This is a genomic window from Burkholderia catarinensis (genome assembly GCF_001883705.2).
Taxonomy (GTDB): Bacteria; Pseudomonadota; Gammaproteobacteria; order Burkholderiales; family Burkholderiaceae; genus Burkholderia; species Burkholderia catarinensis.
In genome coordinates, this window is sequence record NZ_MDEQ02000021.1 from 1 (window position 1) to 57,671 (window position 57,671).

Consider the following 57,671-nt stretch of genomic DNA (forward strand, 5'->3'; position numbering starts at 1 on the left):
CTGCGCTTCTCGCAACTGCGTCTCCAACTCCTTGATGCGCTGCTCCGGTGTGAGCGGCTTTGAGTCTTGCTTTGGCATGGTGGAACCCGATCGCGCACGCCCGGATGGATCGGCCCAATCCTGCAAGCCGTGCTTACGTAACCATACCAGTACGGTCGAGCGTCCCTGAATTCCGTAGCGTCGCTGCGCCTCTATGTACGTCAGCTCGCCTTTTTCGACCTGCGTCACCACCGACAGCTTAAAAGCCAGGCTGTAGTCCCGCTGGGTCCGCTTGATCCCTTGCTCCACTTGGCACCTCTTCGTTTCGGCGAAAAAGTGTCAACCTATTTCAGGACGGGTCAGCTTCATGAAAAAAGGACCGCTTGGCGGTCCTTTTTTGTTCATGCCCGTTTTCTCAGAATGCCTGAAAGACCGCGAAGGTTTGACGGATCGATGGCGTGCCGATGCGTCACGCCATCCAGACGTCTTCATAGCCGGCATCGTCGATGATGAAGCGCGCGCCGGCCGGCAGCCGCAGATAAGGCAGAACCGACGGCAGGTAGGTCGACAGGTGTGCGGCATGCAACGGCTGATAAAAATCGGCGGCATTGGAGTATTCACCGCAATGGAAGAACCAGCCCACGTTATCGCCTTCGGACAACGCGACGCGAGTGCCGTAGACAGGCATGCTCCCGAGCGTCGACATCGCGACGGCAACCATGTCTTCAGGCTCGACGGCATGCAGGCCGTATCGCGCGCAAATGGCTTCTTGATGCGCGCGCAGCGCTGCGGGATCGTCTGCGATGTTCATTTCGTTCCTGCCGTGCGGCGAGTCAACCGGTTTGTCAGCATAACCGCGGATCGGCGCCGCCGGTTGACACGAAACAGGCGGCAGCCTGCGTAGCCGTCGCGCGATCGACGCACTGCCGCGCCGGATAGCGGCCTCGCTGGCCTCCCGCGACGAGTTCGATCGTTTCGTCCGCCGAGGCTTCCGGGGTTGTCAGGTTCAGCAGCGCGGCGTCGATCTCCGATGCGATGAAGACGACATACCGGCCGTCGTTGCCTCCGCCGATCGTCATCACCGTGGCGTCGTTCGCGTCGAATACGACTGTCGAGCGATCTCGGCCGTTCAGTCTTTCGACGGCCGCGATCGCTTGCGCGGGGTCGTCGCATCGCGCTTCCGTCACGTGCGAACGGTTGCCGATGGTTGTTTCCTTGATTACTTTCGTTGTTCGCATTCGAGCCACCAATCGAGCAGCGCTTCATCGTCCGGATCTTCGAAGTTCCGGTAGATGTTCGCGTAGTACCAGGCGATCCCGGTTCGTGCGGTAAAGCCGTCGAACACGATACGAATTCGCTCGCCGCCAACCTTTGCCGGCACGGACAACGCAAGCGAGCCGCCATGGCGGCCATCCAGCGTTCCGCCCAGCCCGGTTCCGACCTCGTGTTCGAGTCGGTCGATTTCATCGAGCGCAATCGCGTCGCCGTAAATCTGGATGCAGTAGTTTCCGCCGCGCTCGAGCACGGTCGCCGGGCGATCGGGGTCGTCGATGCGGATGACGTCGCCTCTTGCGAGATTCAGTGTCAGGCCCGGCGAAGCCAGCAACACGTAGACGCCCGGCTCGACCTCGCAAGCCGGAAGCTCCTCGTGAACCGGCCCGTCGCCGGAACGGCCGGCATAGACGTAGATCACGTCGACATCGCGGTCGCGCAGTTCGTCGACGAGCGGCTTCAGATTCGCGTCGTGCATCGCCCCCCCTCGATTGAACATTGCACGCCGCCGGCGAGCGGCCTGCGTGTCGTCAGAACAGAATGAACGCGTCGTTTTCGATGTAGAACACGAACGCGTCGAACAGTTGGACCATGCTCGGCTCGTCGATCTGGTCATGCGCGTTGATTACGATGTCATCGATCGTCGCGCTGTCGAGCGTGATCTGCCAGCCGGATTGCCGGGCGACGGCCGGCGCCGAGACGTCTTCGTCATCTTCGGTGTCCTCGGAGAATGCGCCCTCCGTGTCGAGCGTCCACGGCATCGGCGGCAGGTAAAGCCAGCCGGAGAAATCTCCTGGGTGTTCGAGAATGTGTTTCAGCGACACTTCGGTCGCGAGGGTGGTCGACATGGGTATTGCGGTAATAACTGAGGTAAGTGTGCCAGCATAGCAATGTGACGGGCGCAAGGATGTGCATGCGCCGTAGCGCTCGTGTCAGCGAGCCGTGATTATGCCAATTCCGCACACATGAGGTTAGCCCTGCGACCGTTGTCGCCTCATGCTCCGCCGCGAATCAATCGAGGCGCGGCGTGATCGCCTCACGCTCGTCATCTTCAGTTCCGCGCTACAGGATCATGTAGCTGGACGGAGGGTCGTGGCCCGCGAGGCCGACGATGTGGACACCGTCCTCGAACGTGTATCGCGACGAATCTGAAATCCATTTCGTTGGGCTCCTGACGGATATAGCACGCACGCTGACCATGACTGGAACCGATTGTCACACGCAAGGGATTAATGACGAGCGACGCGAAATCTGCCTCTGACGGGGATCGGTCAAGAGTCGAGTACGCCATCGATGCGCTAATCCGTCTTCAGCACCAGGAAAGTATCGATTGTCGTCTTCCGCTTTTTCGGATGATTGAATTGCCAGAACTCTGGTGTCGAGAAGCCATTCTTCTGGATCAGCTCCTCGAGTTTGTGTGAAGCATAGTCACTCGCGTCTCGAGATAGCGTGATGACGATACCTTTCGCACGGAACTCGATGCAATCGTCGCATCCGAAGCAAAACTGCACTTCGATCACCCTTTCGGCTCGACGATCGAACACTTCCATGCTGAGGGATGCATGGTCGTCCCACGCACCGATCGCCATCAAAAGACGTTGACCGGCGTTGGCATCAAAAACAAGTGCGAAGCCGCTCCGCTCATGATCGAGTTCAATCATCGTGATGTGTTCGACGAAATCATTCAAGCCAGCCTCTCCGACAGAACGAAGCTACGAGTATCACTACCAGTCAAAACAATGCGTCAGTCCGCCTCCTCGATCAATAAAAAGCTGATCATGTCGGGTGCCCGAAGTACACGATTTATCTTTAAATCGCGTGACGGCGCTCCCATTTTCCAAGACTTCCTCGCCAAACACTTACGTCGTCGATTTTTGGCAGATCTTTCTCGACGATCACCGTGTAACGGTAACGTTGTTTGAGCCCCTTCTGCCTAATTGCCTCGATATTGGTTTTATTCCCAGAATGTACCTCGGTGTCAACCAAAACAGCCTGGTCATACTCGGGCGGCTGCCCCGTTCCAAGAGTATCGAGTCTTGCCACACCAAGGGCACTCAACGCTTTCGCGCTGAGATTCTCGGAGAAAATTTCCTTCAATTTGAGCTTGGCATCTTGATTGATTTTCTCCCGATAATTCGGGTCTTGCTTGTACGCATCGCTCCTCTTTTCAGCGTGAAAGTTCGTTTCCCACTCCAACATCTGGCGGATAAACGTTTGTAGTCGATCGACGGGTGACATCGTCTTACTCCTTCCTCAACACTTACATGGACAGGGATTGGGGAAGACCCGCGATTCAGTCTGCCCGTCAACTCTGGCTTGATAAAGAACAGAATGAGGCCGCGTTGAGCCTACATCGTATTGTGGAACGACTCGAACGATAACATTGCTCCCGCCCCTGACAGCATCAGCAATGTCGCCTTCGAAATCCCGGAATTCGCCTCGATTCTTACCCGGATCTTGGGGAAAAACTTCCTTGACGCCACCAAGACCGCCAAGGTTGCGTGCAATCGGGTGCCCTGCATCATCGCTAGCACACCCAAAGGCTCGAGCCGCAGCGCGTGAACTTGCATTGGTTGTGGTACCAGTGCCCAAATCCTCGGGACGGATTTTAGCGGTAGCGCTCTTTAGTGTGCCGTTGGTGTTGTATCGATATTTCGAAATCGGATTCTTGCCCCAGAGGCCAAGAGGGTCGACCCATTCGATCGGATTAGGCGCGTATTGATACACGTTGATACCACCGGCCAGCCCGATAGGATCCTTCGATATGAACCTACTCGTCTGCGGATCATAGTAGCGGTTGCGGTTATAGTGCAGCCCCGTTTCTTCATCGAATTGCTGCCCCTGAAACCGCAGCGAACTCTTCGGAGCAACCCCTGCCGCCCTCGACGCCCGCACGATCACCTCCCGCGCGTCACCCCACGCCTTGTACGACGTCTCCCACACGACGTCGCCATCCTCATCCGTAAGCAATTGCGGCGTGCCGATCTGATCGCAGTGGTAATAGAAGGCATGTGCCTGTCCCATCCGCTCCGGCACCCGTTGCAGCGGATCATGTTCCGGCGCATAGCGATCAGCGTCGCCGCGCAATGGCGTCTCGAATCCACTTACAGGCGCACTGACGTATTGCACCATCGGCACGAACGATTCTGCTTCGTAAAGGTAGTGCGTGCTGCCCTGCTCTCCGCTCTCATACGCCAGCGTATCGCCGTCCCACCCGAACATCGTACGCTCGCCGCTCACCTCTTTCGCAATACGACGACCCAGCGCATCGTAGTAGTACCGTGACTCACTGCTGCGCGCGGTCTCCTTTACCCTCGCAACCGTCAGCCGATTAAACGCATTCCACTCGTAACGTTGCTCGCCCGCCGGTGATCTGCGGTGCACGAGATTGCCGCGCGCGTCGTACTCGAAATGTTGCCCTGCATATTGCTTCAGCAAATTGCCCAATACCTTGGGCACCTCGGGAGGCAGTGAACTTTCCGCACGCACCGGGCTCGGTCGGCTCTCTTTGAGAACCGTCTCAACGCGTGCTGGATCGATGATATTGCTCGCCGGATCGAATGCGAACCGCTCCTTGCCGGCCGGTCCGATCGACTCGAGCAGTCGGCCAACCGGATCGTAGCGATAATCCGTCAACCCCTTGCGATTGTCTTCGATCTGCACGAGCTGACCAGCCGCATCGTAACGATAGCGGCGCTCGGCCAGCGCTGCAGGTGCATTCGCACGCTGCACGGTCCGCTGCGCCAACCTCCCTGCAGAATCGTATGCTGTGCGTTGATCGATCTTGCTCGGCAACGTGCGCAACGTCTCCCGGTGCAGATCATCACGCTCGATCTGAACGAGTTCCTTGCCGTCCAGCATCATCCCGTGGACGTGCCCGGAGCCATATGTGAGCCAATCGACCACGCGGCCATCTGGTCGGACCGTTTTGATCCGGTTGCCGATTTCGTCGTACTGGTGATGCCACACGAAGCTCCGGCTCGTGCCGAACAAATCATATGCATGGTGCTCGCGCACCAGATTGCCGACCGGGTCGAAGAAACTCTGAACCCGGCTGTGTCGGTTGCTCGCTTCGATCAATCGCCCCAACGAGTCGTATGTGAAGCGTTCTGCCTCATCGCCAACCGACCGACCTTGAAGACGCCCACCGCGATCGTGGGATATCGTCATGATCTGGCCAGCCTCGTCGACCGACTCGAGATGGCTGCTCGCCTCGTCGTACGCGTAGCGCGTCGCCTTCCCGCCGAAATCGACCTCCTCGATCAGTCTGCCCGTCGCGTCATATCGAAACGCGTAAGTCGCGTGATTCGTGTCGGTCAACGCAACGAGCCTCCCGAGTCGATCATAGCGATACGACAGTGACTGCCCCGATGCATCGGTACGGATATTGATACGCCCCCTCACGTCGTAGCCATAACGCGTGTTGCGATTTAACGGATCTGTGTGTGTCAGCAGACGCCCTTCCGCGTCATAGCTCAGTTGCTCTCGACCGGCGGGCGACACCACCTCAACTAACTGACCATTCGTGCCATAGCGGTACGCAGTCACCCCACCTGCGGCGTCTTTCGTCTCCGAGAGCCGGCCTTGAGCGTCATACATCCATTGCGCCGTCTTTCCCGAGCAATCGGTATAGCTGATTAACTGACCGGCGGTGTCGTACTTAAGCGCCTTCGTACCGCCCTTCGCATCTTTGATCTGGGTAACGAGTCCCTGCCCGTCGTACGCGAATTCGGTCTTGTGCCCGAGAGGGTCGACCTGTGCAACCATGTTTCCGGCGTCGTCATATTCGCGCAGCCACGGATGTCCAAGCGGATCCGTCACGCGCACGAGCTGATTCTTCTGATCGTACGCCATCTCGATCACGCTGCCGTCGGTGCGTTGATGACGTACCAAGTTGCCGCGTGTGTCGTACTCCATATGCTCGACGGCACCGTCGCGGTGGATGTACTGAACGAGCCTGTCGTTCTCGTCCCGATACATCCACTCTTCGCTGCCGTCCGGATGAATCACACGGAAGGAATAGCCCTTGCTGTCGTAATAGTGGTGCGTGACGTTACCGAGCGCATCGGTCACGCTGACCATCCGAAAGTTCGGATGCCACGCCAAAGTCACCTCATCGCTGCCGTCATCCCCGTACTCGCGGAAGCACTTTGCCTTCGGTCCGTCACCGTTCCATTCGAGATTCACGCCGCGACCGGTACGATCGGTATATCGCGTCACGAGGTGGTGACGATAACGGTATTCGCGACGATTGCCGTAGCGGTCGGTCGCGCCGATCAAATCATTTTCGTCATTGAATTCATAACGGGCAAGCACACCAATGTATTCGCCCTGTGCGTCATGATGCGTGACTTCAACGATGCGACCACGTGCGTCATGCCGGAATGCCACCTGTGAATGCGGCGCAATCAACCGATGCAACCGTCCTTGAGCATCGTAATCGAGCGTTACCTGATTGCCGGCGCGATCCTTGACGAACGCAAGACGGAACACGTTGTCGTGTCGCTCATACGTTTCGAGCAGCGTGTGCCCACGCGTCAGCGTCAGCCACCGATCGTCAAGACGCAATAACGTGTGCCCCTCGGCGGGATCATCATGCGCACCTCCGGCGTCGAGCAACGGATATTCGAGACTGCGTCCGGTCGCGTCGTGATAGACGAGCTTGCTTTTATCAATGTCCAAACGAGTCGAATACGGCGTAATCCACCGCGCCCCAAATTCGCCATGCGCGTCGTTCGCGTCGAAGAACGATCGATAGGTGCGCCGCCAGACTATGGGCAACGGCCCCTCAATCGTGAAATCTTCGTGGTTGATCTGCTCATCGCCGAGCGCGAATCCGATTGAATGCTCGGTGGCAGCAGGTGGTGTCTTCACTGGGGAGTGCGTAAGGCAGCAATTCGGCCCCGGATGCTTCGCATCTGCGGTATGTCGCACCGTGTCCACCCGATGCTCCGCTCGCTTTTCAGCGACCTTCGTCGTCCCGTTCTCCTGGATCCCCGTCGCATGCGGCTTCGGATTGCGCTTGCGCCAGCTCCGCATACCGTCTTCGCCGATCATGATCAACCAGCCGAGCTTGCCCGCGTCGTTCCCATCCAACTCCCGGATGCACTTCTGGACCGTCGGAATTCGGTTGTAGATATCGTCGGCGAAAAGCTGCAGCTTCTTCGGCGCTTCGTCGTCCACCATATTCGCAACTGTGGTGACCGTGTTGATGGCAGCCTTCCCTTCGATCTTCACGAAGTCCGTGAGAAACCCAAGCCCGCTACTGAGAACTTTCCTGCCGTCATACGCAACAAGCGCCTTCCCGACATCCTTCAAATGCGACCCGGCCGACTTCACGTTGTGCCCGACTTCGTACTTCTTCCCCGCCGCATGCGCGAACAGATCGGCGATCGCCTTCATCAGATCGCCGATGAATTTGGCGCAATGATCGAGCACCTCCTTCAGTCCATCGCGCATCACCTTCAGGAATTTCTCGATTTCGCCCGCATAGCGTTCCTGCACGTTCGCGACGATTGCCGCGACGACCGAGTCGCGTAGCACCTGCAACGCTGCCTCGCCCACGGCCTTTCCGCTCTTGACGATCTCCTGTCGAATGAGCTTCAACACCGGGCGAGCGCCCAGGCGAAGCTCGGCAGTGGCCGGGGGCAACGGCACGACCCCGATGAGATCGAGACCGAGATTGACCCAATCGAACATACCGATCGCCTTGCTGCCGCGCTCGATCATCTCCTTGATATCGAGCACCGCATCGACCGCCGCAAAGATATTGGCCAGAACAGGCACATTCTCCGCGACCATCTTCAGTCGGCTGACGTTAACGGCCCCCCCGCTGACCTTGATCAGCCACTTGTCGAATACATCGATGCCAGCTTGTACATCAGCCTCCGTGATCTTCATGATCGGAGACACGAACACATCGGTAGGTTTGGGTTGAATGACGCCCGCAGCGGTCATGATTTTTTATTCCGGGAAAATTGAAAGGGCGACACTCAGCTCATCTTCAGCGCGGCAGCGGCACTACGAGCCGTTTGCGCGAGACCACCGACCTGCTGCGCAGCGGCACTCAACTGGCCCGCTTGTGACAGGGCTGCCTGCGCGCCTGCCGGCAACACGTTGCCCGCTGCTTGCTGCGCGATGCCGAGCCCCTGGCCGGCCACTGCCTTTGCGAGGGCAGCACCGCCTTGCGACGCAGAGCTTGCCAACCCCGCAAGCGTTTTTGCAGCACCAAGCGCATTCGATGCACCCGCCGGCAACATGCCTCCCACAGCTTGCTGGGCCATGCCCATGCCTTGCCCGACAGCTGCCTTCGCAAGCGCTGCGCCACCTTGCGACGCTGCGCCTGCCAGCCCCGTCAACGCGCCTGCCGCGCCTCCCGCTGTCGGCAAAAACGACCCGAGCTGTGCCTGTGCGGTTTCAGCGGCACCTGCCGCTGGTGCCGGATTGGCCGGCCACGACGCAACATTGAACCGGCTCGACTGCTGATCCTGCGAGCGCGGATCCTCCCCGAACTTCACCTGCACCGCCCCCGGTGGCAGGCCGCTCACGATCATGTGCCCGTTGTTGTCGAGCGCCCCTTTCTTCAACAGCCCGCCGTTCGCATCGAGCACCGAGAACAAACCGCCCTTCACCGGCTCGCCGTTCCCATACGTATGCAGTAACTCCAACTGCCCCGGCTGATCCGGCCTTGGACTCGGCAACGGATACCCCATGCTCGCCGGCCCCGCGAACGTATGCGACGCGCCCTTCACATCCACCGCACCCGGCGTATGGATCTCGATATTCCCGCCCTGGATGCGGATATACCCGCCGCCGCTCGTCAGCAGAATCCCCTGATCGGCCGCGATCTCGATCCGGTCCGTCGCCGACACGATCTTCACGGCCTTCTGCGCGGTCACCTCGATGTTGTCCGACTGCGCCTGGATCTCCACCTTGCCCTTGCCCGCGAACAGCTTCATCCCCGCGTTCTGCACGAACAGGCTCAGCTTCTGCCCGATGCTCCCGATCAGCGACTTGCCCGCGGCAACATGCACGCTCTGTCCGCTCGCGACGTTCACGTGATCGTTCGCGACCATGTGCAGCGACTGCTGCGTCGACATCCCGATCCCCGACGGGCTGCCGAACAGCATCACCGGTTCCTTGAACGCATTTGCATTACCCATGCCGCCGCCTGCCGTGCGCCCGCCGGACGCGCTGCCCGAGGCACTGTCCTGCGTCGCATCGGTGAACGCGCGCATCGTGTCCTGCGCGTCTTTCAGGCTTTCGGCCTGATGCTGCTCGCTTACGCCCGACATCGCCTCGACGAGGCTCTCGCCCGTCACGAGCTGCTGTTGCGCCTCTTTCACATCGAGCGGCTGGCTATTGGCCGCCTTCGGATGCGTCGTCACGTACAGGCCCTGGCTCGCCCGCACCGCGCCATACGCATCCGAGCGCAGGTCGAACCCGCTGCCGAGATACGACCCGCGCGAGTTGCCGCTCTGGTCGATGATGTAACCGAGATGCAGCAGGCTGTTCGCGCTGCTGCTCATCAGTTGCACGCGGTTCTGCCCGGTCGCGTCGTCCATCACGAGCTGGTTGTAGCCGCCGCCCGAATACTCTTTCGACCGGTAGCCCGACAGGATCCCGTCGGTATGCCACTGCGGCTGGTTCGCGCCGTTGTACACACGCCCGACCGCCAGCGGCCGGTCGCAGTCGCCGCCGACGTAGTCGATCAGCACTTCCTCGCCGATGCGCGGCACATGCACGCCGCCGTACCCGCCGCCCGTATCCGACTGCACCACGCGCACCCAGCACGATGCGTTCTCGTTGCCCGGATTCAGGCGATCCCACACGAACTGCACGCGAATCCGGTTCAGCGCGTCGGTATAAACCTCCTCGCCCTGCGGCCCGACGACGATCGCCGTCTCGAGGTGCATTTCCGGCTTGTGGTGCTCGAACGGGCTGCGATACGGCACGCTCACGCGCTGCGCCTCGACCTCGACGAGATAGAAGCCGGCCGACCCGTCGTCGTGCGGCACGCGAAACGCGGGATCGGCGCCGTAGCCGTCCTGCGCCTGGGTCAATGCCTCGCGCAGGCTGTACGGAAAGTCCGCGCTGTCGCTCGCGACGGGCAGGTTGTTCTCGATCCACCACGCGACCTCGATCGCGGCGAACTCTCGCTGATCGGCGGAATCGCGATCGTGCTCGGGATGATCGGCCAGCGTAAAGCGCCGGCCGGCATCGATCGCGCGCACGCCGCCCGCGGCATGGAAGCGCTTGGCCTGCGACTCCCACTCCTCCATCCGCACCTTCGTCAGATGGTCGCCGCGCGTCTGGTCCAGATACGTATAGGCCCCCGTGTACTCGTACACCTCGAGCTGGTCGGGCAATTCTCCCTGGCCGCCCATCGTCGGCAGCGACGTGCCTTTCGGATTCGACGGCTGCGAAGGATTCTTGTAGTCGAACGTGCGCGTCGATCGCGTGACGCTCTGCAGCGTGCGCGTGCCCGACCATTGCGTGAACGCATCGGCTTCGCTGGCCGCGCCGCCGTGATAGAAACGCACGGTCTCCGGCGACAGCGGCGCGAACGCCTGCAGGTTGTCGGTGATCACGAGCGTATGCGACTTGCCGTCGTCGGCCTGCTGCCATGCGCAGTAAAGCCCTTCGTTCTCCATCAGCCGATGCACGAAATGCCAGTCGGTGTCGTGCTGGCGCGTGTACGACCGGCTCGGCAGCGGCTTCGACAGCGCGAAACGGAAATGGCCCTGCGCCTGCGGATGCTTGTTCAGCACGTCGCTGATGATCTGGTCGACGGTCGTGTCGTTCCAGAGCCGCTGATCGCGGCGAAACTTCAGGAAATGGGTGAAATCGGCGAACGTGAGCTGATAGGTCGTAAGCCCGCCGTCGGCGCCGAGCCGGCGCGCGGTGTGCACGTAGCCGTTGATCGGCCGGTAGCTGCGATCGCCCTGCTGGATCCACAACGTGACCGGCTGCGCGATCAGCCTTTTAAGTTCCAGATCGGTATCGGTCGACAGCACGTCGAGCGTGAACTCGTACGCGCGCCCGATGCGCGAGCGGCCGACCGCCCGCTGCACAGTCAGGACATTGGCCCCCAACGGCGTATCGAGCTTCAGCAGCCGGTCCTGCTGAAGCAACCCGCCGCGCAATGCGGCAATAGTGTTCTGCATGTTCATGGCAACGGCCTTTTTCTTCTTTTGACGCGCCCTCGGATGGCGCAGCATTCGATTTCTCCCGCGCGATTTTACAGACAAATTACTACGCGAACCGGGAAAATGACCTGATTTAAAAGAGCATTTTCTCGACGATTGGAAAGAAGCCCGTGGGGGCTTGGCCGACCGATTGCGTGGCGCCAACCGTACCGATCCGCAGCGGCACCATCGGCGGGTCTGCCGCGCCTCGAGAAATCGATTGCAATCAGGGCCAATTCCGGTTCCGGCGCAGCCCGGTTGCGAGTAGTGTCTACGTGCCCGCATTCCGGCCGGCCGGGCTCAACTGGCGTCCGGCGCGCATAACATCACACTGAAAACCCTGGAGATCTGCGATGAAACGTTCAAAGTTCCTGCTGTCGGGCCTGCTGCTCGCGTCGGCTCTCGGCTTCACGGCCGTCGCCGCGCACGCGGACGACCTGCTCGATTCGGTGAAGAAAGCCGGTGTGCTGCGCGTGGGCCTCGAAGGCACGTATCCGCCGTTCAACTCGCGCGGCACGTCGGGCCAGCTCGAGGGTTTCGACGTCGACGTCGCAAACGCGGTTGCCGGCAAGCTCGGCGTGAAGACGCAGTTCATCCCGACCGAATGGAGCGGCATCATCGCGGGCCTGCAGGCCGGCAAGTTCGACGTGATCGTCAACCAGGTCACGATCACGCCGCAGCGCAAGGAAGCGCTCGACTTCAGCCAGCCGTACACGTACTCGGCCGCGCAGCTGATCCAGCGCAAGGACGACACGCGCAACTTCAAGTCGCTCGACGATTTCAAGGGCAAGAAGCTCGGCGTGACGCTCGGCACCAACTATGACCAGATGGCGCGCACCGTGCCGGGCATCGAGGTGCAGACCTATCCGGGCGCGCCGGAGAAGCTGCGCGACCTCGCCGCCGGCCGGATCGAGGCGACGCTCGACGACCGCCTGATGCTGCCGTACATGATCAAGACGTCGAACCTGCCGCTGCGCGCGGGCGCGGTGCTGAACGGCGGCAAGCAGGAAATGGCGATCCCGTTCCGCAAGGGCAATCCGAAGTTCGAGAAGGCGGTCAACGACGCGCTGGATTCGCTGCGCAAGGACGGCACGCTGAAGAAGATCTCAATGCACTGGTTCGGCAGCGACGTGACGGTGCCGGTCGCGCAGTAAGCGGCCCGGCGTTTCGACGCGTCACGTGCTTCGGGTTGGCGAAGGCGTGACGCGTGTCGTGCAGCGCCTATACGCGGTCGTTTTCCCGCTCACGCGGCTTCGTCAAACCGTGCGAGCAGCATCTGACCGATCGGCGTCAGTGCAGGACGCGCGGCCACCGCACACGTACGCACCTGCGTGTCGTCGACCAGCCGCTTTTCGACGAGCACGGCGAAGGCTTGCGTCGACGGATCGACGCTGTCCGGCGCACGCGCAATGCGCAACAGCATCGAGAATTCATGCGGACTGAGCATGGTCTCTGTCTCCTAATCGTCCGCGATTCACTACGAACCGGCGTCGATCGTGTTCTTGAATGAAATGGCGCGATGCATGACCGCTGCGCCGCCGGGAGCGAGATCCCGGTTGCCGCCTGCGACGCGGGCACGTCGTCGCGAGCGTGTTACGCATGGCCCCGATCCGGCGATGCCGCCGCAACGGGAACGTGCAACCTTATGGGCGCACCGTGACGCGACCATGACAGCAAAGCGGGGGCAAAACGGCGCGCGCTATACGCCGCTCCGATTCGATGCCGGTTCGATCGACGACGACGAGCCGCATCGCGTTCGCGCCCCTCATCGCGAATCGGCCGAATACGGGAAGCCGCTGCTCCCCGATCCGCTCGCGTGGCGCATGCAGCGCACGACCACGTTCACCGCGCGCCCGAGCGTCATCCCGACAAGCACGCCCCATACCGAGAACGACAGCATCACGAAGCCGTTCGTCGCCGCCCACGGCGCGTGCACGGCGACCGCGTAATGGATGCCGGTTTCGGCGACGAACGTCAGCATCAGCGTGACGAGCAGGCTTGCGTCGCCGGGCACGCGCACGCGCAGGCCCGACGGCTCCGCACGGTACGCGAGCCGCCACCGGCTCGCGTGCAGCCAGCCCAGTGCCGCGCCGCCCAGAACGGCCGCCAGCGCGATCGCGTTTGCGTCGATGCCGGCATGCGGAAAAAGTCCGTTCATGCTGACGATGCCGAGCATCCCGAGCGCGACTGGCGAGATCAGCGGTCGTGCGGCCGGCACTTCGCGCGGGAAACAGCGCTTGATGCCGATATAGAGCAGCACGCAGAACATCACGTACACGTAAGGCTTCAGTTGAAGGAGTGCGGACATGGTCGGAATCGCCTGATCGGAGTGGACACGGCAACACCGTACTGCCCGATTCCGACAGGCGGCGCGGCTTGCGACGGGAGGCGGTAATTCACGGACGAGTTGCGCGTCGCGGCGATGATCGCTCCGCGGACCGAGAAGACCGATGCGCCCACGAATCCGGCGGCCGGCGACTGCCGACTGCCGAACCGAAGGGGCCGTCTTCGCCGGGCCGGTCGGCACTTCGTGCTCGACGCGTAACCGGCAACACCGTGTGTCCTTCCGCAGCACCTTCCACTACACTCGTGACGGAAACCGGCCAACCGTCGGCAGCCGAAACGCTTCGTCGAAGCCGCACGCCGTTCGTCGCAACGCGCACGCAGCCGCCCCGATCGGCAGTAAGGTCAGGCCATCAGCGCATCGCGCGCCCACCCAACCCGCTGCGATTCCAGGGACAACAGTTCGACGACGAAACCGGGCTGCATTACAACCGCCTCCGGTACTATGATCCGCAGCTCGGGCGCTTCATCAGCGAAGACCCGATCGCACTGCACGGCGGTGTGAATACGTACCAGTACGCGCCCAATCCTGTTGCCTACATCGACCCGCTCGGGCTGGCGAAAGGCAAATGCGTGATCTACTGGTACAACCATATCGGCGGTGCGACCGGGCATTACACCGTCAAGACCATCGCCGGTACCGGCAGCATGCATACCGAACAGAAGACTTCGGGCGACGAAACCTGGATCGCACGCGTCAGTGGCATCACGGCCGGCGAACCGGTCAACAGCGCGACCTTCGACATACCGGACGTCGGTGCCGCACAGAATTACCAGCGCGACAGCGCCGGTAGCCGGGACGAATCAGACGGTGCCTATGACGTGTCCAACAACAGCTGCATGACGCACGTGATGGACGTACTCAACGCTGGGGGAGCCGACGTTCCGGCGCGGGGCAAGCGTGCGTGGGCATTCCTCAATCGACGTGGCGTCGGTCCACGTGTCAATTAATCGATAACGAGGTAACGACAGATGAGGTCTCCAACGTTGTGCGCCAGGCACGGCGTCCGGCCATTCACGGTGGCAGCGAAACGCATCGACGACCGGATTCGGGAGCGCGGCCAGTTCGAGCCCGATGAATTGGTGCGGGTATCGCTGGATCGGCCCAAACGCAGCTACGTCGTATGGATGACGCGCGCGGATCTGGACGAGCATGCGGTCACCGCCAACCATGTCGACGGCGTCGCGCATGTCACCGAGCTGCGAAAGTTCGCGTTGCTCGACCGGGCGTGCGAACATGTTTGCCCGGATTGCCTGGACGAACTGCTCGTACGTTCGGGCGAACAACCGTACTCGCCGACGCCCGTGTCACGCGCGTTCGACACGGCGATCGTCGCCGACAATGCGACGTTGGACGGTCCGCTAGTCAAGTGCGACATCCACGGGATTGCGGTCGGTTCGCGCACATCGCCAGCCATGGCAGCCTTGATCGATCGGCGCGACGCGCAGCCGCACGGCCGACTGATCAAGGTAGTCGTGGTTTCGCTAAAAGCAGAAAACGAATTCTGGTTCGACGAAGCATTTCTTCTCCGCTTGCTCGGTGACGATGTCGATCTTTCAAGCGGCATCCATCGAATGGAATCGGGCGAGCGCAGCCTCCACCTGCTCGAAAGCGGGAAATCGGTATGCAAGCACTGCCTGAAAGACTGGCTCCGTCGCAACGACATCGCTTAGCGATGCACCGCTCCTGACAGGCGACACCCTCACCGGAAATCGTGCGGCACGGAGTCGTGAAAGAGATTCCGCATGCTTGCGTCGGAACATGCGATGCGTGGAAGCGGTTATGCCACGCGACCCGCGTCGGGTTTGTCGCCTTGCGGGACAGAAACGACAAAGGGCCGGGAGGAAAACCTCCCGGCCCTTCGTTCAATTTGATGCGGCTGCAGGAATTGAATTCTTCCGGTATAGCCTTGACGCATAAGGCCTGTAGAAATTCACTGACTTCTATGTGCCCCCAAATGTGCCCCCAAGCTTCGGAAACACTTTGGTTCAATTGCCCACCCGAATGCAACGCGTCAATGGAACCAAGCGCCGCTCATAGCAACACCTGACTGCTGGACAAGATTGTAGCGTACCGCACTGCGCCGCAAAGATTACGAGTTCATCGATGTATGCGCGTCGGATTGACGAGCATCAGGACGCCGCCGAGAGGAACGAAAAAAGATTCCGGCTCCACCTCGGCCGTCACCCGCTCCACCGACTTTCCAAGAGACGCCACGAACTCGTCGGTTGAATCGCTGGGCTGCTGGGTTCGCTCGCGTAGGAAGTTGCCCCAATCACACCAGACAGCGCGAGAATCATGGCCACTTGCGGACGTGAAGTGCGCATGGTACCGCCCTAGCACGACGAGGTGAATGGAGAGAGCGGCATCGGTTTTGATCGCGAGACGCTCCTTCAAGCCGTTGACTCCAGCCGCCTCCATCCAGCCCACGACATCAGCGATCCATTTGTTGCTGTCATCGACCAAGTTACTCGCATTGTTCCGCCGCACTTTGTCGTCGCCCACGAAGGGCTGCTGCCACTTGAGCTGGAAAAGAATGACGCTATTGCAGCGAGCATCGTACACGACGAAATCAATATCAGTGACCGTCTTACCATCCCGCTTCAGCTTGACACCATCAAGGCAGTGCCAGTGCGGCGCAGGAAACTGTGCTCGCAGTTCGGCAACCCATCTGCTTTCCCGTCGATTTGCCGCATCAAACCAGTCCTTCTCGTACCGCCTGCGCAGCTCCGCCCAGAGAAATAGAAATGGATTGAGTTCCAGACCGTACATCGGGAGCGCCACCAAATGCTGGCTCGTCCTGACTGCCGGAGCGAATGCTTGTGCTCCACGCTCTAGATGCTCCTTGGCGTTTGCAGGGCTCAACGTCAGGTGATCCAAAAGCTCCGATATTTCTTGTCGGGATGCATCAAGAAAATTGGCAACCCCTTCGATCAAATCCTCGTGAAGTGCTCCGCCGGTCAAGAGATTCCTGACTCCAATGCGTGGATCATCAGCATTCAACAGTCCGGCATAGCAAAGCCGCTGCTGCGACATGGCTGAGAGCGCTTCGAGAACAGCCACATATGCCGAATAGGCACGACCTCCAAAGCGGTCGTCATCTGCCAGCATATCCCTAAAAGACATCCTTCTCAGATACAGAACTGCCCATTCCTTGAAGTAGTCATCGACGCCATCAAAAGATCGGTCTTCGGGTGAAGGGTTACCACGAAGATAGCCGGTCAGGCGGGGGAGCATTTCCATGTGACGAAGCTCCAAGGCAGCCTCCTTGGGGCGATCCTCCACTACCGTCATGTCACTGAGCCAGTTCAGCCCATGAAACCCAACCTGTTCCCGGTAGGCTGTGCTGTCTTGTATCGACAGGACAAGCAGCGTCATTCCCTTCAGCTTTTTCTTATCGACCTCCCCTTTTAGGGCTCCCGAGCGCAACAGAGTCAGTTGTTTCTCGGCCATCGTCAAGCAGCCCATCCGCCACAGAAACTCATCCGTCTGCGCCGCAGTCGCAGCATTGGAGGTGAAGAGTCTGGGCGCATCTGATTTCAACTCGGACGGCAGGACTCGCCTCAAGGCTGCATTGATCGAGTACTTACGGACGCTCTCCATCCGTAGTCCAGATTCGTCCAATTCCTTCAGTTCAGGAATCAGCTCTCGGCAAAATACGTAATCGAGAGCACGCAGGGTCTCGAAGGTCAACGCCTCCGAAGGTTTCTCATAGCCGCGCAGGACACACCGTTCGCCCTCAATGGCATCTTGGAGAAGGTGCACTGGGTCTTTCATACCGGAGAAACGACCTTCAAGGACACCAATGCGCACAGATGCTCTTCCAGCATCTGCGGGATATTTCCTCCAGAAAGCAGCAGCCCTGCCTCCATGTTCCTCTCCATGGCAAATCCCGTCAGGTTTGCGCTGGTAATGAAGCAAGTGTGTCGATCGGCCACTGCCACCTTGGCATGCACTCGTCCGTCAGCAAATATTTCGCCCTGATCTCTCCATGTATAGAGATGAGCATTGGGCACAAGGGCCTTCATATTACCGATCGCATCGAACGAAATACTGCCACCATGATCTTGGGATGATTCGAGGAGCATAGAGATGCTCACATCTCGTGCGCTTGCTTCGTTCAATGCCTTCACGATCGTCGAGACGTCATAGGCCACGAAGCTGGTAACGAACAGAGTTTGCTTGGCAGCATTGATGACTTGCAGGAGCGCTTGCTCCGTTCGACGTGCAGACACGAATGGCGTCGTCGGCCCCGTCCACACGAGTTCGGTGGACTGGCGAGTCGACATGTTCTCTAACGCATGACTGGCGGCGAGCAGCATCGAGGCGAGCTCTATGGGACCGACCGACGTGGCCCGCCAAGCATCAACGAGCTGATCAACGATAGCCCTGGCTGCAGGTGTACCCACGACATCCGATAGCGAGACATTCGCCTCCGCGCCGTCAATCCTCCGAATCCTGCCCGCCAGCGCTTGAACCTTCTCGGGGGAGATCAGACAGACTACGGCTGTGACGGCTTCCAGTAACCTTTCCATGTCACATCCCCGCGAAGAACGCGGCATCCCCACTGTCGAGGGTCTGCACCAACAACGATCTGTCGAGGTAACGGTTTCCTCGTTCGCAGGAAGTCTCGGCGACGAGGCTGCACGCATGGCATGCCGCCGCGTGAAGTGAGCGGTCTTTCGCTGGATCGTGCTCCGAGCAGAGCGGATCGGACGAGCAGACCTTCGATCGGTTCAGCGCCTGCCGTAGCAGCCGCCCGAGGTTTTCCGGCTTGCCCAGATCGACGAGGCCGCCCAACGTTCCATCGGAATCGGCAGCCGCCGTGTAGATGAGGATGCCTGCTTGCGGATTCGCGCCCGACACGTCGGCGTAGATGCGTTCACGGATACTCGCCGCGTTGTAGCCGCATTCCAATGCCAGTTCGCGGATGAGCAGGTGCGAGAGTGTGTGGAGCATGGCATAGCGGATGCCGGGGTAGCCCTCGTTCGGGTCGAGGTGGCGCGAATTGCGCCATCCACGATGACCACCTTTGAGCATTCCATCCACGCGCTTGACGCCAGCCTGCGCCTCCCACATCCGCAGCGCCGCTTCATCGAACTGGATGAAGATGCCCTCGCCGTGAACCTGATTCGCCGGAACCCAATCTGGCTTGCGGCGCGCGAGGCCCGCCATCTGGGCGCGCTCGTTTGGATCACTCGATTCCTCGGGCGCTTCCACGCGGGTGAAACCTAGCAGTGCGTTGACCTCGCGCAGCCTTTCCAGCAGCAGCACTCTGCCGATCCGGTTCTCGAAGCCTGTGGGCGTGCCCACCTTCTTGCTCATGAAGTGCGGGTAGTCGGCAGGCGGATTGGCCGCCATCAAAACTTCCCACTCCGGCCCCTTGATGTCGGCTTCGCCGACGACCTCTAGCCCGCCGCCATTGCGATGTGCTTCGATGGCCGCCCAGATGTCCGATGCCAGGTACTTGTCGATGCCCGGCAAGGCTCCGGCCTTCTTCAATGTCTTCACAGTCACGGCGACGGCGACCTCGGAATCCAGATCGTCGAAGAACTCCCATCCATCCTGAATCAACTGACCGAGCGGGTCTTTGGCTTGCGGGATGGCCAGCGCCGACAGGGTAATCGGGAACCAACTGTTCGTCGAACCCAGTAGGACGGCCCGAGCCTCCTCGTCGCACTCCTCGTCGAAATGATCGAGGTGCGGATGCCTGCCCCGGCAACTCGGCAGGTTTTCCTTCCCGGCCTTGCCGAAGGCTTGGGCAAGACTGCGTGAAACACCTCGGCAATGCACATTGTCACCGTCACATCGAACCCAGAGGTTTTCAGTCTGAAGTGAGGCGCCGCTCTCGAAGAACCGAAGTGACCCCTTGCAAGGGCTGTTGCCGCCGTGCACGAAGTAGCGCCAAGGGAAATCGTCGAGGTGGCCGTCGCGGCAGGCCAATAGGAAACGCGCCGGAACGGCATCGGCGTCCTTCGCGGGCTGGTCGCCCTTGGAGCCACGGCATCCCTTGTGGACGAAGCGGGTTCGCTCCGGGCGAAAGCGGTTTTCCTTGATCTCGAATAGCCCCGCATCGAAGGGCGACAGCAGGCCGCACTTCACGCAACGCATCCAGCGAGGGAACGGGCGCACGGGCACCCCCATGTTCGCCTCCGCCGACCACGGGTCGACGACTTCGCTCTTCTGGAACGGTGGCACACGCAGGTTCTCCACCTGCGAGCCGAGAACCTTGCGGACGGCAGCGAGCAGGCGCGGCTCGGCGATGGGCTGGCAGCGATCTTTCTCCCACTGGTCGATGCCCAGCGTCACCACCGAGAGGCTCGGCAGATCAATCAGCGCACCCGGCCCATATGTCCAAAGCAGTTGACTGGGGCGAACTTCTCCGACAGGTGTTCTATTGGTGGTCATGGTCAGTCCTCGTCCTTCGGCACCGGACGCGGCTTCCACCCGTGGTCGTCCGAGATGTGTCCCGTATTCATGATCAGGCGAACGCCCGGCTCCACCTCGCGCATCGACATCGGCACCGTCCAGTTGTCCCATGCATGGATGCCCGGCGACTTGACCAGCCCGACCATCGTCGCCGCCTGCGCGCCGCGCTTTTCGTAGGCCAGCGTGCGACCGGGCACACTCGCCTCCTTCGCCCATTCGTCCGCGCGTTGCTTCAGTTCACGCTCGGCCAGATTCTTGATCGTGGACGCCTCGCTGACGTTCCAAGCGCGCCGCACCAACACGTCGATAGCTTCGGTGATCTCGGGCTTGTCGGACTTGTCCAGCTCGCCCGCGCCTACGTTCGGGCTGAAGGCGTCGTTCTCCAAGCGCATCAGGGAGAGGAGCGCACCAGTCAGGCCGCGATCCATGGCGCGTGGCGAGAAAGGCGTCACCGACTGCGCTTCCACATGCTTGTAGAAAGTCGCGTGGTAGTGCTCGAAGGTCTCATAGTGCGAGAGGTCACGCGGACGCGCCCATGTGAGCACCGTGCAGACCAACCCGGGGAAGGAACGACCCACGCGGCTGGTGGCCTGGATGTATTCCGCCGTACCCTTGGGCTGACCATTCACCGCCATCAAGCCCAGCCGGTTCACGTCTACACCGACCGACAGCATGTTGGTTGCCAGCACCACGTCTATCGCGCGGGTATCGCCCTCGTTCCATTTCGTCACGAACTTCCCGCTAGCCGCATCGAACGTAGCTTTGAACTTGACCTCCAGATCGTCGAGGTACTTGGGGATGTCCTGACTGGAAACGCGCGAGGTCAGCTCACGGATGTTGTTGACGCGGCGCTGCGCGAGCGCGGGCCGTTCGACCATGCTCATCTGCACGCGGTAGGAACGTGTCTGAACATCGTCCTCGGCCAAGCGCCGCATCCCGCCCAGCTCACGCAACGAGTTGAAGTAGCCGACTGTCGTCATGTACGGGTCGGCGGGTTCGCCAAAACGGTCGAACAGGGCTTGGGCGGCGGTGAGGAACGCGGTATAGACACGGATCAGCATCGCGGGCCGCGAGCTGCCGGGCGAGCACACGCCGATATAGCGCCGTCCTGGTCGCTCCTCAATCGGGCGCTGCACCGAGAAGTAGTTGTCCTCCACATCCAGGCCGTGCGGCGGGAACACAGACACGCACCGCATGAACACGTTGTTCACCTGTTCTTTAGCTTTGCGCACCGTCGCCGTGGACGCGACGATCTTGGGCTTGACCGTCTTGCCATCAAGCGTCCAGCCGCACAGTTCGTCGACGGCGGATTCGTACAAGCCGACCATCGTCCCCAGTGGGCCGCTAATGAGGTGGAACTCGTCTTGGATGATCAAATCAGGCGGGCGAATGGGACTGATGGGCTTCACCGCCGCCGCAGGCAACCCCTTGGTCGCTCGATGCCCGGTATTGCATTCGCAGCCAGGCCAAAGTAGGCCGTGACGCTCACACTCCTGGCTCACGCGACCGAATAGCGTCCGCACCTGACCGCGCCACGCCATCATGGCAAACTTGTCCACGGTGGCGATCATCATCGTTGGCGGGCGGTGGTAGATCTCTTCATCCACCGTCAACACCGGGATGCCTGGGTGCAGCGACTTGCTGGACTTGCCGCGAGAGAACTCGCACCGGCCTTTCTTATCACCGCAATAGACAAGCGTCCGCCCGTGGTGCTTATCGACATCCACCTCACGCCCCGGCCCGATTTCAGAACCGCACCATGGGCAACTGGTCAGTTGCGCGGACGATGTCGCCCCGGCATGGTGTTTGCCGGGGTTGCGGATGTCCTCGATGGCGCGATGGCTGTCTTCGGTCGTGCCTGGCGTCACTTTGTTGCCGACCCACAGACCGATGGTGAATGGCTCGTGGCCCAACGCCGAATCGCCGCTGGCCAGCGCCTGTCGCCGTAGTACCTCCATAGCGCAGATCAGTGCCGTAGCGCGTTGAAACTGCTGCAAGGTCAGGAGGCGCAGGGTGTAGCGCATGACCACAGCCAACCCACGTGAACCGTCGTAGCCGCCGAGCTTGCCTTGGAGGCGGCGGATAGCCATCGTGAATGCCGCCACGCCCAGATAGGCTTCGGTTTTGCCACCGCCGGTAGGGAACCACAGCAGATCGGCATGGGCTTCTATCGGTTGCACGCGATCCGGATGCGAGGGGTCCGCCAGCGACGGGATCGATAACAGCAGGAACGCCAACTGGAACGGACGCCAGCTCCGGTTCTTCGGCAAATCGAACTGAGCGACCGTCACGTCACGGCCTCGTCGGATTTCTAGCGCGTACTGGCTACGCACACGCTGGATGGCCATCGCCCGGTTGGCGAAGCGGAAAGCAGCCAGCGCCTTCTCGTCATTCTTCAGAGTGTCGATACCCTGCTGCAAACGCGACTGGATTTCCTGACACCGATCCAGAGCCTGCGCTGCCTGCGCGTCATAGCCAACCACATCTTCCCCGATGCGGGTTCGCTGCTCGGCGATCCACTCGGCGTAGTCCTTCGTTAGCACGCTCAAGGCATCGACCAGCTCGGTGACGCCCAGTGTGGCGAGGCGCTGCATGTCGAGCAGACCGCTCGCCACCATCTCCTTCATCGACGGGCGGTCTGCGGCATCTAAGCCCGGTGTCTCCGTGACCTGCACTTCGTACTCTGGCAGGACGGTGGTGCACACTTCAGTGGCCAGCGTCGCATCGTCCGCCGTCTTGGCGTGGACGGCGACGCCATGCCCGACCGCGAACTCCACGCGGTTGCGGTAGATCATCTCCAGCGACTCGCGTTCGGTGTCCATGCCGTCGGCGTCCAGCACGGGGCGGCGGCGGAAGATGGAGCGATTGGGGGCCTTCGCTTCCGCGCGCACGATCAACTTCGGCTGAAACAGCCACGCCGTGTCACGGTTGATGTCGGGCTCCTCCTGAGCGTTGATGAGGAACAGCGTCACCAATCGATCGCCATTGGCGTTTTTGGCACGGACGGAACCCTGTATCAGAACCCCCGGACAATTCGTATCCGGGTTCTGAGGGGAAATCACACCTTCGGTAAGCAGCAACGGTAGCTTTCCACCGCAGGGGATGCGCTGCCAGACCTTGACCTTCGGCCCATTATTGGATCGCGTCTGATCGTGTTCTGAGTTGGGCACGCGCTCATAGCAACCCCAGCGTGCCTCGACCTCGATGCGCTCGGCGTCACCGTCGACGCAGAAGGTCATGCCAAAGCTGCTGGGCACCAGCGATTGATTGCTGGCGGCGTCGATTTCGTCGGAGGAATCAGATTCCGGCTCGACCCGTCCTGTCGCCGTGCCGAACTCGGCACCGGGTTCGTGCTGGCCGGGAACGATGGGGTCAGTGGGCTCCTCTACCTCGTTCTCAGCCAACGGGCCTTCCAGGCCTTCGATGCCACCTTGGGCATCCTCGCGCGGTGCAAGCTTGCCGACGAGATAGCGGTCCCGCACGCTCATGTCCACGATGCGTTCATGCTGGCCGCCCGCCGGGCCAAGCAAGTCGTCCACTACGGCCAATTGCAACAGTTCGCGAACGTAGGCCCGATCCTCGACCGGCGACACGCCATCAATGTTCTGATGCAGTGCCGCGGACAGAGCTGCTACGAACTCTTCCCACTGGATGCGTCCGACGTTTCCCGACGACGGCGGGGCCAACGATACGCTGGTGGCCGACACAGGGGACTCGGCGACGGATACTCGATCGAAGTAGATCGTCGTGGTTTCGAGATCGAAGCGAAGCCGCAGCACGCGCCCGGCGCGGACAACGTCCTCGGAGGAATTCAATACGAGCACCCAATCGTCTTCGACGATGGCCTGATACAAAGAACGATCGCCCTTCAAGACCAGTGTGTAGCGTTTGAGCCTAGGATCGGTGCCGATACCATGATCGACGGCGATCCATGCGTTGGGTGTTGTCATCATGCTGCCGCTACCTCAATGGCTAAAGCTCGACCCGCGAAAAGTGCGGGTAGATGCGATAGAACTTCCTGAAAACCTCGAACGGGTTTTCGCCCATGTTCGATTTCGGTAATACGAAGCCCATCTTGTTCTCAGCGTCGTCGTTCGACTCCATAGTCAGCCGCTCCAGTGTCGAGAGCGCAGGCAAATCGACCCGATGCGGCGCATCAGTCGTCGTATGGAACTCCCAAGCCATCACCGATTCTTCAATGGCCATGTCATCGTGCTTACAAACCACGAGCGCAGCCGTCACCATGGCCTGGCCGTCAGCGTAGTGCGTAGCGAGTGCCCAAACGATTCGACGATCCCGAAAACTGAGCGCTTCCTTATCGACCGCCAACTTGAGCGCATGCAACAGGCTCTTGCCATAGTTTTTGTGCGTCATGCCATCGGCGGTCAATCCGCTCGGGAAGAGAGAGCCTAGCCGTTCTTTGAAACGTGCGAGACGCCATTCCTGAGTCGTCGGCTTTTGTGCCCGATCCTCGGAGACCTCACCCTCGGCCTCGACCGAGATGTCCTTGGGATTAGGCTTCCCTAATGACTCGGGATTGGCATTGAGCGTGACACGCAGAATGCTACCGATCGGCACTGCCCCGATGGTGCGTGCGAACCGTTCGATCTGCGAGGTGATGCCCTTGGGTTCCGTGTAGTCGAACCAGATGATAGCGGGGGAATCGAAATCGGTTTCGTCGAGATAGTCTTCGAGACTCTTGTGGACACACTCGATGGACGCGACTGGGCGGTTGAACATCTGGCGCTTATGCACCTGCTCCTCCGTCTCAATGCACGTCATCTTTGCGATGCCAAGTCGACCGTGGATCAGCCGAAAGTCTTCAAGAAAGGGACCGCCGAGGCCAACGTAGTGATAATTTTCGAGTACGAGCTTCGGAGCCAGCCGCATCAACAGCGACAGGAACAACTCCCGATCCACGGCTTTGTTGGGCCGCAAGCGGTACGGTAGTGAGGAACCTGCGCTCATCGTTCACCCCCCTGCTTCTTGGCTTTCGTAAGCTGCATCTCGAAGCACTTGTCGCCGACGATGCCTGGCTTTTCATCCGGATCATCGAACAACATCTTTGAGACGAGCCGTACCTCCTCTGCAGGACGGGAAAACACGATCCGTCTGGACGACGGCTTCTTGTCCTCCGGTTCCGGCAAAACTTTCGCCTTCTGCGGATTGAATTCGATGGAATCAGCCAGCTTTCTAGTGGCACTGCGGGCGGCAACGACCTCAATGGCACGGCTCAACGGCATCGGCTTGGCGGTTTCCCAATGACTCGACTGGTCGGAGCGCGGATAGTTCTTCCATTGGTTCGTGTACGAAATCCAGATGCGCATACCCTCCTTCATCTTGACGAGGGACTCCAGCCAGACGTTCGATGAGGTATCGAGCGCCCGTTTCGTCGTCGTGACCGGCAGCTTGTCGGCGTGTTTGGACCGAAACTCGATGATGCCCGTGACAATGGCGAACTGCGGGTGGTAGAGCGGAATACCATCACCCCAGCCCGTCAGGCGACTTTTGTCTCCCACGATGACCGCGCGGTCATTGCAGAGCACCGTCCAGCCAGCGGTTGCAGATGAACGATCGCGCTCAAAGCCAGCATCATCTTCATCATCATCACCGAGACTCTTCCCTGTATTGAGGCCGACGGTGATCGAGACGAGCACGCCGTCTATCGTTTTCTGGTAGATGTATGGAGCCGGGCGGTCTTCGTCTGTCGAAACTAGCACCTCGACACGAACGGACTCCACGGGCGTCCCGTTGAACTCCACTCTCAGGCCCCATTGGATGAATATCGTGAAGTGTTCCGCGATCGCGGTACGCACTTCGTTTTCGAACGCCGCGTTGGCAAAATGCCGCGAGACGCCTTCGTACAAATCAGTGACACGGATCGTGGTGCCTGCTTCTCCCAGTCGTTCGCTCGCCTCAGTTGGCTCGTTGATCGGGAGCGAATCCCAGTTTTTGGCCTCCAACCATTGCGATGTGATCGGCACCTCGAACGTGTCGTCACCATGGCGGGTACGTACCAATGCATTACGGCCCATCTTGAAGATCGCGCGCTTCATGCCGACACCGTACATGCCGATGGTCTCAGCCTCCGAATCGCGGTCGTCGTCTGGCTCTCGCCCCATCTTGAAGGCGTAATTCTTGGCAACCTCGCGCGGGATACCGCCACAGTTGTCGGCGATCAAAAAATGATCCTCGGCGACCTCGATCTTCACGAAATGCTTCGTGTAATCGACATCGCCACCATCCGCCAGACGCATTGCGCCATCAAGGCAGTTGTCGAGCAGGTCGAGGATCGCATCGGCGAGGCTGATGTCGCGCGTGAGCATAGACACGAAGAACTGCTTCGTCGGGCTGGCCTGGGCTGTGTCAGTGCTTGGTTTTGTCATGGATGATTACTCCGTGTGCGATGCGATCTCATCGAAACGACGTTCATAACGAACGCCAGCGCTGCGTGAATTCGAGTCATAACGCCCTCCCGTGAGGGTCATTCCCGTGGCCTGGCTGGACTCGATAACGAGTGGCGCGCCTCTCGCCTTGGCGCTCGACTCTGCCACTCGAGATCAGATTAGCGATCGCGGCGTTCCACTGGCCGTCCGTCATACCGGTGGCGACAAGAACGTCGGCCTTGGCATGCCAACCATCGTGCGCACTCAGGAAGCCGAGGATCGCCGTGGCGGGCGTCGCGCCATTCGCGGTAGTCGCAGCCCCTGCCTCGAAGTCGAGCGACGATTGGGCCGATGCCGCGCCGGAGGTGCGGCTGGCGCGCGGGATTCGGGTCGACACACGCGGCGTGCCGTCGGCATGCAGCCCGCGGGCGACTTCCCCCTCGTAACGCTGACGGTTCAACTCCGACAGCCGCCGCAGCACTTCGACGCGTACAGACTCCGAGATGGTGAAACGAACACGATCGCCCTCTGGCAAATATGGCACTTCGTGGAAGCCGTGTTCGAGGGCGAGGTCGCCCCAACCATAGGTGCGCGCAACGGCGGCGTCGATCTCGCGTTGCAGCGAGCGCAGCCCTTCAATGCGAGGATCATGCTCGGTGTCGGTATGAAATCGGCTGTAGAGCTTGGTCAGGCCGATTCGATCGGCCTGCATGACTTCAATGCGTGCTTGGTGAAGCCGATTTCCTAAACTATCAAGCAGGTCGTTCGGCTGGTCACCGTATCCATCTGGAAAAGCGAACGGTCCAAGTGCGTCCGTTTGGCTGTACCGCAAATCGCTCTTGAGGCGTGACGCATGCTGCCAAGCGAAAACCGCGTGGATGCTTGACTGTAACAGCGCGAAATCCCGCCCACGACCAAGCGAAAACGCGACGGTCGCGTCGGAGAAAACGATGTTGGAATCGACGAACGAGAACGCCAGTGTCTTACTCACGCGCGTGAGCGCCAGCACCCGCGGCGGTTGGTTCCCCTCGGGTGACCAACCGGCCGGGTGGCGCTCGAAGTGGCAGCCACGACCAATGGCGTGATATAGAGCCGGCCGTTTGTCAGCGTAGTGCCACCAACGTTCAGGGAGTGGCTTTCGGAGCACAAATTCCCCGCGTTCGTTACGACGCTGCCGCTCTGGTTTGACTCGCTCCTCAATCCATTGCCAAGGTAATTCATACTCTCGTGCGCGCTCCTCCGACCAATCCCAAAAGCTGATCGCCCAGCGACTCGGTCGTTGTTCCGGGTCTGTATTAAGGTCTTCGCCATTGATATAGGGAAAGATCACTTCAGCGTTCTTCGGATCGGCACTAAGCATCCATTGCGCTTCGCCGGGTGAGAGCACGAATCCCATGCCTAGTACGTAAGAGCCGACAAATGCTTTCCCCTCGTTGGCTTTCAGCTGCTTCAGACTCCATTCCTCCCGGTCAGAAAGGAAAGCCGATATGAAGGAAGCCGGTCGCCCGAGCAGCGAGCGTTCGCCCCGCCATTCCCCTTTACGGACATGCACGCGACTGGTGATAACCGCCGCTTTTCCGGGCCAAGGTTCGTTCGGGTAGGCCGCGTGGATGACGGCACCTGCAGCGACCATTGCCTCAAGCCCGACCTGTCGCGTTTCGCCTTCCGCAATGGTGTTTACTGCAATCAGTCCGAAACCGCCGCCTTCGCGCAGCAAGCTCCATGCTCGCAAAAAGAAGTAAGCGACCAGATCCGCAGAGCCCCCTCGCCCCTCGGCGATATGTGCGACTAGCCAATCGCGGAAGGCAGTGCCCGTAACGCCGGTGATGCGCTTCCCACCGAGAAAGGGAGGATTGCCGAAGATACCGTCGAAGCCGCCGCGTCCCTGCCCGAACACCTCTGGAAACTCCAGCGGCCAATGGAAAGGCCGACGGGCGGGCTTGTTACCGGATAGATCGGTCGAGAGCGCGACAAACGATCTTCGGCGCATCGCAACGAGCACGTCGCGGTTGTCGTCGATGGCCTGTCCGGCTTGAATGGTCAGTGAAGCCAGGGCGTTCTCCATCCCCCCGACGTTGCTGCCCGATGCGAATACTTCCCCGATGAACGCATCTGCGATGCATTCCGGGATTTCGAGCCTGCGCCGAGCGTCGGCGTCCAGATGTACCATGGCTTCGATGTCGCGGATGTCGCGGATGGGCATCTCGCGCAGACGCGAGCGCAGCTCGATAGCCTCGCGCACGGCCCGTTCGATACCCTGGCCGAACAGGCGTAGTTGGCCCTGTCCGCTGGGATTCATCGAAAGTTGGGTGAGTTGATCCAGCCGATGGATGCCAAGCAGGCTGTCCCCACAGCGCAGGTTGTGGTCAAGGAAGCCAAAGGGTCGCCCCTTGGCCAGCGTCACCAGCCAGATGGAAAGCTTGGCCAGCTCCACAGCCAGCGGGTTCAGATCGACGCCGTAGATGCAGCGTTCCGCGACGAGGCGGCGGGCGACAATGGTGCGCGCCTCGGTGTCGCGTGGCAGCGCCTCAATGCTGGCGTCGGCGTCCGCCACCCGCCCATCGACACCGATCATCTTGCCCAGCACCTCGGCATGCGCCCATGCCTCCACCAGCCGGTCGGCCAAGTACCGGCACGCTTGAACGAGGAAAGCCCCCGACCCCATGGCCGGATCGCAGATCTTCAGGTCGAGCAGTTCGGAGGGCGACCTGAGTGACCACTCCGCGCGCGGCGTACCCACTGCAGGGCCAACGAAGGTGATCGGCGTGAGCGTCTCCGCGACGATGGCCTCCGTGAGGGATTTCGGCGTGTAGTGGGTACCAGTTTCGCGCCGGTCGAAGCCGGTGGTGACGATGAAAGCGCCTGCGGGATAGACCAGTGGATAGCCCCAAGGATCGGTGCGCACCAGATGGCCGAACGGGATGATGCGATCGCGCAATGCGGTATCGCCATGGCAAGCGGTCAGCACGCGATCGGCGAGCGCATCATCCACGGGTCTGCTCAGGTCGTTGCGCACGCGGCTGGCGGAGCTTCCGGAACGCTGCTGCAGGAGTTCGGCCAAACGGTCGGTACCGTCCAGCCGGGCGGATTCGAGTTCGGCCAAGGTGACCCAAGGCGACTGGGCACTCTTGGTGGAGTCGAGTTCCAGCGTAACCTCGACCGTGCGCTTTACGGTGCGCTCCAGCAGCCCCTCATAGACGTAGCCGATTTGCTCGACGTCCAGCGCCCGATAGGACAGTGTCCGTCCCTGGAATTGCTGAATGGCTTCGAGCAACAGCAGGACGGTGCGGTTGTCGATCGGCAGCGGCTTGGCGACGTCGGTGCGCCAGCCGGAGCCTTTGGCCCTGCCTTCGAGGAAGGGGAAACGGTCTGGATCGAACAGCGAGCCGCCCAGCGCAGGCAGGCGCAAGTTTTCGTGCTCAATGCCACCGTACACGGCGCGGAAGACAGCCAACAGACGCGACCACGCATCCCAACGACGCTCCAGAATCTCGTCCGATTCGGCGCGCAACTGCATACGCAGGGTCGAGAGCGCATAGTTGGCTTCGTAGCGTTCGTCGCCCAAGAGCAGCAGGCCGCGCTCTTCGGCGGAGAGCAGGAAGACTAGCCGCATCATCACCGTCAGCGCCGCTTCATAGAGTTCGGCTTCCTTCACGCTGCGAAGTAGTTCCCGGTCGCGGTCTTGGTCTGCCTTGTCCAGCGACTGGATCAACACCTCGACCGCGCGTCGCACCTGTTCGCCCAAGGCATCGGTCACTTCGTCCTGGAACTTCAACGAGCGATCGAACAGTGCGGGCAGTCGTTCCGATTCATCGACAAAGAAACGCCGGACGCTCAAGAGGTGGAGGAAGGCTTGGAGGGTGACGGGTTCCTGCGCCCAGATGCGCGCATACCAGTTGGCGAAGGTCGTGACCGCGCCCACCGGCGCATCGACCAACATCCAGCGTTCGCCGTTGGTCACCAGCCCGAGACGGCAACCCGTGGTGCGACAGAGCCTGACCATGCGTTCCGCCGGTGTGCTAGCCCAGCCGTCCAGCTTCGAGGTGGCATTGAGATCGACGTTAGGCTCATAGGCGTGGATGAGCATCAGCGGCTTGTCGTCGCTCCCGACGACGGTGAAGTCCGGCGATAGGTGCACGCCGTGCTCGGGCAGGCTGACGTTCAGGTGCGCGGCACACCAATCCTTGCGCTTGAGTACGTCGCCACGACCGTCTTCATCGAGTTCCAGCCCCCGTGATAAGACCTCGTCGATCCACGCCATATGCAAATCCGCAAAGCGGGGATCGTCGGTTTCCAGTGCCTCGTGCCATTCATCGTAGGCTTGTCGCAACCGCTTCCGTTTGCCGCCATCGAGTTCTTCCAGTCCTTGCGGGAAGGCTTCCTTGAGGACGGGGACGGCGAGGAAAGGACCGGAAATCTCGATGAGCGAGAGCCAGTCGTAGTGTTGAATGTGGGTCACCATTCAGGCTCTTCCTCAAAGAAAGAGATCGTGACGCCGTTATCGGAGCTTAACCATCGGTGTCCGCAACCGCAGACAACGGAGTCATGGAGTTCGACAAATGCCTTCGTGCCACAGTCTTGACAATGGATACGCGCGCACTTGCACCCTCGGCATTGACCGGCAAGCCACCAGAACCACGAGCCGCCCTCAAACGTGACGGCACCTTCTTGATCAAGCACGATGCAATCGGCATCGCAAGATCGACACATCGTCCATTTATCAGGAACGATCAAATCAAGGGCATCTTCCACTGACAGCAGTTCGAGACCGCATCCAGCATGGTCGGCCTTCTTCTTAGCTGGCGCCGTCCACCCATTCGCCGCGACGACGATCGCTTTGTTTGCGCCAACGGCATCAGCTAGTGCAAGGACTGACTCGACCTCTCGAACATCGATGGGAACGGCGTGGAACTTGGCATCGACAATCATCTTTAGCGGATGCCCCTTGGCCTCGATTTCGATGAGCACGTCGATTTGCCGTGGCTGACCGGTGATCTTGTCCGGAACCATGACGTTTCTTCTGACGTTACCGAAGTCGTCGATTTGCTCGTAGAACTCGGCGACGGCCTCCTGATATTCCTGCCAGGTCATCATTTCGCCACCGCTGACGTGGACTCGGGCACGACGAAGATCACAGCGACCGGGAAGGTGCGGTCGTCGAGCTTGGCGTAACGGGATTCAATGGCCTGCGTCTCTATCTGACGCTCGTCGGGGATGCGCGCAAGGCGCGCCTCCAGCGCGGCGATGTCGCGGTGGAGCTGCGTGCGTTCGTCCTCGGTGAAGAGCGTGAGCTGTTCAGGCTGCTCGCCTTTCTTCAATTCGGACTGGATCGCCTTCTCCAGTTCGTCAAGCACGGTTCCGATGTCGTCGATTTCCTGCTGCTTGCGGGTCTGAAGCGTGTTGGTCAGGTAACGGAGGCGTTCTTTGGAACGGGCGTCCACGGCTTTCAAGATGGCTTCCTGCTGGCGGTCGAAGCGGATGCGCAGCGCGTCGAACAGGGGCGGAGCCGCCGTGATCGATTTCGATTCGTCCAGCCATTGCTGGACGCGGGTGACAGCTTCTTCGCGGCGGAAGGATTGGTCGCGTAGATAGCCGCCCGACACCGTCAGTTCTTCGTGCAGCCGGTGGTGGTTGCCACCGGTGACTACCAGCCGCGAAACGACGAGCACGGCGGAACCATCGACGAGCGCGTCCGGCACAGTGCGGATGGTGACACGATGCAGCTTCTTCACGTCGTCCTGCGCCCAGATTTCGGCGCGCAGCAGGCGCAGGCACATTTGCACCAAGCGATGGTTCAAGTGGACGAGCACAACGTCGTCGCGGCCACTGGCGACGGCGTGGTCGAAGGTGATGGGCCGTATCTTCTGGGTGTGCGGGTGGCGCAGCCCTTCCAGACAGCGCGCCCACGAACCAGACAGCGCAGGCATCCGGAAGACGCTACCAGAAGGCGCGCCGGCAAGTTCGTCCGGTTCCAGCGGCGGACGACCCGCCAGCGCGAGGCCGGTCTTCACGGCCATCAGGACGTGGTCGGGCGTGAGATGGAAATCCTGCGTGGTGGTGAGCAGACGCTCGTGCAGCTTGGCGACGCGCTCCTTCATCTCGCGCTCTGCGCGCACGAAGTTCTTGGCGCGGGCGATCCGCGCCTCGGCCAGACGAGTGTCCAAGTCCTTCAGGGAGCCTTCGATGAGGCCGGACATCTGCGGCGCGATGACCGGATTGACGCTGCCCATGTCGGCGCGCATCGAGTCCAGTTTCCGCAGTGCGCGAAGGATGTCCTCGCCATGGCCGCCGACCGATGCGCCGTTCGCACCGCCGCCATCGACCGGGTGCCAGATCATCACTTCCTTCTCGCGCTGGCCGTGGCGGTCAATACGCCCGTTACGCTGCTCCATCACGTTGGGGTTGTAGGGAATCTCCAAGTGGATGAGCCGATTGCAGTGGCTCTGCAAGTCGATGCCTTCGGAGGCCGCGTCGGTGGCGAGCAGAATGCGCATGGGCGAATCCTGCGACGAAGCTTGGAACGCCGCCTTGATGGGCTCGCGTTCTTCTTGGGATAGGCCGCCGTGGAGCAGACCGAGACGCTCGCCGCCGAAGCCGTGGCTGGCGAGGATTTGATGCATCCACTGATGCGTGGTGCGATATTCGGTGAACAGGATCACCCGGCGATCGTTCCACTGGCCATTCGGCTTGAGGTTGGCCGAGAGCCAGTCGAGCATGGCTTGGGCCTTGGAGTCGGCCTGATTCCTGGCTCGTTGCGCCCATGCCCGCAAGTCATCCAGCGTCGCCCGCTGCTCTGACGTCAGCGGCATTGAGCGGCGCGTGGCTTCCTCGACGGCTTCGGCTTGAGCGTTCTCGACCTCCCGGTCGTCGGCATAGTCCTCGTCGGCTTTCAGGATGGCCTTGTGTAGGATGCGTTCGGTCATCATGTCCGGCTTCGCGGGCCGCGCTTCTGACAGTGACGTGACGTGCTTTTCGAGCGTGGATGCGAACGCCGCTGGTGACGAGAGCAAACGTTTCTTGAGGAGGCGATTGACGAAGGTCGTGCCGAAGCCATTGCCAGCTTTCTCGGCATCTTTTTCACGGCTGGCGCAGTAATCGTCCAGCGTGCGGTGAATCTCGCGCTCTTCCGCCGTGTACGGGACTTCAAGAGCCTGCAAGGTGCGCCGGGCATACAAGGAGTTACCTTCCACATCGACTAGATCGCTCTTCAAGCGCCGAATCATCACCTGACTCAATTTCTTTTCGTCGGGGAGGATGTTGCGGGCAAAACGCTGGTCGTCGAGCAATTCCAGCAACGAGGTAAACGACTCTGTGTACCCGTTGTGTGGTGTGGCGGTCAAGAACAGACGATGCTGGAAATGTGGCCCGATGGCGCGGATGAAGCGCGTACGCTGGCTTTCCAACGCATAGTGCGCCCCAGCGGCTGGAGCGACGTTATGCGCCTCGTCCACAACCAGCAGATCGAACTTGCGCGGATGACCGGCGTGCGGTGGGATCACGTCGCGCATGGCGCGCAAACCTTCGCCGCCCTTGGCCCAATCCATCGACGTGATGAGGCGAGGATGCGACGTCCATGGATTGGCATGGATGCCGCGCTCGCGCCGCAACCGCTTGATGTAATCGGTGTCTACCACCCGGAAGTCGAGGCCGAACTTCTCCAGCATCTCGACGCGCCACTTCTCCTGAAGTGACGCGGGGCAGACGATAAGGACAGTGCGGGCACGGTGCCGCAAGAGCAATTCCTGAATGACCAAACCTGCTTCGATGGTCTTGCCGAGGCCAACATCATCGGCGATGAGCAGATTGACGCGCGCCATGTCAATGGCACGCACCAGCGGATCTAGCTGGAAGTCCTCGATACTGACGCCACTGCGAAACGGTGCCTGCAGAAACCCCCGGTCGGCGTTGGTGGCTGCGCCCCACCGCACGGCGTCGAGAAAAGCGTCGAGCATGCCTGAATCGTCCTGTCCCGTGACCGAAGGCAGGCCTGCGCGCTCAATGACCTGAGCGCCTGGCTCGATTTCCCAGACGACCTCCAGTTCCTCGCCAAGCCCATCCTCGTCGATCGACGAGAGTGTCACGCAATGTTGACGCGCAGAATGGTCCGAATCCAGCCGAGCGGCGTCGATATCCGCTACCACCCACTGACGGCGACGCACTTCGACCAGTTGCCCCGGCTCCGGCCGAGCCCGATATGCCTGCGACTGCCGTTCCCCCGGGATACTCATGTGGCTACCTTTTTCAATTCTTGCTTTTTATGTCGTGCAACGCGGTACGACGATTCAAGTCGATCCTCGTAACCAAGTTTGCGACGACTGCGGCGGCATCAGTCGGTGATTCGTGCGACCAAAATCGGAGAACCGTCCAACCGAGGGAGCGCAGTCGTTCGTTCGTGTCTGCGTCCCGCAACTGATTCGTCTCGATCTTCTGCCGCCAAAACTCTGCGTTACGTTTCGGCCACGAAGCATGTTGGGGACAACCGTGCCAAAAACAGCCATCAACGAAAATTGCGATCTTCCGCCCTGGAAATGCAATATCGGCAACGCGGCGAGGCTTCTTCAGAACCTCGTAATCGATCCTGTACCGCAAACCGATTCGATATAACTCCCGCCGCAAAGCGACTTCGGCGTCTGTACCCTTCTGCCTGATTTTCGCCATGCGGCGACTGGCTTCAGGCGAAGAGGGCGGAATTTTCGACATTACGGGTCAATCGGCCATCATTACTCAATCTCGACCGACGCAAGATGCTGATGAATGCTCCGTGCGATGGCTCGACCAAGATCGACCGGAACCGCATTTCCGATGAGCCTCCCGAGAACCGTGAAACTCGCTTCACCGTCTTCCGGTATGAAAGCATAGTTGCGAGGGAAGCTCTGCAAAATCGCAGCCTCCCGCAAAGAGATGGCACGATCCTGCTCCGGATGACCAAATCGGCCATTGCCAAACCCATAACACTGGGTCGTCATCGTCGGTGATGGCTTATTCCACTCCATCCGTCCATAGACACCGGCATAAGTACGTCCACTGTCGGCGCGATGACAATTAGCAACCAGTTCTTTCGGCCAGTCTCGCCAAGTACCACCGGGTTTTGATGCCCTGATTCGTTTGAGATTCATGCCAGACAGCGATGACGCGACGTGAAGCTTGTCACGCGGCGCAGACTCGCCGGCCCGGAGAGGCCGCAAGTGGCCGATGGCTTGCTTGACGGTTTTCGCCTTTTGCTGCGTAGGTGGAATCAACGTGATGTCCCCATGCTTAGATGCAAGCAACACCATTCGCTTTCGCGTTTGTGGGACGCCATAGCGAGAACTGTCAACAACATCGAACCAAACCTTATATTCGAGCCGTTTCAGCGTATCGACGAAATCGTGAAATACCTTGTGTTTGGCAACGCTCGGCACATTTTCCATCGTAATGATGTCCGGCATCGTGCCTTTCGCAAGTCGCGCGAATTGATACAACAGGCCCCACTTTCCGTCAGGACCATCCAACTCGTAACGTTGAGCATAGGTAGAGAATGGCTGACAGGGGGCACAGCCTGCCAAGACCGATATATCGGCATCGCCGAATAGGTCACTTAGCTCATCAACCGTCACCTTGCCTACGTCACGCTCGATGAATTTTGCCTGTCCGTTGTTCTTTTCATAAGGGAAGCGGCAGGCCGGATCAAGATCGATACCAGCAATAACTGGTAGCCGCTCCAGAATGAAGCCATGCGTCAACCCGCCCGCGCCGCAGAATAGATCGACACAAGCAATCTTCGTCACGTCACATCCCCCGTTCTCATTTCCATTGCCGACTGAGATGGTCAAAACCAATCGGAGCCAAGCAGCTCAGTCGAGATCCGCGGCACCGCCCGATCGCACCCACTGATCGACCTCGTCAGATTTGAATTTCCAAAACCGCCCAACACGGTGAGCAGGCATGTGCCGCCTGCCGATCCATGCGTACACGGTGTCCTTGCTTACCCCAAGGTATTCGGCGATCTCCTCGACCGATAACCAGCGACCAGGCATAACGTTGTCTTCCATCGCGAAGAAGGCGCACCAACCGGCAATCGTGGAATGATCGCACGGATACATGCCATTGGGAATCTTACAGAGCCAATTTTACCGGAATAAGTCCGGTTTGATCCGATTTGGCTTGGTTACGTGTAACCTGCCTTGCCGACTGTCCCGGATTCGATCGAAAGCGTTTTCAGACACATATCACCTCCTCGAGCATGGCCAGCTACTGGTCGCTCCGTCCGAACAATTCCGCTAGGACGAATCTGTCTCAAGGAGACCAGTGATGCTCCCCATCTCCCCGCTTGAGTACCTGATCGCCTTCGCACTCGCCTATCTCTGCGGCGTGCTGTGGTCGATCTGCTTCTGCAAATATGTCGGAAAGGTCCGGAGCGAGGCCATGTGTCATGCATGACCGCCCCCCACTTTTTCCGTTCGATGACGAGGACGACGAAGCCCCCGCATGGGAATCGGCGTTGAGCCGGCTTCGCCAGACGCCCCCACCACCCGAGCCGGACGAGGACGAATCGCCGCGCTTCCGTCCAGGCAAGTGCGATCTGGTCTGGCCGTGTCCGTCATGCGACTCATTTCGCACCGAGCAACGCCACGTCGCACTACGCATCTGTAGCGCCATCGGTGCCGCGGCAGGCGCTACGAGCGGCGCCGCTGCTGTGCTATCAGGCGCAGAGACCGGCGCTGCCGTCGGCGCGCTCAGCGGTCCGATCGGAGCGATGTGCGGCGGTCTCGCGGGTGCCATCCTCGCCGGGCTGGTGGCCGGCGGCGCCGGCTGCGCCACCGGTGCCGCATTGGGCGAAGCCCTTGACCTCAAGGTCCTCGACAACTGGCGGTGCCTTGCCTGCGGTCGCACCTTTACCGTCCGCCCTGGCTAACCCGCCCTGCCTTTTCTTTCCGTACATCAGCCTCTCGGAGCCCGGCCTTGTGCTGGGCTCTATGCCTTTGTTTTTTCTCAACAGGAGTTCGACATGCATTTGATCAATTCGATGGCCTACGTAGGAGCCGAACCGTGGCATGGTCTCGGCAACCGTCTGACGCCGAACCAACCAATCGAAGTCTGGGCCGATCGCGCCGGCATGAACTGGACGATCGAATCGTCCGAGGTACGTTTCGTGACGGGTTCCGCTGGCATCGGCGCGATTCACGCGTTCCCCGATCAGAAGGTCCTCTATCGCTCCGACAACAAGGCCCCGCTGTCGGTCGTGTCCACCCGCTACCAGGTCGTCCAACCCAGAGAGATATTGGAGTTTTATCGAGACCTGACCGAGATCGGCGGCTTCGAACTCGAGACGGCCGGCGTGCTGAAGGAAGGTCGCAAGCTTTGGGCGCTCGCTAGGACCGGGCATTCCGGCTTGCTCAAGGGTAAGGACAAGATTGGCGGCTACTTGCTGCTCGCCACCGCGTGCGACGGCACACTCGCCACGACCGCGCAGTTCACATCGGTCCGTGTCGTGTGCAACAACACGCTGCAAATTGCATTGGGAGACAGTACTGGCGTCGTCAAGGTGCCGCACCGTTCGCAATTCGATGCTGCTGCCGTCAAGCGCCAACTAGGTATCGCAGTTTCGTCCTGGGATGCGTTCATGGCGCGGACCAAAGCGCTGGCAGATCGCAAGATCACCGACTCCACGGCCGAGGCGTTCCTGCGGCGCGTGCTGACCTACTCGACCGCCAGTCTTCCCGATCGTGAAACGGTCGCCGTCAACGAACGCGCGATCAAGGCGGTCGGCCAGCTCTACATGGGGCGCGGCAAGGGGGCGAATCTGGCATCGGCTTCGGGCACGGCATGGGGTCTGTTGAACGCCGTGACGGAATACGTCGACCACCACCGCCGCGCACGTACCGACGACCACCGGCTCGACGCCGCCTGGTTCGGCGCAGGAGCAACGCTCAAACAGAAGGCATGGGACGAGGCCATGAAGCTTGTCGCGTAACCCTGCTTTTCCTCGCCCGTACTCCCTCACCATCGGCCCGGTCAGGTTCGCCTGCCGGGCCGCTTTGTTTCCGGAGGTTACATGAGTGCCCCTCACCCTCAACCGCCTCGCGCACGAAAACCCGCGCTGAAACTCGTCAAGACGCTGGAACTCAGTCGCGACGACTGGCTCGCGGTGCGCCGTACCGGCATCGGCGGCTCCGATGCCGCCGCCGCGGTCGGTCTCAATCCGTACATGAGTCCGCTCGAATTGTGGCTCGACAAGACCGGCCGCGCTGATGGCCTACCCCGTCCCGATCTGGCCGATACAACGTCCCCGGCGTATTGGGGAACGTTACTGGAGCCGATCGTCGCTGCCGTCTATACCCAGCAGACCGGCAACAAGGTCCGCAAGGTCAACGCCGTGTTACGACATCCTTCGATTCCGTTCATGTTAGCGAACATCGATCGTGAGGTTGTCGGCGCGCGCGACGTGCAGATTCTGGAATGCAAGACGGCTGGCGAATTCGGCGCACGGCTCTGGCGAGACGGCGCGCCCGAATATGTCCAGCTTCAGGTCCAGCATCAGTTGGCCGTCACCGGCAAGACGGTGGCGCATGTCGCCGTGCTGTTGTGCGGGCAAGCGCTCGAAGTGCACCGGATCGAGCGAGACGACGCGCTGATCGGGCGACTCGTCGAGCTTGAGGCCATGTTCTGGCGTTATGTCGAGACCGACACGCCGCCGCCCGCCGATGGATCGGAATCGGCAGATCGCGCACTACGCCACCTGTACCCTGGTCACGGCGGCACCGTCGATTTCACGGACGACCGGCACCTGTCATCTGTGTTCGCCGATCTCGTTGCAGTACGGGCGGAGATCGAATCACGTCAAGCCGTCGAGGCACGGCTGAAGCAAGCGATCCAGCAGGCAATCGGCGACGCCACGCAAGCCATCTTCGAGACCGGCGAAGTGTCGTTCAAGCGCAGCAAGGATTCATCGACTGTCGACCTAAAAAGGCTGCTGGCCGAGCGCCCCGAGCTCGAAGCGCAATACGCAGTCTCCAAGCCCGGTTCACGCCGCTTCCTCGTTTCCTCCTGATCGCCCCGCCCTCCCTCTTTCCATCCTTATCCAAGGAGAATTCACCATGCTCAAAGGACTTTCCATCACGCCGCCAGTCGTGGGCCGGATTTCGATCGGACGCGTCGTCGAGAAGAATGGCAAGCGGTTGCCGGAGAAAGACGATCAGTTCACCCTCACGACGCAAATCCAGCAGCGGGGCGAATGGATGCTCCACCCGCTCAATGAAACGCTACGCAAAGCCACGTCCGGTAAGCTCCGTGCGATTCCCGTCCGGCTGCTCTTCAACGATCCGGACCTCAACCTGCGGGCCGAATACAGCCTCTTCGACCGCGATACTGGGCGACCGGTCTGTGTCGGCAACGGAGAAACTTGCCGGCGAGTCGGTCACGATGGCAACGGGATCGAGAATCTTCCGTGCCCGTCGCCTGATGGATGCGCGCTTGGACAGAGCGGTGGTTGCAAACCTTACGGCCGGCTCAACGTCCTAATCGGCGACGAGGACGAACTCGGGTCGTTCATTTTCCGCACAACATCGTACAACTCGATCCGTGCGCTCGCGGCCCGGCTGCACTACTTCCGAGCCCTGTCCGGTAACGTGCTCGCGTGCCTGCCGCTCGAACTGAAGCTGCGCGGGAAGTCGACCACGCAGAGCTATCGGTCAGCCATCTACTACGTCGACCTCTGTGTGCGATCGGGCGGCACGCTGGAGGAAGCGCTCATACAGGCGAAGGAGCTCGATACGCGGCGGCGAGCGGCCGGGTTCGATCAGGCTGCGCTCGACGCCGCGGCGCGGTTCGGCTTCGCGAATGGCGCGTTCGAAGACAGTCCGGATGAGCGCAGCGCCGTCACCGAGGAGTTCTATCCTGACGTGGCAGATCGTCCGGATGTCGGGAGCGGCGACGCCGCCGACACCCCCGAGACGCTCCGCGACAAGCTCGAAAGTCGGGCCGTGCTGCTCGGCGGGAAGGCAGTATGACCGCAACGTCCCGCTCAGCGTGCGTGCTGGCAATTTCGGCAACGGCTACCGCGCTCTGCCTGTCCGTCCTGGCCGGCTGGCAACGCGGCGGCACATGGCCGGAACGGCTCATGTGGATCGCTATCGGCATGGTGCTCGTCGCAAGCGCGCACCTATTGCCGTCGCTGATCCGGGATGCGCCGCTCCGAGTACGTGCCGTGGGTGGTCTGCTATGGCTCGCCTGCCTCGCGACTACTTGCTACGGACATGCGGTGTTTTTCATGTTCGCGCAGCAGCACGCCGGGGAACGGCGGGCGTTGACGATCCCGGTTACGCCACTCCCGTCGTCCACACGCGATCTCACGGTCGTCATGGCCGAGCGGGCGACCGTGACCGCGCAGCTCGCGACGGCAAATGCCCGCTACTGCGTCGGTAACTGCGCGATGCTGGATGCCCGTCGGGTCACGCTCACGGCAAGACTGGATGCGCTGAATGCGGAAGCGAGCGATGTGCGACGCATCGAAGCTGCACGTGTCCGAGTCATGACGCGGCGCGACGCATTACTCGCCGATCCGGTCACGTCACGACTCGCGACGATATTCGGTGCGACGACTGCTCGCCTCGATCTGCTGTCGGGATTGATGTTCGCAGCCGTACTCGAAGGCGTAGCATGCCTGTTGTGGTGGGTCGCGCTCCGGTCGCCGCCGGTCTCCGCTGCCGCCCCCGTGGCAACTGGCGCGGCATCACCAGACATACCGCCAGTCACGACCGTAACGGACATGGCGCTGTCAGTCGGGGCAAGCGTCAGCAGCAGTCGCGCAGAAGATACGGATAGTCTCAATAGCGATGCTCCGGTGACGGTGCGACCGGACGCCCCCTCCCGCGACGACGAAGTGACGCGTCTCGCGCGAGACATCGCTGTTGGTCTCGTCCGACCGACCGTTGCCGATATCCGTCTTCACCTCGGCTGCTCGCAGGCCAAGGCACTCGCCCTCCGACGCCGACTCGCCGAACTCGATTTGCCGGCATAAACCGGGCGTACGCCCGGCTCCACCTTCTCTATTTTCATTTTGTGCGACCCATCCGGCCTTGCCGGAGGCACATGCACACCCAATCGATCGGAGACTCTCATGAATTTGCCTTCGACTCGCCGCGCCGGCGCGCGCTTCAAGCTGGGCCGCGTCCTCGCCACGCCCGCCGCCGTGGATGTCCTGAATCAAGCCCAGGTGTCGATCATCGACCTGCTGATCCGTCACGTCCGCGGCGACTGGGGGGATTTGTCCGAATCCGACCGCCAGCAAAACGAGCTATCGGTCGAAGCCGGTCTGCGCATCCTGTCGAGCTACGTCCTGCCGAACCGCCAAACCGTCTGGGTCATCACTGAATGGGACCGCTCCGCCACGACGTTCTTGTTACCGGGTGACTACTGACATGCTGATCCAGAAATTTCACCCAGCCCCCCCCGTTCAGCCCGTAGGTGAAGACCGCCGGGTACGGCAAACCGTTCTTCAGCCGACTGGGCCATTAGGACCGCGGCAGCACACTGCATTACGCCGCGATGGAACTCGCCGACCCGGTGTCCCATATCACGCCGTCGGCAACGAACGCACCGTCTGGATCACGCTTGGCCACACTATCTGCACGGCCTAACGCTCTTTCGGTGGCATGCGCCGCTCGCAGTTGGCGTCGAGGGTGGCAGGCATGCGCTACTGCTCGTCGATTCGGCCGGCGCCGAGCCCGGAATGGCGGGGCTCAACGCCCGACTCGATGTATTCGAGCCGGAGTCAGTGCGCCAGAGCTCCACCGGTTGCCAGCAGTCTGTCGCGCTTGAGGTCGCAGTGTGTTGATGCAAGTCGTGGTCAACGCAACCGCTGGCGCTTGATCTCCGGTGGCGTCGCCGCATTTGCGCGCCGCGCACCGGTCGGCTTCAGCGACACGCCGTCCAGCGGGGCAAACAGCTCGGCCAACGTGACGTTCAGCGAATAGCAGATGTTCGCAAGTGTCTCAATGGATGGGTTCGCGATGCCACGTTCGATCGCCGAGATGTAGGTCCGGTCGACGTGCGCCTCAAAGGCGAGCGTTTCCTGCGATTTCTCCGCTTCGTGCCGGCATGCCTTGATCCGTTTGCCGAGAGCAATCGAGATCGGGGCCGGCCGGGCGGAAGGCGAGGTTGAGCGCTTGGCAGTCATGGCGAGCAGGATGCCCGCCCGTCGACTGATTAACGACGCTGTAAACTCTTCAGTTAATGTAGAGTCTACTCTTCATTTTTACCACATCGAGCCGATATAGCGGCCATCAGGTGTACAGCCCCGACCAGCTCACATCCATTTTTGAAGAGTAAACACGACAGCCACTCACCGAGAACCAAGAAGGATGAAGGACAGACAACCCAAGCCCGCTCCCGGAAATCGTCTCGGGAGCAATATCTCTTTCCCTATCCAATCATCATGAAAAAGCTCATCCGTCTTTCCGCTACGCCCCTCATGCTTGCCACCGCCGTATCGCTTTCCGCCTGCTCAAGCGGTCCGTCCGAAAACGACGCGAAAACCGCCGTCGAAGCGTCCCTTGGAAATTGCGAGTACCTTTCCATCGATCACTTCGAGAAAGTCAACGGCACCCCGCAGGGCGACGATCACTATCTCATCGACGTGAAGTACTCGATCTCGATGAAACCGACTCCCGACATTAAGGCATACGCCAGCGAAAAGTATGCACAGGAAGTCGACAATCTGAAGAAACAACTCGCGCATGCACATGACGTCGAAAATGCATGGAAGGCTGATGAACAGGCATGGACACAGGCCAATCCCGGCCAGAACACCAGCGCATACGAGGTTACTCACCAGGACGGCTGGGCCGAGTATCAGAAGGTCATGCCGCTGCTTCTCGGCGGAGATCAACTCGTGAACAACGCACCGCGAACTGCCAAGGCGGCGATGGAACGCGCCATGCGACAAACCTGTCCGAACGTCAGTTCGACGCTACTCGATAACCTCTTCAATGGAAACGAGCCCGTCGAAAAATATGCCGAGGGAATCGAGGAAACCTTCACCGGCAAGGTCGCCATGGTGAAAACGGACAACGGGTGGCAAGAAGATCACTAACCGTGTCCGACCAATCAGCCCCGGCGCCGGCAGATTGCCGGCGTAGGAAGCTCCGGAACACACGGAGCTTCTTTTTTTGGCTCATCGCGGGATTTTGGGAAGCGCAGCGCGAATCTTGAGCAAGAGTGATTCGTCGTACCCGCCTGTCTCGACCGGAGTCATGTAATGACATGCCTATCGAGCACGCCGTGTGCTCGCCTTTGCCACGCCAGTGCGCACGCCGCTCCACAGACATTGAGAAGACCGCCATCTCGTGAGCCAACGCCGCCCCGCGAAATACCGACAAGGCATGGCACTGAACGTCAAGGCGCGACGAACATGCGACGACGGAGCGACAGTGAACTCCAAGGTTCCGCTGAAACGACGCGCTCCCGAATATACAACAGCACCATCAATCGACCTGCTGGCGGATACCTACTTCCTATTCCCGGTCAACATGGCAATCGCCTCAAACAGTAACTGAACCGCGGCTTCCATATCGGCATATGGCTGCATCCCTTGACCCGCGAGAAACATGATGGTCGAACGGATCGACGCAAAATTTTGCGCCAACAAAATCAGATGCACGCCATTCGGCCCACGCACACCTGACAGCCAGTTCTGAACCGTGCGTTCGCTCGCATTTGTCATGCGCGCGAGCGTCTTGACAGCATGCCGGGATGTTCCGATCTCGCGTTTCAGCGCCACTTCAATCGCTACTGCATATTCGCGGGCAGTGAGTCCTCGGCCTGATTCGCTCAGCAAATTCTTGCGTGTTTCTCGCAACATCTTTCCGACCTCCGAAAGTATATTGGTTCAGACCGCAATGTGATTAGTGACGAAATGGCGGAAGTTGAAAAGCAGCGACTTCCAGTGGGACGGGGAATACGGTGATTCGGCGGATACGGAAAAATCGCGCGGTAAACAGCGACGGCCGGGAACGTGCCGCTGCCTATGTACGTATGTCCACCGAACACCAGCAGTATTCGACGGAAAACCAGCAGGATGTGATCCTCGCGTTCGCGGCCGCGCGCGATCTTGAAATCGTCAAGATTTACGCCGACGAAGGAAAAAGCGGGCTGCGGCTCGAGGGTCGTGACCAGCTGAAAGCACTGTTGCGTGACGTGGAGTCGGGGCAAGCGGGCTATTCCGTTATTCTTGTATACGACGTGAGCCGTTGGGGTCGATTTCAGGACCCTGACGAAAGTGCCAGCTACGAAATTCGCTGTAAGCAGGCGGGCGTGCGCGTGCTGTACTGCGCAGAGCAGTTCGAGAACGACGGTAGCGCCGTCTCCAGCATCATCAAAAATGTGAAGCGCACGATGGCTGGCGAATACAGCCGCGAGCTGAGCGTCAAGGTACATGCGGGTCAGATGCGACTTATCCAGCTTGGTGTGCGGCAAGGTGGCCCGGCCGGCTACGGTCTGCGCCGCATGCTGATCGACCACACTGGTGCACATAAGGCAGAACTGAAACCCGGCGAGCACAAATCAATCCAAACCGACCGCGTGATCCTCGTGCCCGGCCCGGTCGAAGAAACCGATACCGTGCGCCGGATATACAAAGCGTTCGTGGAAGATGGGCTGACCGAATCGGAAATCGCGGCCTTGCTCAATCGCGAGGGCAAACTCACGGATCGCGGAACCGCTTGGACGCGTGGCACGGTTCACCAAATTCTGATCAACGACAAATACGCCGGCGATAATGTCTGGAATCGCACATCCTTCAAGCTCAAGGAAGAGCGGGTCAGAAATCCACCAGCAGCTTGGGCACGAGCAGAAGACGCATTCGATGCCATCGTCGACCGGCTGATTTTCAACGCCGCACGCCAGATCATCCTCGCACGCTCATACCGGCTCACCGACGACGAAATGCTGGCCGCGTTGCGCCGTGTACTGCTGCGACACGGCTACCTGTCCGGTATTGTGATCGACGAGACAACGGACTGCCCTTCGAGCAGCGCGTTTGCCGGTCGTTTCGGCAGCCTGATTCGCACATATACCTTGATTGGCTATACCCCCGATCGGGACTACCGCTACCTCGAAATCAACCGACGTCTGCGCGAACTGCATCCGGGCATCGTTTCGGATGCAATGAACGCCATGGAGGCCGCCGGGGCACGGGTAGAACGGAACTCGACAACCGACCTGCTGCGGGTCAACAGTGAGTTCACGGCTTCGCTCGCCCTGTGCCGATGTCGCACGACCAATGCAGGCACCAATCGCTGGCTCGTCCGGTTCGACACCGCGCTGAAGCCCGACATCACGATCGCCGTGCGTATGGAACCCGACGCGCAGTCGATCCGGGACTACTACCTGCTTCCGGCCATCGACGTCTGGTCAGAACAGCTACGCCTCGGAGACTACAACGAACAGGGCTTCGATGCTTACCGCTATGACGATCTGTCGATGCTCGTCTATCTCGGCCGCCGAGTGCCGCTACATGGAGGCAGTCATGAATGGCAACCAAGAGCATGAGCCTGTGCAGCCTTCGTCGTCGGAGAAGATATTGCTGATTCCGGCTGACCGGCTACGCGTGCTTAATCCGCGCACACGCAATCCCCTGTTTTTTTCGCAACTGGTGGAGAACATCGCCGTGGTCGGGTTGAAGCGGCCGATCAGCGTGGCGCTTGGCGGGAAAGACAAGGAGGGCGACTGGTACGAGGTTCTATGTGGGCAGGGACGCCTTGAAGCCCTGAAACATTTGGGCGAGACCATGATTCCGTGCTGTATTTTCGATGCACCGGAAGTTGATCGATTCCTGATTTCACTAACCGAGAACATCGCACGCCGCCGGCATACGACCGAGGAACTGCTGAGCGGCATCCAGGTACTGCGCTCCAGGGGATACAGCTCGGAGCAGATTGCCCGAAAAATCAATCTCGACGCCGATTACATCAGCAGCATCCTGCACCTGCTCAACAACGGCGAGCAGCGCCTCGTGCGTGCGGTCGAGAAACGTGTCGTACCGATCTGGCTCGCAGTCGAAATCTCGCGCGCGTCGAGCGAAGACGTCCAGAAAGCCTTGCTGGATGCCTACGAACAGGGCACGCTCAAAGGCGAACAACTGCTGCGCGTGCGCAAACTGATTAGCAAGCGTGAGGCACTCGGGAAAGCGTACTACCCGAAACCCAGCTCCGGCCGTGATGACAAGCCCACACCGCAGAAGCTACTGCGCATCTACAAGACGGAAGTGCGGCGGCAGCAACTCAATATCCAGAAGGCGCGTATCCAGGAAGAACGCCTGTTGCTCATTACGTCTGCTATGCGGCGCTTCCTGTCCGACGAACACTTCCGCACCCTACTGCGCGCCGAACAGATCAGCGATATTCCTGAAGTCATTGCACGTCGCATTCCAGCGGAGATGCTGCCATGAGCGCGATCAGACACGGGTTCGAGCCAACCATTATCGAGGTGGCGCTCGACCATATTCACCCGCTGGCGCCCATCCGGGCAAAGGTGCTGGAAACACCGAAGTTTCGGACGATCCTCAGTTCAATCCGCGAACTGGGTGTGATTGAGCCACTGGCCATTCATCCGTCACGAGATGGAGAAGGTCATTACGATCTGCTTGACGGTCGCCTGCGACTCGAAGCTCTGAAGCAGCTCGGGCACGCAAAGGCGCGCTGTATGGTTTCGCTCGACGATGAGGGATTCACGTTCAACCGACAGATCACCCGCATCGCATCTGTTCAGGAACATCGCATGATCCGTGCAGCGCTTGCCAAGGGCGCGTCGGAAGAACGCATTGCCCAAGTGCTCGATATCGACGTGAAGCGCGTTCGCGAGAAAGCTCACCTACTCGATGGCATCGCACCGGAGGCAGCCCGGCTCCTGAAGGATCGACAGGTGATCCCCGCCGTATTCGGGGTGCTACGCAAGATGAAGCCATTTCGCCAGATCGAAGCCGCCGAGATGATGATTGCCGCGAACAAATTCACGAAGCCCTATGCGGAAATGATTCTCGTGACCACACGCTCCGATGCCCTAACGGACAAGGCCAAGCCAAAGAAGCGGGGAGAAATTTCGCCCGAGGATATTTCGCGCATGGAGGCCGAGATGGAACGCCTGCAACAGGACAGCATGGCCGTGGAAGATACCATCGGCGACACGATGTTATCGCTCGTCGTGGCCAAGGGGTTCATCTCTCGCTTGCTGCGCAACGAGAACATCCACGGTCATCTGAAGCGCTACCACGAAGACCTACTGTCCAGCGTGGTGACGACGATCGAAGCGATTGCCGCAGACAATCGGGCGTCCGAGCGGGAATAGATCAGGCAGCGACGATAGCCCCTCCGATCGCCGCGTAGTGGATTCCGCAACAGCCACGCCTATGCATTGACGCACCCCGAAGTGGGTGCATCGATTTCTTCCGAGCGTTGCTCCCATCGATAGAGCCAGTTAGCGGAAACGCCACAGCCGAAAGCAACTCCACGAAACCGCGATCATGAAGAAGCAGGTAACGCACCGCAATGGAAACGTTACCCGCCAGACGGCAACGGTTACGACACGGAAATTTACCCGCGACGCGAAGTATCGGACGATTGACCATTCCGCAACGCGCTGGCTGCCTGCGCCTTTGCTTCCTTGCGCAACTTCGACAGCATGCTCTTCAACGCCCCCTCCTTGAACTCGATTTCCGTTTTCTCCGTCAGATGCGCAGCGATATCCGCATACGACACGCCGCTGTCGTGCATCTGGTCGACCACTTCCAACAGCTCTCGCAGCACGGCGATCTTGGACGGCAGGCGAGTCGGTTGCAGTTGACGCAGACTCCCCTTCAGCGCCTCAATGTCGATCGAGCCGATACTTCTTTTGTTACGGTTGAACTCTTCACTCATACTCATCATTGAACCTCGTAAAAAAATAGTCGTGCGATTGTCGAGTAGACATCCATCAGACGCCAGGAGGCCGCCCGTACACTGAAAACCCGGAACCACGGCATTGAGCGACAACCTGGATCTCTCCTAGCGCAGAGCCTTGCCCGGCAAGGCGAGGAACCAATTCCGATATCACGTTCAACAGCCCTCGCGTACCAGATTGAGACGATCGTCTCGCCCCGACCGGCTTCGATGACATGCGTCACTCCCTCGAACGCTTGCGACCGATCCCCTTCGGTTGCGGAAGACGCCCCGTGCCGAACAGCTTGCACTTGACCGACGGCTTCGCGTACACGAGCTGATCCTCCTTCGCGAGATATGCCAGGCACTTCAGCAACCGAGCGCGCTTATCGTGATCGTGGTAGTCCGTCGGGCCGAGCACGTAATCGGGATAGCGGTTGCGGTTGCAGTTGTGAGCGTAGCCGCGACCCTCCGTGATCACGTCGTGCCAGTAGTCGCAGATCTGCTGCGCGAGCCACTCGTGCTGCTGAACCTTCGAGCCGTCGAAGAACAATGCGCAATGCAGGTGATACCCGCCCACTCGGGCGTATTCGATGCGCCAGACGTGCCCGACCATGTGCTGAAACAGCGACGGCTTGCCGCGCATGTTCACGAACAGCCTATCGCGATCTCGCATTACTTCTTCGATATCGACACGCGCCAGAGCGTTACCGAACACTTCTTCGTCGTTACACGAGCGGTACGCAGCGGTGTCCTTTGCAGCAGCATCCTCTACCTGTTCGATCACCTGCTTAACCTCGGCTGGGTCGATGATCGCCGCGTGATGGTAGAAGTCCACCCGCACCGTCACGATTCGCGCGTAAGTGTCGAACAATGCGTTCACGTACTGTTTCAAGCGCTCGAGGTTGGTTTCCGATCGGCGGTCCCAGTCGTCCAGTTTCTTTCGGGTACCACGCTGCTCTGCTTCCTTCCGGTAAGCGCTTCGAAACGCTTCCATCACTTCGCCCTCAAGACGGTCCCCATCGAAGTGCTGCCACGGATTCACGCAAGCGCAGCAGCTGATCGGGTGCACGCGGTAAAGTTCGAAAAACAGCCCGATGTGCGGCGGGTACGTCAACGCGCTCGAATAGATCATTGCAGCGTTGCGTACCGCGACGAAGTAGTCCGCCAACTTCGACGCCTTCTTCATGCGCTTCCAGCGACCCTCGTAACGAACCGTGAAGGACGGGGTGTCGTCCTTCAGAATCATGCGCAGGAACGCGTCAAGCATCAGCAAGGCATCGTGCCAGTTCGGCAACAACGCCGTCGTACCATCCTTTAGTATCAACGTGTTCAGCCGTCGATCCAGTCGCACTGCATCGCTGATGCCGGTGTCGCGCTCATCATCGGCCAGGTTGTTATCGATATCTGCTTTACTCGTATAACCGATTGGTATGCCAACAGTACCAATGTCGATGCTGCGATCTGCACCGTTGGCTTCATCATCTCTATACATTCGTTATCCTTATTTAATTATTGATACTTCTATATCTCATTAAAAACCAGAACTACCCGACCGAAGAATGCCCCCCTACAACGAGACAGATGCTTCAATCACATCTGTCATGACGGCGTGAACCGTTATTGAGCTGGTATGCAGAAACGTCCCGCTGAGATCGAGCGTCAGGTTCGCGTCATAAAGTCCGCAGGCAAGCCTGCGGACGTTCAAGGTCAACCCCGGAAGTGGATGAGCGGGTATTGTTCCGGCGCCAACACTACCCACGTCCTGTTGCGGTACTTGACGTAGCTGGCGTAGCCCTCGTTGCAAAGGAAATCGAACGCGCGTTTCGCCTGGCTCGCGCTCAGACCGATGTTCGGTGCGGTATCCACCAGCCCGCGCAACTCGAACTCACGCTGATGCGTATCCTTGACCAGTGCAGTCAGGCAAACATGCAGCGTCTGCGCGTGCAGTTCGGCCGCAGAGACTTTCGGCTTCGGCAGGAAGCGATGCTTGTAGTGCTCCGTGTGCCACTTCACGATGCGCGCTGCACGCTCCATCGTTTCACCACTGACGTCGCCCGGCATTTGTTCGAACACATGCATGCCGACCGCGAGCTTCACCGCGTTTTCCATCTGGCGCAGACCATGCTCGGGCAGTTCCACGAGATCGCCGCGCGACATGCCGCGGCGCTGGTACTCGTTATGCAGCGACGCAGCGCAGCGTTTCGCGTGCGACGTGCTGCGGGTCACGTGCCGCTTGGTGACGCCGTGCTTGGCCCGGAAAATCGCCTCGCCCAGAAAACCCGTTACCTGATCGCGCCAGACGTCGAGCTTCGGCGGCCCCGGCAGATTGTCCACGTCCATGAAACGCGGTGCGCTTGCGGGAACCTGAACCATCAAGCCGCGCGGCGCGAAACCACTCTGGCGGAAGATCCGGCCATGACGCACATCGAACGCAGACGTCACTTCCGGCTGTACCGAGATCAGAATGCTGCCGCGCGGGTCGGCGATCGTCTTCGTGCCGGTCGTTCTGCGAGCGATAACCTGCGTATGACCGTCGATCACGTGGATGTACGCCGACACGCTGCGCCGGAACCATGATGCCGTCAGCAATTGGCCCTCGTCGTCGGACACGCCGATCGAGCGACACTGCATGAACTGATCGGCGATACTTTCGGGCGTCAGATCCGTCAGCAGTTTCGTCGCGTAGATCGGCTCGCCGCTGTGGGGTTTCATGGCGGCGGAGCTGACGGACAAGCCCCACGACGGAGCCCCGGCCTCATACTGCAGCATGGCCTGCGCGTCGTTCGCGTCGCACGCCAACTGGCAATCGATGAACGGCTGCTCCAGTGCTTCGCGCGGAGCAGTCTTGCCCGAACCGGAAACGGCATTGATATAGACGAAGCTGTTGGTCGGAACGATGCCGCCGTGAGGCATTTCACCGTCGACCAGCGGTTGCGCGCACAGCTGCGTGTAGTGCGAGATCAACGCGCTGATGATCGCGGGATGCCCGCCACCGCGGATCAGTTCGTCCGCCGTGGAGCGCATCTTCGGCGGCAAAGCGTCGAGCGGGACATCCGTCAGTTGAGGGAACATGCTATCGGTGCGATTCCAATTCATCACGCCCCCCTTACCGCGTGACGTCGCGCGATGCGGCGCGCGACGCGATCCATGCATCGACCTCGGACTCGAGCCAGCCAACCGTGCGAGCGGTCAGGTTGATCTTCGCCGGGAAGGTCGGATCGGTGGACATCAACACGTACAGCGTCGCACGCGACAACCCCATGCGCTCAGACATCTGTTTCATGCGCAGGATGCGCAATGCCTTTTCGAGCTGGCGCACCATCGAGCTAGCGCTATCGGATGCGCTATAGTGCGTCGGATTGGGTTCCTCGGGGGCAACCGTTTGATTTTTGTTCAGCATCGGAATCTCCTTTCATGTGGATGCCGATGCATGTTCGCGGATCTTCCCAGACAGCAACAGGCGCTGCTTTGCGTAAAAAAATACTGCGTGTCACATCCAAGCACTTGCGATAAGCAGCCGGCGCCCGTTGTAGCTGAGAGCAAACTCCAGGCATACGGCCACAATGCTGCCGCTGGCTAAGTTGCTGACTGGCTATAGCGAAGCAGCAGTGCGTATCACAATGAGAAACACAGATGAAGAACTCCGAAGCTACTTCCCCACAGACCATTGAGACCATCGCCCGGATCAGATCCTCGCAACGGATGAAGCAATCAATGTGCTTTCAACAAAAGGAAGTGCTCGTGTCCGACCTCAAACATGAGATCGATCGCACGCGCGACTGCCTAAGCTGGCCGTTCGAAAACGTAGGCAAACCGTTCGCTGCATACTTGGACCGCGTCACGGCATTCGATCGGCTTCCCGATCCGATTGATAGCGTCACGTCAGCCCACATGGGCCAACAACGGAGCGCGCTCGTCGAAAGCTATCCTGAGCCACCTCAATGTTGCTCGGACCTCGAATATCGCTCGCACCTGCTGGAGGCCTGCCTGAACCTGACGCGGGGGGAAGATGCATGGAAACAAGGCCACCCAGAAGAAGCTTGGTTCTTCATCTCCGAGGCAAAAAATTGTCTCGGGCGGGCAGACGGCTACTACCAGGTCATGGCGGACCAAAATATAAAAACGTCGCGGGCTACACGCGGGGGACACCAGAAAGCCCAGAATGCGAAGGACAAGGAGCAGCAGTTGTACATCCAGCTACTGAAAGATCTGGCGCCATTCGATGGATGGAAATCCGAGTCAGAAGCCGTCGAGAAAATTTCAAGCATAGCCATTGGCATTCTCGAAACCTTCGGCATAGCAGCTGGTGATACGTATGCGAAATTGTCTGAAATGCTAGGCAGCGATTCCAACGTAAGAGCCGTATTCGAGAAAAAGCAAAAGCGTGCGAGATGAGGCAAGCTGTATCGCGCTTCGCGCGCAAATCGCCTCAGTTCTCTTGCACTTGTATCTCAATCTACGAGCCCGGTTGACCCTGCCCCGATCTTCAGCTTGTCGAGATAATCTGCCCACTTCTGCATCATCGCTCTCCGCTCCTTGATGAACTTCGTGCGGTTATATGCCTTGCCGAGCGTGTCCGGCACGGCATGAGCAAGCTGGTGCTCGATCACCTCAGGTTTTTGCTCCAGTTCCTCGTGAAGAATCGTGCGTGCCATGGCTCGAAAACCGTGGCCGGTAATTTCAGTACGGGTGTCATAGCCCAACCGGCGGAGGGCAGCATTGACCGCGGCGTCGCTCATCGGACGCTGAGACGAACGTGCTCCCGGAAAGACATAGCGGCCGTGACCGGTCAGCGCTTGGAGCTCTAGCAAGATCTGAACAGCTTGGGTCGCAAGCGGAACCAGATGCTCGGTCGACGTCTTCGTAACGAGGTATCGCCACTCACCCTTGCCAAGATCGAACTGAGCCCACTCGGCCTTGCGCAGCTCTCCGGGTCGAGTGAACAACATGGGTGCGAGCTTGAGCGCGCAAAGGACAGGAAACGTGCCAGAAAAGCCATCGAATGCCCGAAGCATGGCACCAACCTTCGCCGGCTCCGTAATGGAAGCAAAATGGGTCGTCTGCGCCGGTGGAATGGCATTGACCAGATCGCGAGCCGGATCAAATTTACAATAACCTTCCTTGATTCCGTAGCGGAATGCACGACTGATCTCGCCGCGGACCTTGTGGGCGGTGAAACGAGCGCCGCGACTGTCGATCCGCTTGAGGACCGTCAGGACTTCAGGCGCATCGATTTCCGCTACCGGCCGCTTGCCTATCCACGGGAAAACATCCTTCTCAAAGCGAGCCTTGGTCTTCGCCATCGACCCAGTCGTAACATACGGCTTTAGTTCATCCATCCAGCCAAGCGCAACGGCCTCGAAGGAATTGGTCGCGGCGAGGCGTGCAGTACGCTTATCAGCTTTCTTCGCTTCGCCGGGATCGACACCAGCGGCAAGCTTCTTTCGGGCGTCATCACGCTTCTCCCGAGCAGCAGCTAACGGCACGTCGGGGTAGACGCCCAACGCAAGCCGCTTCTCCTTGCCCAGGAAACGGTATTTGAGCCGCCAGTATTTCCCGCCGGACGGTGAAACCTCAAGGTACATGCCGCCGCCATCAGCGAGGCGGTACGGCTTTTCACGCGGAGCGGCTTTACGAATCGCGACGTCGGTCAACGGCATAAGGCATCTACCTTACAGCAATAGGGGGCACTTTTCCCGGGAGCATTTGCCAGACTGCGAAGATTCCCCCGGAGGTGCCCCCACATGCCCCCGGATTCAGACGGGCATCACTGGACAACGCTGGAATAAAAAAACCCGTGAAGCCTTATGCTATCACGGGTTTGAAGATTTCCAAGGATGTCCTTGGATAGGTATTTGGTGCCGGCTGCAGGACTCGAACCCGCCACCTGATGATTACAAATCAACTGCTCTACCAGATGAGCTAAGCCGGCGTAAGCGCGAGATTCTACCTCATTTCACGATCTTGAGGCGAGGTCTGCTGCTGCCTTTTGAACCGTCGCCATCGCCGTCGGTTTTCGGCGGTTCGTCGGCGCCTTCGGAAGGCTCTTCGTTCGCGCCGCTGTTGGCAACCGGCGTCAACGCAGCAGGTGACTCGTCACGCTGCGCATCATCGGCGTGCACCGCCTCTTCGTCGAACGTGCCCGAATCCTCGCCTTCGCCCGCGACCGCATCGACCTGGAACGCCATCCCCTGCCCGTTCTCGCGCGCATAAATCGCGAGCACGTTGGCAACCGGAATCTCGATCTTGTGCGCCTTCCCGGAGAACCGGGCAGTGAACTCGATCCACTCGTTGCCCATCTGCAACTGGCTCGTCGCCTCGAAGCTGATGTTGAGCACGATCTCGCCGTCACGCACGAACTGACGCGGCACGCGCGTCGAGTTGTCGACCCTCACCGCGATATGCGGCGTGTAACCGTTATCGGTGCACCACTCGTACAGCGCGCGCAGCAGATAAGGCTTCGTTGAAATCTCTTGCATCACAATCCTCGAACCCGGAGCGGGCACACGGCACGCCGCGCCGCCCGCTCCGTCATGCCTTCATTGCATCATTAACGACGCATGACCTTTTCGGACGGCGTCAGTGCTTCGATATAGGCCGGACGGCTGAAGATCCGTTCGGCGTACTTCATCAGCGGCGCAGCGTTCTTCGACAGCTCGATGCCGTAGTGATCCAGACGCCACAGCAGCGGCGCGATCGCGACGTCGAGCATCGAGAATTCCTCGCCGAGCATGTACTTGTTCTTCACGAAGATCGGCGCGAGCTGCGTCAGGCGATCGCGGATCGCGAGGCGTGCCTTCTCGTGATTCTTCTCCGCTGCCTTGCCCTTCTCGTTCTCGAGCGTGCTGACGTGGACGAACAGCTCCTTCTCGAAGTTGAGCAGGAACAGGCGCGCACGTGCGCGTTGCACCGGGTCGGCCGGCATCAGTTGCGGATGCGGGAAGCGCTCGTCGATGTACTCGTTGATGATGTTCGATTCGTACAGGATCAGGTCGCGCTCGACCAGGATCGGCACCTGACCATACGGGTTCATCACCGAAATGTCTTCCGGCTTGTTGAACAGGTCGACGTCACGGATTTCGAAGTCCATGCCCTTCTCGAACAGCACCAGCCGGCAACGCTGGGAGAACGGGCAAGTTGTGCCGGAATACAGAACCATCATATTTGCGTTTCCTCAAAAAAGCCGAGGGCCGGCACGCGGCGCAACCCCTTTCACGGGTTCCGCCTTGCGCCGGCCCCACGCCGGTCAGGCGTGTTTACTTGATATCTTTCCAGTATGCGGCATTGAGCCGCCAGGCCAGGAAAGTCAGGACACCGAGAAAGATCAGCACCCACACGCCGAGGCGTTTGCGGGTCTGCTGGGCCGGCTCGGACATCCATGTCATATAGGCCACCAGGTCGGCAACCGCAGCATCATAATCCGGCGACGACAGCGTCCCCGGCACGACCTGCTGGAAGCCGACGAGCGTGTGGACCTTCTCGCCCGTCTCCTCGTCCGTCTTGTCTTCGAATTTGGCAGTGCGCTGCCCCTGCAGTTGCCACAGCACATGGGGCATGCCGACGTTCTCGAACACCGCGTTGTTCCAGCCGCTCGGCCGCGTATCGTCGCGATAGAAACTCCGCAGATACGTATACAGCCAGTCGCGACCGCGGGCCCGCTCCTCGACCGACAGGTCGGGCGGCGAGGTGCCGAGCCAGTTCTTCGCGTCTTCAGGCCGCATCGCGACGGACATCGTGCTCCCGACCTTGTCGGTCGTGAACAGGAGATTCGTTTCGATCTCCTTCTGGGATATGCCCAGATCCGTCAGACGGTTGTAGCGCATCAGGTTCGCGCTGTGGCAGTTCAAGCAATAGTTTACAAACAATTGCGCGCCGTGCTGAAGCGAAACGAGATTTTCCGTGTTATCGGGCGCCCGGTCGAGCGGAAAATTACCTTCCGCCCGCACGGCCGGCGCCGCCAGCAGCGCACACACAGTCGCCCCGATCAGCGCGAGTGTCGAAAGCAGTTTCTTCATGTCGTTCTCTCCTCGCTCACGTTAATGGGGCTTGAAGCGCACCCGCTCCGGCGGCTGCTTGAACGTGCCAAGCTGCGTCCAGACGGGCATGCCGAGGAAGAACGCGAAGTAGATCAGCGCACAGACCTGCGCGATCAGCGTCGAGGCCGGCGATGGCGGCCGCGTGCCGAGGAACCCGAGGGTCAGGAACGCCACGACGAAGATCCCGAGGAACACCTTGTGGAACAGCGGACGGTAGCGGATCGACTTCACCGGGCTGCGGTCGAGCCACGGCAGGAAGAACAGCGAGATCACCGCCGAACCCATCACGACCACGCCCCAGAACTTCGACTCCGTCAGGTACATGAACACGACGATCGCCGCAGCCAGCACCGGCAGCCCGACCTTCCACTTGCCGCGCGCGCGAACCAGCGCAAGCACGCCGAGCAGCGCGATCACGATCATCAGCACGATCTTGAACGGGTCGGTAGTCGCGCGCAGCATCGCGTAGAACGCGGTGAAGTACCAGACCGGCGCGATCTCGGGCGGCGTCTGCAACGGGTTCGCCGGGACGAAGTTGTTCGCCTCGAGGAAGTAGCCGCCCATCTCCGGCGAGAAGAACACGATCAGCGCGAACACCATCAGGAACACGCACACGCCGAAGAAATCGTGCACCGAGTAGTACGGGTGGAACGGGATGCCGTCGAGCGGAATGCCGTTCTCGCCCTTCTTCGCCTTGATCTCGATGCCGTCCGGGTTATTCGACCCCACTTCGTGAAGCGCGACGAGGTGCGCGATCACGAGGCCGACCAGCACGAGCGGAATCGCGATCACGTGGAACGCGAAGAAGCGGTTCAGCGTGACGTCGGACACGACGTAGTCGCCGCGGATCCACAGCGACAGGTCGGGGCCGACGAACGGGATCGCCGAGAACAGGTTCACGATCACCTGCGCGCCCCAGAACGACATCTGGCCCCACGGCAGCAGGTAGCCGAAGAACGCCTCGGCCATCAGGCACAGGAAGATCGCGCAGCCGAAGATCCACACGAGCTCGCGCGGCTTGCGGTACGACCCGTACAACAGCCCGCGGAACATGTGCAGGTAGACGACGACAAAGAACAGCGACGCGCCCGTGGAGTGCAGGTAGCGGATCAGCCAGCCCCACGGCACCTCGCGCATGATGTACT

At 60.2% G+C, this 57,671-nt stretch carries 47 protein-coding genes, 1 tRNA gene and 2 pseudogenes (1 of these 50 running past the window's edge); 14 read left to right on the forward strand and 36 right to left on the reverse strand.

Annotated features, from left to right (window positions below; translation table 11 throughout):
- The 9 genes and pseudogenes from BFF94_RS27670 to BFF94_RS27710 form a co-directional block, all read right to left on the reverse strand.
- A pseudogene (locus BFF94_RS27670) lies at positions 1-288 on the reverse strand (IS3 family transposase); the annotation flags it as partial.
- A 160-nt stretch (positions 289-448) separates the two neighbouring features.
- Positions 449-790, reverse strand: coding sequence for an immunity protein Imm33 domain-containing protein (locus tag BFF94_RS27675; protein WP_246637424.1), 342 nt, complete (start codon positions 788-790; stop codon positions 449-451).
- A 34-nt stretch (positions 791-824) separates the two neighbouring features.
- Positions 825-1,217, reverse strand: coding sequence for an Imm1 family immunity protein (locus BFF94_RS27680; RefSeq protein ID WP_128847627.1), 393 nt, complete (start codon positions 1,215-1,217; stop codon positions 825-827).
- Complete coding sequence (locus BFF94_RS27685; RefSeq protein ID WP_246637425.1) at positions 1,199-1,672, reverse strand: DUF4265 domain-containing protein; 474 nt, start codon at positions 1,670-1,672, stop codon at positions 1,199-1,201. The genes BFF94_RS27680 and BFF94_RS27685 overlap by 19 nt, the downstream gene beginning before the upstream one ends.
- A 109-nt stretch (positions 1,673-1,781) precedes the next feature.
- Positions 1,782-2,099: a DUF7716 domain-containing protein gene (locus BFF94_RS27690; protein WP_128847631.1), complete on the reverse strand. Its 318-nt coding sequence runs from the start codon at positions 2,097-2,099 to the stop codon at positions 1,782-1,784.
- 450 nt (positions 2,100-2,549) lie between these two features.
- On the reverse strand, positions 2,550-2,939 hold the full coding sequence (locus BFF94_RS27695; RefSeq protein ID WP_128847633.1) for a hypothetical protein: 390 nt from the start codon (positions 2,937-2,939) through the stop codon (positions 2,550-2,552).
- A gap of 121 nt (positions 2,940-3,060) precedes the next feature.
- Positions 3,061-3,489 (reverse strand): NTF2 fold immunity protein, encoded by a 429-nt coding sequence (locus tag BFF94_RS27700; RefSeq protein WP_128847636.1) that lies wholly within the window; start codon positions 3,487-3,489, stop codon positions 3,061-3,063.
- 15 nt (positions 3,490-3,504) lie between these two features.
- The gene (locus BFF94_RS27705; protein ID WP_128847638.1) at positions 3,505-8,208 is read right to left on the reverse strand and encodes an RHS repeat-associated core domain-containing protein; all 4,704 of its coding nucleotides are present in this window, start codon (positions 8,206-8,208) and stop codon (positions 3,505-3,507) included.
- Between the two features lie 35 nt (positions 8,209-8,243).
- A complete protein-coding gene (locus BFF94_RS27710; RefSeq protein ID WP_128847641.1) occupies positions 8,244-11,423 on the reverse strand; it encodes a type VI secretion system Vgr family protein in 3,180 nt (1,059 codons plus the stop codon).
- A 368-nt stretch (positions 11,424-11,791) separates the two neighbouring features.
- On the opposite strand from BFF94_RS27710, the gene BFF94_RS27715 reads away from it, so the two are divergent.
- The gene (locus BFF94_RS27715; protein ID WP_128847643.1) at positions 11,792-12,592 is read left to right on the forward strand and encodes a transporter substrate-binding domain-containing protein; all 801 of its coding nucleotides are present in this window, start codon (positions 11,792-11,794) and stop codon (positions 12,590-12,592) included.
- An 89-nt stretch (positions 12,593-12,681) separates the two neighbouring features.
- Here BFF94_RS27715 and BFF94_RS27720 read toward each other — a convergent pair whose 3' ends face one another.
- Both BFF94_RS27720 and BFF94_RS27725 read right to left on the reverse strand, forming a co-directional pair.
- The gene (locus BFF94_RS27720) at positions 12,682-12,885 is read right to left on the reverse strand and encodes a hypothetical protein (protein WP_128847645.1); all 204 of its coding nucleotides are present in this window, start codon (positions 12,883-12,885) and stop codon (positions 12,682-12,684) included.
- A gap of 318 nt (positions 12,886-13,203) precedes the next feature.
- The gene (locus BFF94_RS27725) at positions 13,204-13,746 is read right to left on the reverse strand and encodes a hypothetical protein (RefSeq protein WP_128847647.1); all 543 of its coding nucleotides are present in this window, start codon (positions 13,744-13,746) and stop codon (positions 13,204-13,206) included.
- Positions 13,747-14,156: 410 nt separating this feature from the next.
- Here BFF94_RS27725 and BFF94_RS38010 point away from each other — a divergent pair.
- A pseudogene (locus BFF94_RS38010) lies at positions 14,157-14,342 on the forward strand (RHS repeat-associated core domain-containing protein); the annotation flags it as partial.
- A 459-nt stretch (positions 14,343-14,801) separates the two neighbouring features.
- Positions 14,802-15,455 (forward strand): hypothetical protein, encoded by a 654-nt coding sequence (locus tag BFF94_RS27735; protein ID WP_128847651.1) that lies wholly within the window; start codon positions 14,802-14,804, stop codon positions 15,453-15,455.
- Between the two features lie 427 nt (positions 15,456-15,882).
- Here the strand turns inward: BFF94_RS27735 and BFF94_RS27740 are convergent, their stop codons facing one another.
- The 12 genes from BFF94_RS27740 to BFF94_RS27795 all read right to left on the reverse strand — a co-directional run bounded on the left by BFF94_RS27740 (position 15,883) and on the right by BFF94_RS27795 (position 36,679).
- A complete protein-coding gene (locus tag BFF94_RS27740) occupies positions 15,883-17,559 on the reverse strand; it encodes a hypothetical protein (protein WP_128847770.1) in 1,677 nt (558 codons plus the stop codon).
- A complete protein-coding gene (gene drmC, locus BFF94_RS27745; RefSeq protein WP_128847654.1) occupies positions 17,556-18,317 on the reverse strand; it encodes a DISARM system phospholipase D-like protein DrmC in 762 nt (253 codons plus the stop codon). Before drmC ends, BFF94_RS27740 begins: the two co-directional genes overlap by 4 nt.
- Position 18,318: 1 nt before the next feature.
- On the reverse strand, positions 18,319-20,190 hold the full coding sequence (gene drmB / locus BFF94_RS27750; RefSeq protein ID WP_128847656.1) for an MrfA Zn-binding domain-containing protein: 1,872 nt from the start codon (positions 20,188-20,190) through the stop codon (positions 18,319-18,321).
- Positions 20,191-20,192: 2 nt separating this feature from the next.
- Positions 20,193-24,164 (reverse strand): DISARM system helicase DrmA, encoded by a 3,972-nt coding sequence (gene drmA, locus BFF94_RS27755; protein WP_128847658.1) that lies wholly within the window; start codon positions 24,162-24,164, stop codon positions 20,193-20,195.
- Between the two features lie 19 nt (positions 24,165-24,183).
- Positions 24,184-25,179, reverse strand: coding sequence for an O-methyltransferase (locus tag BFF94_RS27760; protein ID WP_128847660.1), 996 nt, complete (start codon positions 25,177-25,179; stop codon positions 24,184-24,186).
- Positions 25,176-26,597, reverse strand: a complete 1,422-nt coding sequence (locus tag BFF94_RS27765) for an ATP-binding protein (RefSeq protein ID WP_128847662.1) — start codon at positions 26,595-26,597, stop codon at positions 25,176-25,178. Before BFF94_RS27765 ends, BFF94_RS27760 begins: the two co-directional genes overlap by 4 nt.
- Before the next feature lie 76 nt (positions 26,598-26,673).
- Positions 26,674-31,059, reverse strand: a complete 4,386-nt coding sequence (locus BFF94_RS27770) for an Eco57I restriction-modification methylase domain-containing protein (RefSeq protein WP_128847664.1) — start codon at positions 31,057-31,059, stop codon at positions 26,674-26,676.
- Positions 31,053-31,691: a restriction endonuclease gene (locus BFF94_RS27775; protein ID WP_128847666.1), complete on the reverse strand. Its 639-nt coding sequence runs from the start codon at positions 31,689-31,691 to the stop codon at positions 31,053-31,055. Before BFF94_RS27775 ends, BFF94_RS27770 begins: the two co-directional genes overlap by 7 nt.
- Positions 31,688-34,825, reverse strand: a complete 3,138-nt coding sequence (drmD, locus tag BFF94_RS27780; RefSeq protein WP_128847668.1) for a DISARM system SNF2-like helicase DrmD — start codon at positions 34,823-34,825, stop codon at positions 31,688-31,690. Before drmD ends, BFF94_RS27775 begins: the two co-directional genes overlap by 4 nt.
- A 13-nt stretch (positions 34,826-34,838) precedes the next feature.
- Complete coding sequence (locus BFF94_RS27785; RefSeq protein WP_128847670.1) at positions 34,839-35,297, reverse strand: very short patch repair endonuclease; 459 nt, start codon at positions 35,295-35,297, stop codon at positions 34,839-34,841.
- A gap of 20 nt (positions 35,298-35,317) precedes the next feature.
- Positions 35,318-36,364, reverse strand: coding sequence for a DNA cytosine methyltransferase (locus BFF94_RS27790; protein ID WP_128847672.1), 1,047 nt, complete (start codon positions 36,362-36,364; stop codon positions 35,318-35,320).
- A 66-nt stretch (positions 36,365-36,430) separates the two neighbouring features.
- Positions 36,431-36,679 carry an excisionase family DNA-binding protein gene (locus BFF94_RS27795; protein WP_441301358.1) on the reverse strand — a complete coding sequence of 83 codons (249 nt, stop codon included), beginning with the start codon at positions 36,677-36,679 and terminating at the stop codon, positions 36,431-36,433.
- 208 nt (positions 36,680-36,887) lie between these two features.
- On the opposite strand from BFF94_RS27795, the gene BFF94_RS38230 reads away from it, so the two are divergent.
- A complete protein-coding gene (locus BFF94_RS38230; RefSeq protein ID WP_281426295.1) occupies positions 36,888-37,016 on the forward strand; it encodes a hypothetical protein in 129 nt (42 codons plus the stop codon).
- 262 nt (positions 37,017-37,278) lie between these two features.
- On the opposite strand, the gene BFF94_RS27800 is transcribed toward BFF94_RS38230, so the two are convergent.
- Positions 37,279-37,590, reverse strand: a complete 312-nt coding sequence (locus BFF94_RS27800; protein WP_158062080.1) for a hypothetical protein — start codon at positions 37,588-37,590, stop codon at positions 37,279-37,281.
- On the opposite strand from BFF94_RS27800, the gene BFF94_RS27805 reads away from it, so the two are divergent.
- The 5 genes from BFF94_RS27805 (at position 37,585) to BFF94_RS27825 (ending at position 41,994) form a co-directional block, all read left to right on the forward strand.
- Positions 37,585-38,550: a DUF932 domain-containing protein gene (locus tag BFF94_RS27805; protein WP_128847676.1), complete on the forward strand. Its 966-nt coding sequence runs from the start codon at positions 37,585-37,587 to the stop codon at positions 38,548-38,550. The genes BFF94_RS27800 and BFF94_RS27805 overlap by 6 nt on opposite strands.
- An 81-nt stretch (positions 38,551-38,631) precedes the next feature.
- A complete protein-coding gene (locus BFF94_RS27810) occupies positions 38,632-39,627 on the forward strand; it encodes a YqaJ viral recombinase family nuclease (RefSeq protein ID WP_128847678.1) in 996 nt (331 codons plus the stop codon).
- Between the two features lie 46 nt (positions 39,628-39,673).
- Positions 39,674-40,585, forward strand: coding sequence for a recombination directionality factor (locus BFF94_RS27815; RefSeq protein ID WP_128847681.1), 912 nt, complete (start codon positions 39,674-39,676; stop codon positions 40,583-40,585).
- A complete protein-coding gene (locus BFF94_RS27820; protein ID WP_128847683.1) occupies positions 40,582-41,595 on the forward strand; it encodes a hypothetical protein in 1,014 nt (337 codons plus the stop codon). The genes BFF94_RS27815 and BFF94_RS27820 overlap by 4 nt, the downstream gene beginning before the upstream one ends.
- Positions 41,596-41,694: 99 nt before the next feature.
- On the forward strand, positions 41,695-41,994 hold the full coding sequence (locus BFF94_RS27825; RefSeq protein WP_128847685.1) for a hypothetical protein: 300 nt from the start codon (positions 41,695-41,697) through the stop codon (positions 41,992-41,994).
- Positions 41,995-42,423: 429 nt separating this feature from the next.
- Here BFF94_RS27825 and BFF94_RS27830 read toward each other — a convergent pair whose 3' ends face one another.
- Positions 42,424-42,753: a helix-turn-helix domain-containing protein gene (locus BFF94_RS27830; protein WP_098549945.1), complete on the reverse strand. Its 330-nt coding sequence runs from the start codon at positions 42,751-42,753 to the stop codon at positions 42,424-42,426.
- A gap of 258 nt (positions 42,754-43,011) precedes the next feature.
- Here BFF94_RS27830 and BFF94_RS27835 point away from each other — a divergent pair, with 258 nt between their 5' ends.
- Positions 43,012-43,668 carry a hypothetical protein gene (locus BFF94_RS27835; RefSeq protein ID WP_128847687.1) on the forward strand — a complete coding sequence of 219 codons (657 nt, stop codon included), beginning with the start codon at positions 43,012-43,014 and terminating at the stop codon, positions 43,666-43,668.
- A 414-nt stretch (positions 43,669-44,082) separates the two neighbouring features.
- Here BFF94_RS27835 and BFF94_RS27840 read toward each other — a convergent pair whose 3' ends face one another.
- Positions 44,083-44,436 carry a hypothetical protein gene (locus tag BFF94_RS27840; RefSeq protein ID WP_128847689.1) on the reverse strand — a complete coding sequence of 118 codons (354 nt, stop codon included), beginning with the start codon at positions 44,434-44,436 and terminating at the stop codon, positions 44,083-44,085.
- A gap of 101 nt (positions 44,437-44,537) precedes the next feature.
- Between BFF94_RS27840 and BFF94_RS27845 the strand changes: the two genes are divergently transcribed.
- The 3 genes from BFF94_RS27845 to BFF94_RS27855 are packed head-to-tail and all read left to right on the forward strand — an operon-like array spanning position 44,538 to position 47,918.
- Positions 44,538-46,124 (forward strand): recombinase family protein, encoded by a 1,587-nt coding sequence (locus tag BFF94_RS27845; RefSeq protein ID WP_128847691.1) that lies wholly within the window; start codon positions 44,538-44,540, stop codon positions 46,122-46,124.
- Positions 46,102-47,022, forward strand: a complete 921-nt coding sequence (locus tag BFF94_RS27850; RefSeq protein ID WP_128847693.1) for a ParB/RepB/Spo0J family partition protein — start codon at positions 46,102-46,104, stop codon at positions 47,020-47,022. Before BFF94_RS27845 ends, BFF94_RS27850 begins: the two co-directional genes overlap by 23 nt.
- On the forward strand, positions 47,019-47,918 hold the full coding sequence (locus tag BFF94_RS27855) for a plasmid partitioning protein RepB C-terminal domain-containing protein (protein ID WP_128847696.1): 900 nt from the start codon (positions 47,019-47,021) through the stop codon (positions 47,916-47,918). Before BFF94_RS27850 ends, BFF94_RS27855 begins: the two co-directional genes overlap by 4 nt.
- 245 nt (positions 47,919-48,163) lie before the next feature.
- Here the strand turns inward: BFF94_RS27855 and BFF94_RS27860 are convergent, their stop codons facing one another.
- The 4 genes from BFF94_RS27860 to BFF94_RS27875 form a co-directional block, all read right to left on the reverse strand.
- A complete protein-coding gene (locus tag BFF94_RS27860) occupies positions 48,164-48,601 on the reverse strand; it encodes a hypothetical protein (protein WP_128847698.1) in 438 nt (145 codons plus the stop codon).
- 127 nt (positions 48,602-48,728) lie between these two features.
- Complete coding sequence (locus BFF94_RS27865) at positions 48,729-49,982, reverse strand: YagK/YfjJ domain-containing protein (RefSeq protein ID WP_128847701.1); 1,254 nt, start codon at positions 49,980-49,982, stop codon at positions 48,729-48,731.
- A 215-nt stretch (positions 49,983-50,197) separates the two neighbouring features.
- Positions 50,198-51,562, reverse strand: coding sequence for a DUF3987 domain-containing protein (locus BFF94_RS27870; protein ID WP_158062082.1), 1,365 nt, complete (start codon positions 51,560-51,562; stop codon positions 50,198-50,200).
- A 34-nt stretch (positions 51,563-51,596) separates the two neighbouring features.
- Complete coding sequence (locus tag BFF94_RS27875; RefSeq protein ID WP_246637427.1) at positions 51,597-51,890, reverse strand: helix-turn-helix transcriptional regulator; 294 nt, start codon at positions 51,888-51,890, stop codon at positions 51,597-51,599.
- A gap of 233 nt (positions 51,891-52,123) precedes the next feature.
- Here BFF94_RS27875 and BFF94_RS27880 point away from each other — a divergent pair, with 233 nt between their 5' ends.
- Complete coding sequence (locus BFF94_RS27880; RefSeq protein WP_128847705.1) at positions 52,124-52,885, forward strand: hypothetical protein; 762 nt, start codon at positions 52,124-52,126, stop codon at positions 52,883-52,885.
- A gap of 56 nt (positions 52,886-52,941) precedes the next feature.
- Here the strand turns inward: BFF94_RS27880 and BFF94_RS27885 are convergent, their stop codons facing one another.
- From BFF94_RS27885 to BFF94_RS27910, 6 genes are all read right to left on the reverse strand, one after another.
- Positions 52,942-54,150, reverse strand: coding sequence for a tyrosine-type recombinase/integrase (locus tag BFF94_RS27885; RefSeq protein ID WP_128847707.1), 1,209 nt, complete (start codon positions 54,148-54,150; stop codon positions 52,942-52,944).
- A 196-nt stretch (positions 54,151-54,346) separates the two neighbouring features.
- A tRNA-Thr gene (locus tag BFF94_RS27890) sits at positions 54,347-54,422 on the reverse strand.
- Between the two features lie 19 nt (positions 54,423-54,441).
- Positions 54,442-54,969, reverse strand: a complete 528-nt coding sequence (locus BFF94_RS27895; RefSeq protein WP_128847709.1) for a ClpXP protease specificity-enhancing factor — start codon at positions 54,967-54,969, stop codon at positions 54,442-54,444.
- A 71-nt stretch (positions 54,970-55,040) separates the two neighbouring features.
- Positions 55,041-55,652: a glutathione S-transferase N-terminal domain-containing protein gene (locus BFF94_RS27900; protein WP_006400565.1), complete on the reverse strand. Its 612-nt coding sequence runs from the start codon at positions 55,650-55,652 to the stop codon at positions 55,041-55,043.
- 94 nt (positions 55,653-55,746) lie between these two features.
- Positions 55,747-56,505: a cytochrome c1 gene (locus BFF94_RS27905; RefSeq protein ID WP_128847711.1), complete on the reverse strand. Its 759-nt coding sequence runs from the start codon at positions 56,503-56,505 to the stop codon at positions 55,747-55,749.
- 21 nt (positions 56,506-56,526) lie between these two features.
- A protein-coding gene (locus BFF94_RS27910; protein ID WP_128847713.1) for a cytochrome b crosses the window boundary here: on the reverse strand, positions 56,527-57,671 show its 3' portion. The gene runs 238 nt beyond the window's last position; only the last 1,145 of its 1,383 coding nucleotides appear in the window; the start codon falls outside the window, past its right edge — the gene reads right to left on this strand; it ends in the stop codon at positions 56,527-56,529.

Excerpts from the sequence above, each read along its gene's own strand:
- BFF94_RS27675 (WP_246637424.1), bottom strand. The coding sequence starts at position 790 with ATGAACATCGCAGACGATCCCGCAGCGCTGCGCGCGCATCAAGAAGCC.
- BFF94_RS27680 (WP_128847627.1), bottom strand. The coding sequence starts at position 1,217 with ATGCGAACAACGAAAGTAATCAAGGAAACAACCATCGGCAACCGTTCG.
- BFF94_RS27690 (WP_128847631.1), bottom strand. The coding sequence starts at position 2,099 with ATGTCGACCACCCTCGCGACCGAAGTGTCGCTGAAACACATTCTCGAA.
- BFF94_RS27700 (WP_128847636.1), bottom strand. The coding sequence starts at position 3,489 with ATGTCACCCGTCGATCGACTACAAACGTTTATCCGCCAGATGTTGGAG.
- BFF94_RS27705 (WP_128847638.1), bottom strand. The coding sequence starts at position 8,208 with ATGACCGCTGCGGGCGTCATTCAACCCAAACCTACCGATGTGTTCGTG.
- BFF94_RS27710 (WP_128847641.1), bottom strand. The coding sequence starts at position 11,423 with ATGAACATGCAGAACACTATTGCCGCATTGCGCGGCGGGTTGCTTCAG.
- BFF94_RS27715 (WP_128847643.1), top strand. The coding sequence starts at position 11,792 with ATGAAACGTTCAAAGTTCCTGCTGTCGGGCCTGCTGCTCGCGTCGGCT.
- BFF94_RS27720 (WP_128847645.1), bottom strand. The coding sequence starts at position 12,885 with ATGCTCAGTCCGCATGAATTCTCGATGCTGTTGCGCATTGCGCGTGCG.
- BFF94_RS27725 (WP_128847647.1), bottom strand. The coding sequence starts at position 13,746 with ATGTCCGCACTCCTTCAACTGAAGCCTTACGTGTACGTGATGTTCTGC.
- BFF94_RS27740 (WP_128847770.1), bottom strand. The coding sequence starts at position 17,559 with ATGAAAGACCCAGTGCACCTTCTCCAAGATGCCATTGAGGGCGAACGG.
- drmC (WP_128847654.1), bottom strand. The coding sequence starts at position 18,317 with ATGGAAAGGTTACTGGAAGCCGTCACAGCCGTAGTCTGTCTGATCTCC.
- drmB (WP_128847656.1), bottom strand. The coding sequence starts at position 20,190 with ATGACCACCAATAGAACACCTGTCGGAGAAGTTCGCCCCAGTCAACTG.
- drmA (WP_128847658.1), bottom strand. The coding sequence starts at position 24,164 with ATGATGACAACACCCAACGCATGGATCGCCGTCGATCATGGTATCGGC.
- BFF94_RS27760 (WP_128847660.1), bottom strand. The coding sequence starts at position 25,179 with ATGAGCGCAGGTTCCTCACTACCGTACCGCTTGCGGCCCAACAAAGCC.
- BFF94_RS27765 (WP_128847662.1), bottom strand. The coding sequence starts at position 26,597 with ATGACAAAACCAAGCACTGACACAGCCCAGGCCAGCCCGACGAAGCAG.
- BFF94_RS27770 (WP_128847664.1), bottom strand. The coding sequence starts at position 31,059 with ATGGTGACCCACATTCAACACTACGACTGGCTCTCGCTCATCGAGATT.
- BFF94_RS27775 (WP_128847666.1), bottom strand. The coding sequence starts at position 31,691 with ATGATGACCTGGCAGGAATATCAGGAGGCCGTCGCCGAGTTCTACGAG.
- drmD (WP_128847668.1), bottom strand. The coding sequence starts at position 34,825 with ATGAGTATCCCGGGGGAACGGCAGTCGCAGGCATATCGGGCTCGGCCG.
- BFF94_RS27785 (WP_128847670.1), bottom strand. The coding sequence starts at position 35,297 with ATGTCGAAAATTCCGCCCTCTTCGCCTGAAGCCAGTCGCCGCATGGCG.
- BFF94_RS27795 (WP_441301358.1), bottom strand. The coding sequence starts at position 36,679 with ATGTATCCGTGCGATCATTCCACGATTGCCGGTTGGTGCGCCTTCTTC.
- BFF94_RS38230 (WP_281426295.1), top strand. The coding sequence starts at position 36,888 with ATGCTCCCCATCTCCCCGCTTGAGTACCTGATCGCCTTCGCACTCGCC.
- BFF94_RS27805 (WP_128847676.1), top strand. The coding sequence starts at position 37,585 with ATGCATTTGATCAATTCGATGGCCTACGTAGGAGCCGAACCGTGGCAT.
- BFF94_RS27800 (WP_158062080.1), bottom strand. The coding sequence starts at position 37,590 with ATGCATGTCGAACTCCTGTTGAGAAAAAACAAAGGCATAGAGCCCAGC.
- BFF94_RS27810 (WP_128847678.1), top strand. The coding sequence starts at position 38,632 with ATGAGTGCCCCTCACCCTCAACCGCCTCGCGCACGAAAACCCGCGCTG.
- BFF94_RS27815 (WP_128847681.1), top strand. The coding sequence starts at position 39,674 with ATGCTCAAAGGACTTTCCATCACGCCGCCAGTCGTGGGCCGGATTTCG.
- BFF94_RS27820 (WP_128847683.1), top strand. The coding sequence starts at position 40,582 with ATGACCGCAACGTCCCGCTCAGCGTGCGTGCTGGCAATTTCGGCAACG.
- BFF94_RS27825 (WP_128847685.1), top strand. The coding sequence starts at position 41,695 with ATGAATTTGCCTTCGACTCGCCGCGCCGGCGCGCGCTTCAAGCTGGGC.
- BFF94_RS27830 (WP_098549945.1), bottom strand. The coding sequence starts at position 42,753 with ATGACTGCCAAGCGCTCAACCTCGCCTTCCGCCCGGCCGGCCCCGATC.
- BFF94_RS27835 (WP_128847687.1), top strand. The coding sequence starts at position 43,012 with ATGAAAAAGCTCATCCGTCTTTCCGCTACGCCCCTCATGCTTGCCACC.
- BFF94_RS27840 (WP_128847689.1), bottom strand. The coding sequence starts at position 44,436 with ATGTTGCGAGAAACACGCAAGAATTTGCTGAGCGAATCAGGCCGAGGA.
- BFF94_RS27850 (WP_128847693.1), top strand. The coding sequence starts at position 46,102 with ATGAATGGCAACCAAGAGCATGAGCCTGTGCAGCCTTCGTCGTCGGAG.
- BFF94_RS27855 (WP_128847696.1), top strand. The coding sequence starts at position 47,019 with ATGAGCGCGATCAGACACGGGTTCGAGCCAACCATTATCGAGGTGGCG.
- BFF94_RS27865 (WP_128847701.1), bottom strand. The coding sequence starts at position 49,982 with ATGTATAGAGATGATGAAGCCAACGGTGCAGATCGCAGCATCGACATT.
- BFF94_RS27870 (WP_158062082.1), bottom strand. The coding sequence starts at position 51,562 with ATGTTCCCTCAACTGACGGATGTCCCGCTCGACGCTTTGCCGCCGAAG.
- BFF94_RS27875 (WP_246637427.1), bottom strand. The coding sequence starts at position 51,890 with ATGCTGAACAAAAATCAAACGGTTGCCCCCGAGGAACCCAATCCGACG.
- BFF94_RS27880 (WP_128847705.1), top strand. The coding sequence starts at position 52,124 with ATGAAGAACTCCGAAGCTACTTCCCCACAGACCATTGAGACCATCGCC.
- BFF94_RS27885 (WP_128847707.1), bottom strand. The coding sequence starts at position 54,150 with ATGCCGTTGACCGACGTCGCGATTCGTAAAGCCGCTCCGCGTGAAAAG.
- BFF94_RS27895 (WP_128847709.1), bottom strand. The coding sequence starts at position 54,969 with ATGCAAGAGATTTCAACGAAGCCTTATCTGCTGCGCGCGCTGTACGAG.
- BFF94_RS27900 (WP_006400565.1), bottom strand. The coding sequence starts at position 55,652 with ATGATGGTTCTGTATTCCGGCACAACTTGCCCGTTCTCCCAGCGTTGC.
- BFF94_RS27905 (WP_128847711.1), bottom strand. The coding sequence starts at position 56,505 with ATGAAGAAACTGCTTTCGACACTCGCGCTGATCGGGGCGACTGTGTGT.